Genomic DNA, 56,739 nt, shown 5'->3' on the forward strand with positions numbered 1-56,739 from the left:
TGCGCGCCAGGGGCGCCGGCATCGCCATGGCCGGCGACGGCATCAACGATGCGCCGGCGCTTGCCGGAGCCGATGTCGGCATCGCCATGGGCACCGGCGCGGACGTCGCGGTCGAAAGCGCCGGCATCACGCTGGTCAAGGGCGATCTCAACGGCATCGTCAGAGCCCGCACACTGGCCCAGGCGACGATCCGCAACATTCGCCAGAACCTGTTCTTCGCCTTCCTCTACAACGTGCTCGGCGTGCCGGTCGCCGCCGGAGTGCTCTACCCACTCACCGGTATGCTTCTGTCGCCGATGATCGCGGCGGCGGCGATGAGCCTGTCGTCGGTCTCGGTGATCGGCAACGCGCTGCGGCTGAGAACGTTGAAACTCTGAGCGACGCCCCCAAATACGACATTCCATTCAACAGGAGATATTGGATGACCTTGGCCAAGAAGATTGTGCTGCTGCTGATGGCGGCGGGAATGCTGATCGCGGTGTTCCTCGAAAGCGTGCCCGCGCAATCGGACGAAATGAAGCACGACATGTCCGGGATGGCCATGGGCGCGGACAGCCCAGCAACCGCTGGCTACAAGGCGGCCATGGTCAAGATGCACAAGGACATGATGCTCAACTACACCGGCAATGCCGATGTCGACTTCGTCCGCGGCATGATCCCCCATCACCAGGGAGCCATCGACATGGCCAAGGTGGTGATCGCCAACGGCAAGGACCCGGAAATCCGCAAGCTCGCCGAGAACGTCGTCAAGGCGCAGGAAGCCGAGATCAAAAAAATGCAGGATTGGCTTGCCAAGCATCCGGTGAACTAGTTCCCCGCGCCGGAAATCCGGACGAAGGCGAGGACTTCGGCCTGGATTTTCGGCCATGCTTGTGCTGCGATCCAGCCTCACGCGGAGCGGGCCATGTCTTCTAAAATCAGAACCACTTTCCTGCCGTCAGGCGAAGCCGTTCCGGTGCTGGGTCAAGGCACGTGGAAGATGGGTGAGGACGGCCGGCGCCGCGCCGACGAGGCCGCGGCGCTAAGGCTTGGGCTGGATCTCGGCATCACGCTTATCGATACGGCGGAAATGTATGCCGGCGGCGGCGCCGAGGAGGTGGTGGCGGAAGCCATCGCCGGGCGCCGCGACGAGACTTTTCTGGTTTCCAAGGTGCTGCCGTCCAACGCCTCGCGCGCCGGCGTCAAGCGGGCCTGCGAGAACAGTCTGAAACGGCTCGCCACCGACCGCATCGACCTCTATCTGCTGCACTGGCCGGGCAGCGTGCCGCTGTCGGAAACGATCGAAGCCTTCGAGGCCTTGAAGGCGGCCGGCAAGATCCGCCATTGGGGCGTCAGCAATTTCGATACCGACGAGATGGAGGAACTGGTCGGCCTACCCTCCGGCGCCAACGTCCAGACCAACCAAGTCCTCTACAACCTCTCTCGGCGCGGTCCGGAATTCGACCTCGCGCCCTGGAGCCTTGAGCGCGGCATCCCGCTGATGGCCTATTCGCCGGTCGAGCAGGGCGCGCTGGCGCGCAACGCCAGGCTCGATGCCGTTGCCGCCCGCCACAACGCCACGGCGGCGCAGGTCGCGCTCGCCTGGGTAATGGCGCAAAAAGGCGTCGTTGCCATCCCGAAGGCCAGCCGGCAGGAGCATGTCCGCCAAAATGCTGCGGCGCTCGACATCGTCCTAACAGCGGAAGACCTTGCCGAACTTGACCGCGCCTTCCCGCCGCCGACGCGCAAGCGCGGGCTGGAGATGATCTAGGCGCGCTCGCAATGACGCTGGAAAACCTTATTTCGCCGCCAGCCCCTTCAGCCTGTAGAGCGCCTCCAGCGCCTCCCTTGGCGTCATCTCGTCCGGATTGATCGCGCCCAGTGCTTCGCCCAGGACATCGTTCTTCGCCGGCTTCGGCGCTTCGCGCTTCACCGCCACCGAAAACAGCGGCAGATCGTCGACCAGCCGGTTGGTCTTGCCGGAAACTTCGCCTTCCTCGAGCTGGTGCAGCACTTCCTTGGCGCGCGCCACCACCGCTTCCGGCAGTCCGGCGAGCCGAGCTACCTGCACGCCGTAGGAACGGTCGGCGGCACCCTTGCCGACCTCGTGCAGGAAGACGACGTCGCCTTCCCATTCCTTGACCCGCATGGTGACGTTGGAGAGCCGCGAAAGCTTGCCGGCCAGCGCCGTCATCTCGTGGAAATGCGTGGCGAAGATCGCACGACAACGGTTTTTTTCATGCAGATATTCGACCGCCGCCCAGGCGATCGACAGACCGTCGAAGGTCGCGGTGCCGCGGCCGATCTCGTCAAGGATGACCAGCGCCCGCTCCCCGGCCTGGTTCAGGATCGCCGCGGTCTCGACCATCTCGACCATGAAGGTCGAGCGGCCGCGCGCCAGATCGTCCGAGGCGCCGACGCGCGAGAACAGCCGGTCGACGACGCCGATATGGGCGCTTTCGGCCGGCACGAAGGAGCCGGTCTGGGCAAGGATGGCGATCAGCGCGTTCTGCCTCAGGAAGGTCGACTTGCCGCCCATGTTGGGCCCGGTGAGCAGCCAGATGGCGCCGGCCTTTGCTCCGTTTTCAGGCGAAAGATTGCAGTCATTGGCGACGAACGGGCCTTCGCCTGACCGCCTGAGCGCCTGTTCGACTACCGGGTGGCGGCCGCCGGCAATCTCGAAGGCGAGGCTGGAATCCACGACCGGCCGGCACCAGCCCTCGCTCTCGGACAGTAGCGCCAAGGCCGACGACACGTCGAGGACTGCAAGTGCCTCGGCGCCGGCGCGGATGCTGTCGGCCTCGCTCACCACTTCCGCCGTCAGCCGATCGAAGGTGGCAAGCTCGATGCTCAGCGCCTTATCGGCGGCATTGGCGATCTTCGATTCCAGCTCCGCCAGTTCCGTCGTGGTGAAGCGCATGGCGTTGGCCATGGTCTGGCGATGAATGAAGCGCGCCTTCGCAACGTCGCTGCCGGTCATGATCGAATGATGGTTGGCCGTCACCTCGATGTAGTAGCCGAGCACATTGTTGTGCCGGATCTTCAGCGAGCGGATGCCGGTCTCCTCGATCAACGAGCGCTCCAGCCCGGCGATCACCTTTCGCGACTCATCGCGCAGCGCCCGCATCTCGTCGAGTTCGGCATTGTAGCCTGACCGCACGAAGCCGCCGTCGCGCCTGATGAGCGGCAATTCGTCGTCGAGCGCCTCGCCGAGATGGCGGGCGAGCGCCTCGGGCAAGCCATGGATCGCCGAGAGCGCCGCGGCGAGTTCGGCGGGGAGCGCCGTCGTCGCAAACAGTGCGGCGATCGCGCCCGCGGCCTCGAAGCCGGCGCTGAGCGCGCCAAGGTCGCGCGGGCCGCCGCGGTGGAGCGCCAGCCTGGAGAGCGCCCTCGGCATGTCGGCGACACTTTTCAGGCTCGTTCGCAATCCCTGGCAAAGCCGAGCTTCGGCGCGAAAGAACGACACCGAATCCAGCCTAGCGGAAATCAATGCCGGGTCGGTCAGCGGCGCCATCAGCCGGTCGGCGAGCAGTCTCGCCCCGCCCCCGGTCACGGTCCGGTCGATCGCCTTGAACAGCGAGCCCTCGCGGCTGCCGGATAGCGTGCGCAGGAGTTCCAGATTGGCGCGCGTCGCCGGGTCGATGAAAAGCGTCGAGCCGTTCTCCTCGCGCTCCGGCCGCGACAGCGGCGGCCGCTCGGCCTTCTGCGTCTTCTCTACATAGGCGATGGCGCCCGAGATCGCCGACAGCTCGGCACGCGAAAAAGTGCCGAAACTGCCCGGGGTCGCCACCTCGAAGAAGCGGGCGATGCGACCCGTGGCCGACGCCGAATCGAACAGCGACGGCGGCTGCGGGTTGGCGACCCGGCCGAGCACGTCGAAGACCGGCCGCAGCTCCGCGTCATGGAACACCGGCTCGGCGACGATCAGCTCGCGCGGATCGACGCGGAAAATGTCGGCAAGCAGCCGTTCGGCCGAGGTTTCAGCCACCCGAAACGCGCCCGTCGAGATGTCGATCCAGGCAAGCGCGAAACTGCCTTGGCTGGCTGCATTGCCGCCCTTCACTCGCCCCAGCGCCATCAGGAAGCTCGACTCCGAGGGTGCAAGCAGCTTGTCCTCGGTGATGGTGCCCGGCGTGACCAGCCGCACCACGTCGCGGCGCACCACCGATTTCGAGCCACGCTTCTTGGCTTCCGCCGGGTCCTCGATCTGCTCGCACACGGCAACGCGGAAGCCTTGCGCGATCAGCTTCTGCAGATAATCGTCCGCCGCATGCACCGGCACGCCGCACATCGGGATGTCGTGGCCCTGGTGCTTGCCGCGCCGCGTGAGCACGATGCCGAGCGCCTGGCTCGCCTTTTCGGCGTCGTCGAAGAACAGCTCGTAGAAATCGCCCATGCGGTAGAACACAAGCGAATCCGGGTTCGCCGCCTTGATCTCGATATACTGCTCCATCATCGGTGTGACGCCGCCCATGGTGGGCGCCGGCGTCGTCGTTTCCTGGGCGTCGGTATCGGTCGGCATGTGCATGTTCATGCCCGAACGCTAGCAGATGTGGCAGGGCGGTTTAATGCCGGAGGCTCGAAAAGCAGGGGAAAGCGCGAGCCATGCTGCCAGCTCGCCGTCAATCGGTCCGCCGCATTGCCGGCCTTCTGCGTTGAAGCAGCTTCGCCCGGCTTGTCGGTTTACAGTCGCCGCGTGTAGCCTTAATCGGTGGGAACCATAAGCAAGCAGCCGTCCCAAGCGGTGCCGCACAGGCGAGGAAATCAAAAGCATCATGGCCAGGAAAACCGAAAGCAGCGGGCCCTCCGTCAGCGCGCAGGAGGCGCTCGAATTCCACGCCATGGGTCGGCCGGGCAAGCTGGAGATCGTCGCCACCAAGCCGATGGCCACGCAACGCGATCTGAGCCTCGCCTATTCTCCGGGCGTCGCCGTTCCTGTGCGCGCAATCGCGGAGGATCCAAGCCGCGCCTTCGACTATACGACGCGCGGCAACATGGTCGCCGTCATCTCCAATGGCACTGCAATCCTCGGTCTTGGCAATCTCGGCGCCCTGGCTTCGAAGCCGGTCATGGAAGGCAAGTCGGTGCTGTTCAAGCGCTTCGCCGATGTCGATTCGATCGACCTCGAAGTGGCGACCGAGGACGCCGACGAGTTCATCAACTGCGTGCGCTTCCTCGGACCTTCCTTCGGCGGCATCAATCTCGAGGACATCAAGGCGCCGGAATGCTTCATCATCGAGCAGCGGCTCCGCGAGCTGATGGACATCCCCGTCTTCCACGACGACCAGCACGGCACCGCCATCATCTCGGCTGCCGGGCTGATCAACGCGCTGGAGATCACCGGCCGAGACATGAAGACCACGAAAATGGTCTGCAACGGCGCGGGCGCAGCGGGCATCGCCTGTATCGAATTGATGAAGGCGATGGGTTTTTCGCCGGAAAATATCATCCTGTGCGATACCAAGGGCGTGGTCTTCCAGGGCCGCACCGAAGGCATGAACCAGTGGAAGTCGGCGCATGCGGTCAAGACCGAGGCGCGCTCGCTCGCCGAGGCGCTGGACGGCTGCGACGTGTTTCTCGGGCTCTCCGCCAAGGGCGCGCTGACCCCCGCCATGGTGCAGTCGATGGCAAAGAACCCGATCATCTTCGCCATGGCCAATCCGGATCCGGAGATCACGCCCGAGGAAGTGGGCGAGATTCGCACCGACGCCATCATGGCCACCGGCCGCTCGGATTACCCGAACCAGGTCAACAATGTGCTGGGTTTCCCTTACATCTTCCGCGGCGCGCTGGATGTTAGGGCGACCACCATCAATGACGAGATGAAGATCGCCGCCGCACGCGCCCTGGCCGAGCTGGCGCGCCAGGACGTGCCCGACGACGTCGCCGCCGCCTATCAGGGCAACCGGCCGAAATTCGGCCCCAACTACATCATCCCGGTGCCCTTCGATCCGCGCCTGATCTCGGCGATCCCGCTTGCCGTGGCCAGGGCCGCGATGGAGTCCGGCGTCGCCCGCAAGCCGATCCTCGATCTCGACCGCTACGCGCATGAGCTCTCCGCCCGCCGCGATCCGATCGCCTCGACCTTGCAGCGCATCTACGACCGCGTCCGCCGCCAGCCCAAGCGCATCGTCTTCGCCGAAGGCGAGGAGGAGCAGGTGATGCGCGCCGCCGTCTCCTATGTGAACCAGAGGCTGGGCACGGCGATCCTGCTCGGCCGCGACGACGTCATCAAGGAGAATGCCCGCAACGCCGGCATCGAACTCAACAAGCAAGGCCTCGAGATCATCAATGCCAGGCTGTCGCGCCGCAATGGGATCTACACCGACTATCTCTACGAACGCATGCAGCGCAAGGGCTACCTGTTCCGCGACTGTCAGCGCCTGATCAACAACGACCGCAACCATTTCGCCGCCTGCATGGTGGCGCTGGGCGACGCCGACGGCATCGTCACCGGCGTGACCCGCAACTATTCCACCGCGCTCGACGACGTGCGCCGCGTCATCGACGCCAAGCCAGGCCACCGCGTGATCGGCGTTTCGATCGTGCTGGCAAGGGGTCGCACCGTGCTGGTTGCCGACACCGCCGTGCACGACATGCCGAATGCCGAGCAGATCGCCGACATCGCCGAGGAGGCGGCCGGCTTTGCCCGCCGCATGGGCTACGAGCCGAGGATTGCCATGCTCGCCTACTCCACCTTCGGTCATCCGCAGGGCGAGCGCTCCGAGCGGGTGCAGGAGGCGGTGCGCATCCTCGACAAGCGCCGCGTCGACTTCGAATATGACGGCGAGATGGCCGCCGACGTGGCGCTGAACCCGCGCGCCATGGCGCAGTACCCGTTCATCAGGCTGACCGGTTCGGCCAATGTGCTGGTCATGCCCGCCTTCCACTCGGCCTCGATCTCGACCAAGATGCTGCAGGAACTCGGCGGCTCGACCGTCATCGGCCCGCTGCTGGTCGGTCTGAACAAGCCGGTGCAGATCGTCTCGCTCAACGCCAAGGACTCAGACATCGTCAACATGGCGGCGATCGCGGCCTATACGGCGGGGAATTGACGGGCGGCCGCCGCGCCCCGCCCTTTGCCGAACTCAAAAGCAAAAAGGCCCGTGGCGATGCCGCGGGCCTTTCTGTTTGGGTCGCAGCTTTCGATCAGAAATTGCGCTGGAAGCGGACGATGCCGCCGACGCTGTCCTTCTTGTCGGCCTTGGTCCAGTTGCCGAACGGAGTGCCGTCGTAGAAGTGGCCGAAGTGGTTCCAGTCGACTTCGGTCGTGATCGTGTAGCCCGGCACGATGGTGCAGGCGACGTTCGCCGCCAAAGCGTAGTTCTTGTCGTCGTCGGCCGAAGCCTGGAGATTGAACGCCGTCTTGTCGTTGAACTTGTAGGTGCCGCCGCCCCAGACGGCCCAATTGCCGCCCCACGGCTTGTAGAAGCCGCGACCGCTGGCATCGATGGCGTTGCCGGCATTGTCATTGAGGTTGTCGTCGGTGCCGTAGCCGCCCATGACGAACAAAGTCAGTTCCTTGCTGACATTGACTTCCAAGCGAACCTTGCCGGCGACTTCCTCGTAATTGCTGTCATAGGCGACGACGCCGGTGATCGCACCCCAGTCGCCCTTGTACTTCAAGCCGCCGACGACGTGAGGAACGTAGCTGTCGATCGTGCCGGTCACGCCGGAGCCCTCTTCGAGCGAGATGACGCCCGAGAAGCCGCCGTCCACATCGAAGTAGTAGCTGACGACGTTGGTGTCCTTGACGCCGTACGGAATGATCGTGTCCTGGATGACATTGCCCGCGTAACCGATGAACTGGTCATAAGGCGTTTCGTCCTTACCGACGCGCAGGCCGCCGAGCTGGATCCAGGCGAAATGCAGGTCGGGCGCCTTGTTGGCAGCGGGGTTGGTGTCAACCTCACCGTTGGAGGTGACCAGGTTCTTGTCACCGAAGTTGAAGCGCGTTTCGGTGTAGGTCTTCAACGTGCCGAGCTCTCGCGCAGCATTTCGATGGGGACGCGGCCATCCAGTTCGGGGCAGGGATGAGCGAGCCAGAACCAGGCCAATCTCGGATTGGTGATGGCCGCCAACACCTCGCTTATGCCGCGGGCCGGCCTGCCGTCGATGAACTGGGCGAGCGGGAAGACATGCTTGCGGCCGCCTTTGCGCAGCGCGACGACCTCAGCGCGCCTTTGCCAGCGGTGCAGCGTCGAGCGAGGTATACGGAACTTCTCTTCCAGATAGGTCGACCCGGCGACCTCGCCGGCCCAGTCTTCGATCAGCATCGACTGCAGCTCGGAGACCCGCTCGGCAAAGGGCCGGGCGATGGGCTTGCCGGCCCCGATCTTCGGATTTTCGTCCCTGCTGCCTGCGTCGCGCGGCTCGGCGCGCGCGATCTTCTCCGCCATCGCGCGAAAGAATTCGGAGGCGAGCCCGGTCCAGCTTCCCTTGAAGGAGGTGATTGCAAGCCGCTGCGCCTGTGGCAGGAAGTGAAGGGCGGCGGCAACGCTGCCGGCAATCGCGTTGGCGGAGGCCAGGGCTTCCGCGTCCAGCAAAACGCCGTGCTGCATCAAAGCTTGTCGCACAGCCTCGGCCACAAGTCCGGCCAAGGCGTCTTGCGAAGTTCCTTCAGGCGGATTCTGAAATCTGGTCATGCATCTGTCTTGCGCGCCGCGCTACTCTCAAGCTGGGGCCGGTCGTTGAACGGCTACAGCGGAAAGCGGCAATCGCAATGGTGACGGACGCAGCGACCGTGAAGGTTGCTGTCTTGCATTTTTGACACCCCGACTGCTGCGGGCGCCCGAAATGTCAGTCGCGGAACGCCCAATGTGCCTGTAGGAGCGATCTATGACAGCGGCGCGACAGCCGGGTTCATTTGGCGCCCGACCGGGATGACGCAGCGGAACTAAAGCAGGCCCGCCTGTTCCGCTTCGCGGCGCAGATTCTGGCGCGGTCGCGGGCCGATCTGCTGGATCACCAGCCCGGCCGCAAGCGAGCCGAGGTCGCCGCAGTCCTGGAGGCTGCGTCCGGTCGTGTATCCATAGAGGAAACCGGCGGCATAGAGGTCGCCCGCGCCGGTCGTGTCGACCAGTTCCTTGATCGTGGTCGCGCGGATAGTGACGGTCTCGTCGCCGCGCACGATCACCGAGCCCTTTTCCGAGCGGGTGACGGCGGCGATCTTGCAATCCTTGCGTATCGCCGCCAGCGCGTCCTCGAAGGAAGCGGTCTGGTAGAGCGACTTGATCTCGTGGCTGTTGGCGAAGACGATGTCGACCGTGCCGGAGCGCATCAGATCGAGGAACTCGTCGCGGTAGCGGTCGACGCAGAAAGAATCCGACAGCGTCATCGACACTTCGCGCCCCGCCGCATGCGCCAGCCTCGCGGTCTGCCGGATCGCTTCCTTGGCGCGCGGCGGATCCCACAGATAACCCTCGAAATAGGTGACCTTGGCGCCGGCCGCCTTGTCGGCCTCGACGTCCTCCGGCCCCAGCTCGACGCAGGCGCCGAGATAGGTGTTCATCGAGCGCTCGCCGTCCGGCGTGACGAAGATCATCGAGCGAGCCGTCGGCGGCTCGCCTTGCAGTGGCTTGGTGTCGAAGGCCACGCCCTGGGCGCGGATATCATGGCTGTAGATGTCGCCGAGCGCATCGTTCGACACCTTGCCGAAAAAGGCGGCGCGGCCGCCGAAGCTCGCCACGCCCGCCGCCGTGTTGCCGGCGCTACCGCCTGAAGCTTCGATAGCCGGTCCCATGCGGCTGTAGAGGAGCTCGGCGCGCCTGGTGTCGATGAGGTTCATCGCGCCCTTGATGATGCCGTTGGTTTCCAGAAAGGCCTCGTCGCATTGCGCGATGATGTCGACAATGGCATTGCCGATGCAAAGCACGTCATATTCCGGCATCAATGTCTCCGCCAACGACTGTCCGGCTTTGTGCCACGCCGGCCGCGCGCGGGTCTAGCGGCTCGCAGCCGCTTTGCCTACCCTGAAAATCGGCACCGGTTTCCGCTTCGCCGACTTCCGGCCGGTTGCTGCGGCAGCCGTCGCGCCGAACTGGACCATATCGTTAGAGGCGACGGCGGCTATGGTTGGAGCGTCATCGAAACATCTAAGCCGCGGTGTGAGCTAGAACGGACCGTCGAAACAGGCTGAAGGCGCGAAATCCCATGTCCGATAAGACCGAGATGACGACCGAGCTGGCGCTGCTTGGCCTGCTGGCGGTGTTGTGGGGTGCCTCCTACACCTTCATCAAGATCGGCGTCGAGACGATCCCGCCGGTGACCTTCATCGCCGGGCGCACGCTGATCGCCGGCGGCATTCTGCTTGGCCTCATCCGCTGGCGCGGCCTTGTCATGCCGCGGGAGGTGGTCATGTGGCGCCGCTTCATGTTCCAGGCCTGCCTCAACAGCGTCATCCCGTTCACGCTGATCGCCGCCGCCGAACGTTCGATCGACGCCGGCCTTGTCACGATCCTCAACGCGACGTCGCCGATCTTCACCTTTCTGCTGACGGCGCTGATCACCCGCCACGAGCCGGTGACATTGCGCAAGCTGGTCGGCGTCGGCGCCGGCATCGCCGGCATTTGCCTCATCGTCGGCACCGAGGCGCTGGGCGGCATCGGCCATCAGCTCTGGGCGCAGCTTGCGGTCGTCGCCGCCACCGTCTGCTATGCCGGCGCCGCCATTTTCGGCCGCAATTTCAGAGGGCTCGACCCGATGGTGCCGGCCGCCGGCTCGATGATCTGCGGCGCCGTGATCCTGATTCCCTTGAGCCTCGTCTTCGACCGGCCCTGGACGTTGACGCCGTCGACGGCGTCGATTCTGGCGCTCTTCGGGCTTTCGGTCTTCTCCACCGCGCTCGCCTTTTCGATCTTCTTCCGGCTCATCCACACGCTGGGCTCTGTCGGCACCACCTCGCAGGCCTATCTGCGCGTGCCGATCGGCGTCGGCATCGGCGCCGTCTTTCTGGGCGAAAGCCTCGGGCCGAGCGCCTGGTTCGGCATGGGCTTCGTCGTCGTTGGCGTCGCGGCCATGACCATCCCGGCCAGACTGGCCAGGCTTGCGCAATAATGCATGTCGCCCAAAAGTGCATGGCGGTTTTGGGAGGACGACATGCATCGAGACAAACCTAAGGCGCGTCGACGCGACGCGCTTAGTTGCGCCGCTTAGCAAGCCCGCCTATCTCGGGATCGTCGCTCCTCTGTAAAGGCTTGGACCTGCCGTGATCCTCGATGCCGCCCGCGCCGCCGCCAGCCGGCTGTTCTCACCTGAATTCCGCTCCGTCTTCCTGAAGACGCTGGGCCTGACGCTGCTCGCCTTGGTGGCGCTGTGGTTCGGCATCGAGAGCCTGCTCGAATGGCTGGCATGGCCGTGGCTGCAGGCATTTGTGCCCGGCCTGCCGTCCTGGGCAGGATGGCTGAGCGGCATCATCGCCGGCATCCTGTTGGCAATGGGCATGGCGCTGCTCGTGGCACCCGTGACGGCGATCGTCGCAGGGTTGTTCCTCGACGATATCGCCGAGGTGGTCGAGCGCACCGACTATCCCGGCGATCCGCCCGGCCGCGCCGTGCCGGTGCTGCAGTCGCTGGCGCTGGCGATAAAATTCTTTGGCGTCGTGATCCTCGGCAACATCGTCGCCCTACTGCTGCTCCTCGTGCCAGGCATCAACCTCGCCGCCTTCTTCATCGTCAATGGATATCTGCTGGGTCGCGAATTCTTCGAGTTCGCAGCCATGCGCTTCCGCCCCGAGGCTGAAGCCAAGGCGCTGCGCCGGAAGTATGCGGGCACGGTATTCCTGGCCGGACTGCTGATCGCGGTCTTCCTTGCCGTGCCGCTGCTCAACCTTTTGACGCCGCTCTTTGCCGCCGCCATGATGGTGCATCTGCACAAGGCGGTTTCGGCGCGGGACCCGGTCCAGCGCAATCTCAGGAAAAGCGCGTAGCGGTTTTTCGTCCGGAAATGCGCAACAAGGGGATAGAGCGGTTCGGTGTTTCCGTGAAACGCTGAACGCTCTAATCCTGCTCCGTACCGCCCCCGCGGAACAGCGCCTGCAGCTTGCCGAACGGCATCGCCGAACGGGTGAAGCCGAAGGTGCCGTCCTGCTGGATTTCCCGCGCAGCGGTTTCCAGCATGCCAAAGGCGAAATTCGTCAGCCATGGCCCGAGCGAGACGCGTTTTACGCCGGCCGCAGCAAGGTCGGCCACGGTGAAGCCGGGTCGCGCCATGACATTGACCGGCTTGCTGACCGCGGAGCAGACCGTCCGCACCGCGTCGATGTCGCTCAGGCCCGGCGCATAAAGCACGTCGGCGCCGGCTTTCTCGAAAGCCTGCAGACGCTTGATCGTGTCGTCGAGATCGGTCTTGCCCCAAAGGAAATTCTCGGCCCGCGCGGTGAACACGAAATCGTGCTTCAGGGCGCGCGCCGCCTCGGCGGCCGCGGCGACGCGTTCGACAGCATGCGAGAACTCGTAGATTGGATACTCTAGATCGCCCGTATGGTCCTCGATCGAGCAGCCGGCAAGGCCCGCGGCTTCCGCCGCGAAGATGGTTTCTGCGGCCTGCTCGGCGCTGTCGCCCTTGCCGCGCTCGAGATCGGCCGAAACCGGCAGGTCGGTTGCCGCCGTCACTTCGCGGCAATGGTGGATCATGGCCTCGAACGTCACCGCGCCGTCGGGCAGGCCGCGCGAGAAGGCGAAGCCGGCGCTGGTCGTGGCCAGCGCCTTGAAGCCGAAGGAAGCCAGAAGCTTGGTCGTGCCGACATCCCAGGGATTGGGCATGACGAAGGTCGAGGCGTGCAGATCGCGAAAAATCTTGCCCTTGTCCATGGCGGGTCCTCAATCATGGGTCGTGGGGGGAATTTATCGCGGTCGCCCCGCTCGGGCAAACGAATGCGCTCGGCTCAGAAGCGTTTCTCGTTCTCTGCTGACAACCGGTTGAGGGCTTCTGAACCCGCCACGTAGCGCGACGCTTTCTTATCCCAATGATAGATGACTGAAATGTCTTTCGAGGACGCCTCGGGCGCCGCATCGTCGCAGCTTTCGCCGCTTGGGATCGTGGCATCGGTCACCGTCACCTTGATCGCTGCATGCGGCCGGCCGTCGGCAATAACCTTAAAAGCGATGTCCTGCTTGCGGCTGTAGGTGCATAGCCTTTCATCGAACGTGTAGATCATGTCGATCAGTTCGAACTTGTCGTTGCGCACCATGATCAGCGGCGTGATCACATAGCCCTGGCTGGAATTGAAATGCGTGCTCATGGTGATGAGGATATCGTCACCGGCGCCGACCGACAGTTTGTTCGGTTCGCGAAAATAGGTGCTGCGATCGACGGCGACATTGACCGCGTCGAGCAGCGCCGGCTTGCCGCCGGTCAGATCGTAGAGCGCCAGCACCGCATAGCCCTCGGCGCTGTCGGGAGAGTCGCCGAGATCGAACAGCATGGTCAGCCGGTCCTTGCCGCCGGCCTTGATGGCAAGCACCGCAGCATTGGGCAGGCTTGACGTTTCAGGCGGCGAGCCACCGCTGTCCGGACCGGCGACGTGGCGCATTTCGATCGGCAAGCCGCCGTGGTAGAAGCCGTCGGCGTTCAACGCCAGATCGGGGATGACCATCCTGGCGAGGTCGAGATAGGTGACGTCCTTGTGGCCCGGGATGGCGCTGGCAAAGTCCGGAAAGCTGACATTCTCCGCGCTCGCCAGAAGCACAAGAGCGAGGGCGAGGCGAAGCAGGGTGAATTTCATGGGGTGGGAGCCGCCGGCTGTTTGACGGCTGCACGCTAGCACGGAAGATTTCGCCGAACAGCCCGGAGCAATTCCAGGAAGAATTTGAAACAGTTTTCCGTCCGGAATTGCGTAAAAACAAGTAGCTGGAGCGGGTCGGCAATTCGACGAAAGCGGAACCGCTCCAATGTCCGATCAAAGGATCGGCACCAGTCCTGCGAGGTCGCGCATGTCGTCGAACAGGACGCCGCCGGCTTCCGCCAGCCCGTCGCGATCCGAGAATGGATCGGCGTGATAGGAAAACACGCGCATGCCGGCGGCAATGCCGGCCTGGGTGCCGGCGACGCTGTCCTCGATGACGATGCAGTCGGCCGGCGGGAAGCCCATCGTCTTTGCCGCATGCAGGAAAAGGTCCGGGAACGGCTTGCCGCGCCCGACCATGGTCGAGGAAAACATAGCGTGCTCGAACAGCGGCAACAAGCCGGTCTGCCCGAGCGTGATATGCATCTTCGAAACCCGCGCCGACGAGGCGACGCAATAGGCAATACCGGCGGCGCGCACCTTTTCGAGGAAATCGCGCACGTGAGGGATCGCCTCGACGCCATGCGCGAATAGATCCGGCAGGCCGGCGTTCCAGCGTTCGACGAAGTCGGCGCCGAGCCGGGCCTCGGTCGCCTCTTCGATCTCTTTCTGCACCGAGGCCATGCTGCGGCCCGAGAAGGTCTTGCGGCAATATTCGAATGTGGTTTGAAAGCCCGCTTCACAAAGCCAGTCGGCGAGGCGCCGATTGGCAAGGTCTCTCGGTGTCGACCAGAACCCCGTCGCAATCGAAGATGACCAGTTTTGGGACGTGCATCTAGGCGGTGCCGGTCGATCCGAAACCGCCGGCGCCGCGCGCCGTGCCGCCGGCGAGCGCCCGTTCTTCGCTGGCCACCTGCGTGACTGCCGCAAACACGATCTGCGCGATCCGCATGCCGCGCGTCACCGCGAAGTCCTCATCGCCAAGATTGACGAGCAGCACTTTCACCTCGCCGCGGTAATCGCTGTCGATGGTGCCGGGCGTGTTGAGCACGGTCAGCCCATGTTTGAAGGCGAGGCCGGAGCGCGGCCGCACCTGGCCTTCCATGCCTTCCGGGATTTCCACGATCAGCCCGGTCGGCACCAGCGCGCGTTTTCCGGGCAGGATAAGCAGCGGCCGGTCTTCCGGCACCGCGGCTCGCAGGTCCATCCCGGCCGCGCCCGCGCTTTCATAGGTCGGCAGCGGCAAGCCCTCGCCATGCGGAAGCCTGACGAAACCGACGGTGGGGCCGATGACGGAGGAAGGATAGACAGCCGTGCGCATGAGCCCATTCCTATCGGCGCGGCTGCCGATTCGGTCAACCCGGCCGCGACGCTATCAACGCCTTTCTTTCAATGCGGTTCCGCGTCAGCGCAACTCCACCGGAACGACGGTCGTCTCCTTGATCTCCTCCATGACGAAGGAAGCGGAGACGTCCGACAGCGGCACCTTGGCGATCAGCCGCTGATAGAGCCTGTCATAGGCTTTCACGTCGGCGACGCGGGCTCTCAGCACATAGTCGAGGTCGCCCGACATGCGGTAGACGCCGGTGATCTCGGCAAAGCCCGTCACCGCCGCCCGGAACTTTTGCAGCCAGTCCGGGTCGTGGTTCGACGTGCGGATCAGGATGAACACCGAAAGCCCGAGTCCAAGCTTGTCGGCATCGACCAGCGCCACGCGCCCAGTAATGACGCCCTCCTCCTCCAGCCGCTTCACGCGCCGCCAGCAGGCGTTGCGGGACAAGGCCACGCGCTCCGACAACTGGTCGACGGAAAGCGTGCCGTCGCGCTGCAGTTCGGCCAGCAATCTCCGATCAGTTTCGTCGATATCATATGCCATTCTTGGGATAAATGTCCCAAAATAGGGCTAGACACAAGGACAATTTGGGATCGATGAACCTTCAACTCGTGGCAGGATACACAATATCGGGGCTCATCCCGGCAGGAGGGATCACCATGACGACGCGGTTTTCGGCGCTCTTTACGTCTCACCCGGCCAAGGTTGGCGAAACCTATTTCGGCCACATGGCCTTCGCCGCCTGGTTCTGCTCCCGCCTGTCGATGGCCGCGGGCGCCGCCCTCGTTCACGCTTTCTTGCCATTTCTGTTCGAGACTACCGCCAGCCGAATCGTCCGTGAGCTCTATGAGCGCACGAATAACAGAGGCTCACACGCGGTGAAGGAGCCTCGGGCTCTGATGGATCGCGCCTGATAAGTGGTGGAATGCGATGTGCCGGTGGGCGGCTTATCTCGGTGAAGCGGTCTTCCTCGAAGACATCGTCACCGCGCCCTGCCACTCGCTGATTGCCCAGAGCCACTGCGCCCAGGAGGCCAAGTCGCCGACCAATGGCGACGGTTTTGGCCTCGCCTGGTATGGCGACCGTCCCGAGCCCGGCCTTTACCGCGACATCCTGCCGGCCTGGTCGGACCCCAATCTGAAAAGCCTCTGCCGGCAGATCAAATCAGGCCTGTTCCTCGCTCATGTGCGCGCCTCCACCGGCGGCGCGACCAGCCGCATGAACTGCCATCCCTTCGTCTCCGGCCGCTGGTCGTTCATGCACAACGGCCAGATCGGCGGCTTCGAGAAGATCCGCCGCGCGCTTGAGAATTCGCTGTCGGATGCTGTCTTCGACCAGCGCGAAGGGACGACTGATTCCGAACTCTTCTTCCTGCTGATGCTCGACGAAGGGCTGTCCGCCGACCCGCAAGGCGCGGTAGCCCGCGCCACCAGCCGAGTTCTCGAGGCTTCGCGCCACGCCGGTCTCGAACCCTCCCTGAAGCTGACAGCGGCATTTTCCGATGGCGAGGCGCTCTACGCCGTGCGCTACGCCACCGACGGCCAGGCGCCAACGCTCTATACCGGCGCATTCGCGAGCCGCGCCGGCCGCTGCATCGTCTCCGAACCGTTCGACCGCGACGGCGGCGAATGGCAGGCGATCCCGCCGTCGAGCTTTGTCACCATGACAAGGGACGGCACAAACATCCGGCCGTTCGCGCCGACCGTTGCTAAGTTCGCGTTGGCCGTCTAGCTCCAAACGTAGCGAAGGTCGCGGGACAGCGCCGCCCTGACCACAGGTGGGCGCAATTTCGATCAAGCACCGCTGTCCTAACAATGCTGAATTCGGCTTGAAGCCGCGGTCTCATCCGCCATGTTCAAGGCGCAGCGCGGCAAGCAGCCGGAGTGCAGCACCATGGACATCGGATTTTCCTCGACTACCGAACTCGCGGCAGCAATTGCCCGCCGGAGAATCTCGGCCGTGGAGGCGCTCGACGCGCATCTGGCGCAGATCGACCGGCATAACGAAGCTCTGAACGCCGTCGTCCTCCTCGATCGGGAAGGCGCGCTTCAGCGTGCCCGAGAAGCCGATGCGGCACTGGCCCGCAGCGCCGCGCTCGGCCCGCTGCACGGCGTGCCGTTCACGCTGAAGGATGCGCACGAGACCGCTGGCATGAAGACGACGGTCGGCTTCCCGCCATTTGCCGACAACGTTCCCAAGCAGGACAGCCCTGTGGTTGCCAGGCTAAAGAGAGCCGGCGGCGTGCTGGTCGGCAAAACCAATGTCGCCACCATGCTGGGCGACTGGCAATCTGACAATCCGCTGTTCGGCCGCACCGGCAACCCTTGGGATCCGTCGCGCACAGCGGGCGGCTCCAGCGGCGGCGCTGCGGCTGCGGTCGCGACGGGCATGATGCCCTTCGAGGTCGGCACCGACATGCAGAATTCCATCCGCTTGCCCGCCGCCTTTTGCGGCGTCTACGGCCTGAAGCCGACCGAGCATCGCGTCTCGCTGGCCGGCGCTTTTCCCGATCCGGGCGGCATTCCGCGCAGCGTCCGCTTGATGTCCTGTGTCGGGCCGATTGCTCGCAATCTGGAGGACCTGGCGCTGATTTACCGGATCATTGCCGGTCCGGACGGCGGCGATACCGATCTGGCGCCGGTGCCGGTTGATCCCATACCGAGGCTCGAGCTGAAATCGCTGCGCATCGCCTTCGCCGGCACCTTCCGCGGCTTTCCGGTGGCCGCCGAGATCGGCGCCGCGGTCGAGAGATTGGCTGCTAGGCTGGCTTCCGCCGGCGCGCACGTCGAGGAAGCCAAACTGCCGAAGCTCGACCTGCATGATGATCTCACCGAGGGCGGCAAGTTGATCGGCATGATGCTGGAGGCAGCGCAACCGGAACCGCCGGAACAGCCTGCGCCGGTGTCGCGCTGGTTCGCGGCGCTCGCTCGCCGCGACCGGTCGATTCTTGCTTGGGAGCGGTTCTTCGAAAGCTGTGATGCCTTGCTTTGCCCGGTCGCCATGACAACGGCCTTTCCGCACTGCAAGCCAGGCAGCCCGCTGAAGGTCGACGGCAAGGACGAGAGCTATTGGATGCTGCCGGCCTATGGCGCGGTCTTCAATTATTCCGGCCATCCGGCGCTGGCGATACCAGGCGGGCAGGACAGCAACGGGTTGCCCATCGGCCTGCAACTGGTCGGCAAGCGCTGGTCGGAGGCGAGACTGCTCGGCGTCGCTGCGGCGATCGCGCCGCTGACCGACGGGTTTCGCCGGCCGCCGGGCTACTGAGCGAAGCGCGACAGCGCATAAGGCGCGAGCAATGGATCGCGCTCGCCATCGACGATTTCGCGGGCCGCAAACAGGCCGATGGCGGGTGCCAGCGTGATGCCGGAATGGGTGACGGCGACATAGACGCCACCTACGCCGTCGGCGCGGCTAACAATTGGGAAACCATCGATCGGAGTAGGACGATAGCCGACTGTGTGGAAATCGTACTCCAGCCCGTCGGCGCCGCGCAGCATCGCTTTCACCGCTTCGAAAAGCTCAAGCGCGGTTGCCTCCGGGTTCTCGCCCGGATCGCCGCCGCCAAAATCCGAGCCGGCGATGATCCGGCCCTCGGCCGTCTGCCGCATATGCAGCCTCTCAGCCAGCACCAGGCCGTTGAGGAGTTTCCTGTAGGGTCGCGAATGCACGATCAGACCGGGCGGCGTCTTGATCGGCAACTGGACGCCTGCCGTCGCGGCGATCGCCGGGGCGCCGGCGCCGGCGGCGATCACCACCTCGTCGGCGGCGATGGTTTCACCCGCAACGACGACGCCGGTGAGCCTGCCGCCGGATAGAGTCAGTCTATCGACAGTCCCGGTAATAAGCCGCGCGCCGCGCCGTTCGGCGTCCGCCAGCAGCGCCGTTGCGGTCGCCACCGGCTCGGCCACGCCTTCCTCGGCGACATGAAGCGCAAAATCGGGAAGCTCGGTCAGGTTGGGCTCGATCCGCGCCGCCTGCTCGCGGCCGACCCGCTCGATGCCGTAGCCCCAGGACGCATGCTCGGCCGCATAGGCTTTGAGCTTGTCCGCCGGCAGGTCCCAGCACAGGCCGCCGCACCAGGCAAGCGGCAGGCCCGGCAGATCATTCGCCAAGCGTTTCCACTCGTTCATCGCCCGGATGCGCAGCCGGAAATAGGTCTCCGGATTGCCCCAGCTTGCGTTGATCCAGGCGAAGGAATTGGGCGTCGCGACGCCGCCGGCGCCGCTTGTCGAGACGACCGTCACCCTCGCTCCAGCCTTCGCCAGATGCCAGGCGATCGATGCGCCGATGATGCCGGCGCCGATGACGATGACTTGTTTTGCGCTGCTCATGCCATGACCTTCAGAGGAGATTTCACCGTCATGCCATCGCGCCGGCCAGACCTCAAGCGAGAAGCGGCTACGCGCCGCCCATCGCTATCTGCTGCGCGCCGGCAAGCAGGCCCGTCATCTCTTCGCAGAGCCGCATGAGCCGTGAAGAGTCGACCTTCTTCGCTACCGCCAACGCTGTGCCGAGCTCCAGCTCCGCGCCGGCACGATCGCCGAGCTGGATGAGCAGCGCCGCGAGCGCAAGCCTGGCATCGGCGACATTGACCGGCGAGCCGACCTCGCTCCAGCGCGAGCATGCAGTCTGCAACTCCCGAACAGCCTCGGTGGGGCGGTCTTCCCGTATGAAAAGTTCAGCCTTGGCCTCGGCGGACAGCGCCCGGATGGAGGCCATCGGCCAGCGCTGCGGCTGGCTCTCCAGCTCGGTGATAACTTCTTTTGCGCGCTCGAGACGATTGGTGCGCGCCGCCACCTTGGCGAGAGTGGCAAGGACCATGCCTCGCCGCTGCAGCGTCGGCCAGCCGTTTCCGACCAACGACCGCTCGAGAGCGCTGAAGGCGGCCTCGGCCTGGCCTTGCTCCAGCTGCAGCAGCGCCAGGCCGGGCTGCGGATCCCAGCCGGCGGCATGGGACGCCCGATAGGCTGTTTCCGCCTCGGTGAGATCTCCGGCGGCCAGATGAATGTCACCCAAGACACGCAGCGCATCGCCCGTCGCCCAGGGGGCGTCGACGGCGAGCTGGTCGAGCGCGGCACGTACCAGCGCCTCAGCCTCCTTCAGCGTGCCGTGAACGCCGAGCACTTCGGCGCGATGCAGCCGGCAGGAGCCCGACAGATCCTCAAGCCCGTGTCCCCTGCACCAGTCCTCATAGCCGAGGGTCCATTGGTTGGCCCTCGCCCAGTCGCCAAAATTCCGGCAGGCCCAAAGTATGTTGCAGTAGAGAATGCCGCCGACGACCGGGTCCACGTCGCTGGAAAGACCGAGCGCGGCGGCAAAATCCTGATCCTCCTGGCCGGATTTGGTTTCACCGAGGCAGAGCTTGAAAAAGCCGCGATAGATCAGCCCGAGCGACTCCACGACCGGATCTGCGAGATCTCTGCCAACCGCGAAGGCCTGTTCGGCAAGCGCAAGGGCCTGCTCCGGCTCGGCTTCCGCGCCCATGATGCGCGCGCCCATCCAGCACCACAGGCCGTGCTCCCTGCTGTCGGTTGCGCCATCGATCAGCTGCGCCGCCCGCTTGTGCCAGCCCTTGGCGACGGCAAGTTCCCCTCTCTCCAGATGAACCCTGGCCAGGCCGATTGCCGGGGACGCCGCTCGCAAGCGCTCGCCGGCCACGCCGTAGGCAGTCACCGCGCGCGCCAGAAGCGGGATGGCTTCAGCCGGGCGCCCCATGCACTCCAGCGCAAGTGCCCATTCCTCGAGATCGGCCGTCAGCAGCTCGCCAGCGGCCTCCGCTTCGCTAAAGCAGGCCGCGGCCTCGTGCCATTTCCTGGCAGCAACAGCCGCGCGCGCCGACAGAATAGGCGAACCGGGGCTCCAAGGCTTGCCACCCGCGCTGGCCGGCCCGTTCGCCGAAATGGGCGGCTGGTCGAGGCAAATCCGGTAGCCGAAGCGGGGCAGGTTGCGCAGCGCCGTTTCCATGCCGCCCTGGCGAAGAACGCCGCGGGCGAGGCTTGCCACGCGCTGCAACGAAGCTTCCGTCACCGTCACGCCCGGCCATAGCGTTTCAAGCAATTCGTCTTTGCTCATGGCCCGGTCCCGGTGCCGCAGCAGGATGGCGAGGAAATCGAAGACCAGGGGCTGCACCTCGATCTCGCTTCCGGCGAGACGAAGGGACCGAGCGTCCTGATTAAGCTCGAAGTCGCCGAAGCAATAAGTTCCCATCGGCAGCAATCCTGTAACGGCACTAGGCAAAGGATCGGAAGAAGATAAGGACGGCGTAAGGACTGTCGGCCGCCTCTTGCGCAATTCTCCGTCTGCCCGGCGAGCCAAGCTGCAGTTTAGCTCAGCGGCCCCGGGGATGTCACCGGCACCGAATCTGGTCGAGCGTCCGGAGGCATTTGAACCCAAGATCAAGGAGATTGCGAAATGCAGAAATACATCATCGAACGTGAAATTCCCAAGGTCGGCACCTTCGAGCGCGAGCAGCTTCGCGACGCCTCCAAGGCCTCGAACGCCGTTCTCGCCGAGCTCGGCCCGGACATTCAGTGGGTCGAATCCTTCGTCGCGGATGACAAGACCTTTTGCGTCTACCTCGCCAAGGACGAGGCGATCATTCAGCGCCACGCCAAGATGAGTGGCTTCCCGGCCACCAAGATCACGCAGGTGAAGCGCCTGTTCGATCCGACGACGGCATACGCCGCCGCCTGACGGGGCGACCGATCGTGAAGTGCCTTGCAGGCGAGCTGCGAGCACGATCGATCCTGATCTTCTGTCGGCCAAACCTTCGGGAGGGCCAGTCTGGCCCTCCCGATTTCATCATTCAAACAGAGGAGGATAAACCATGACCATCCTTGGACAGGAGCTTGCGGCCAACCACTCCGCGCTCGGACGGTTCCTCGTTGCGATCTTCGAAATCTGCCGTTCCGGCGGAGGCGTGCTTGCGCGCATCCTGCGAAATCGCAGGGGTCGGGCCACGCTGGACGAATTGCCGGATTATCTGCTGCGCGACATCGGCATCGAGGGGGCGGAGATACGGTTAGCTATCCGGTTGGGCCGCCAGGACCGTCATCGCGAGCGAACCTGAACGGCCTAAGGTTCCTGTCAGGGGACATCGACTACGCTGTTCGGCCGTGCCGGTCTGCCCGAAACTGTCGACACGCCCAAAATGCGCTGCTAGAAGCCCGCGCCACAGACAGGATTCCAAAAATTGGCAGAAGACATCGAACAGGCGGTATCGCGCCGCCGCACTTTCGCGATCATCGCCCACCCCGATGCCGGCAAGACCACGCTCACCGAAAAGCTGCTTCTGTTCGGCGGCGCCATCCAGCTTGCCGGCGAGGTCAAGGCCAAGAAGGATCGCATCCAGACCCGGTCCGACTGGATGAAGATCGAGCGCGAGCGCGGCATCTCGGTCGTCACCTCGGTGATGACCTTCGAATATGACGACAACGTCTTCAACCTGCTCGACACGCCCGGCCATGAGGATTTCGCCGACGACACCTACCGCACGCTCTCTGCGGTGGATTCGGCCGTCATGGTCATCGACGCCGCCAAGGGCATCGAGCCCCGCACGCTGAAACTGTTCGAGGTCTGCCGGCTGCGCGACATCCCGATCATCACCTTTGTCAACAAGATGGACCGCGAGAGCCGCGATCCGTTCGAAATCCTCGACGAGATCGAGCAGAAGCTGGCGCTGGACACAGCACCGGTTACCTGGCCGATCGGCCGCGGCAAGACCTTTTCGGGCACCTATCACCTGGCGCAGAACGCGGTGCGCCGGAGCGATGACGAGAAGGAGCGCACGCCCGTAAACGGCCCGGATTCCAACCGCGTCGCCGGGCTTTTGCCGGAAAACGAGCGCAACGACTTCATCGAGGAACTGGAGCTCGCGCGGGAAGCGTGCAGACCGCTCGACATAGACGCCTTCCGCGAAGGCCATCTGACGCCGGTCTATTTCGGCTCGGCGCTGCGCAATTATGGAGTGCGCGACCTGATCGAGGCGCTCGGCGCCTACGGGCCGCCGCCGCGGGCCCAGGCAGCCGATGAACGCACGGTCGAGGCGACGGAGGGGAAGATGACCTCCTTCGTCTTCAAGATCCAGGCCAACATGGACCCCAACCATCGCGACCGCATTGCGTTCGTCCGCGTCTGCTCCGGCAAGCTGGAGCGCGGCATGAAGGCCAAGCTGGTGCGCACCGGCAAACCGATGAGCCTCTCGGCGCCGCAATTCTTCTTCGCCCGCACCCGCGTCACCGCCGACGAGGCTTTCGCCGGCGACGTCGTCGGCATTCCCAATCACGGCACGCTGCGCATCGGCGACACGCTGACCGAGGGCGAGGAGATCCTGTTCCGCGGCGTGCCGAACTTCGCGCCGGAAATCCTGCGCCGTGTCCGCCTCGGCGATGCGATGAAGGCCAAGAAGCTGAAGGAAGCGCTGCATCAGATGGCCGAGGAGGGCGTCGTGCAACTGTTCTCGCCTGAGGACGGCTCGCCGGCCATCGTCGGCGTTGTCGGCGCGCTGCAGCTCGATGTGCTGAAGGAGCGGCTTAACATCGAATACACGCTGCCGGTGGATTTCGAGATGTCGCGCTTCTCCGTCTGCCGCTGGATCTCGGCCGACGACAGGGCGGATGTCCAGCGCTTTATCGAGGCGCATCGCGGCGACATCGCCCGCGACCTCGACAACGATCCGGTCTTCCTCGCCCAGCACGCCTTCTCGCTCAACTACGAGGCCGAGCGCTGGAAAGCGATCCGCTTCGCCGCGGTCAAGGATTATCAAGTCCGCGACAAGGCGGCGTGATTGTGGTGAATAGTGAATAGTGATAGTCGGGCATCCTCACCATTCACCGTTCACTACTCACGCGTAATCACCCCTTCGCCGCTTCCTCGATCGTGGCGATGTCGATCTTGCCCATCTGCATCATCGCCGACATCACGCGCCCGGCCTTCGCTCTGTCGGGGTCCTGAAGCAGACGCGGCAACTGCTCCGGCACGACCTGCCAGGAAACGCCGAACTTGTCCTTCAGCCAGCTGCAGCGTCCCGGTTCGCCGCCGCCTTCGGTGAGTCTGGCCCAGAAGTAATCGACTTCTTCCTGCGTTTTGCAGTCGATCGACAGCGACATCGCCTCGGTGAACTTGTATTGCGGCCCCCCGTTGAGGGCTTGGAACTGCACCCCGTCGAGCTCGAACGAGGCGACCAGAACCTGGCCTTCCTGGGGATGGCCCTTGGGCCAGCGCGTGACGCTAAGCACCTTCGAATTCTTGAAGATGGCGACGTAGTGGTTCATGGCCTCCTCGGCCTGGCCGTCGAACCAAAGGAAGGTGGTGATCTTCTGCATGTCTTGCTCCTCCGACTTGTTCAGGTTGGCTCATCATCAACGGCGCGCCGGCGATTTGGCGCGGCTTTCGTACCGTCTGCCTCAAGGACGGCTCGGCGCGGCGCGATCCGACAGCGTTTTTCAAATTTCCTGAAGAATCGTGGCGCAGCGCAAAATTGTGGCAAGCCCGGACCTTGGCCGCTATAACCGCTGCCGACTGAAATACAGCGCCGCCGCGCCACGTTTTAGCGCGGCCAGCCAGCAAGGAATACCGATGCCCGCCCACCGTTCCCGCACCACCACCCATGGCCGCAACATGGCCGGCGCCCGTGGCCTGTGGCGTGCCACCGGCATGAAGGACAGTGATTTCGGCAAGCCGATCATTGCGGTGGTCAATTCCTTCACCCAGTTCGTCCCGGGCCATGTGCACCTGAAGGATCTCGGCCAGCTCGTCGCGCGCGAGATCGAGAAGGCCGGCGGCGTCGCCAAGGAGTTCAACACCATCGCCGTCGACGACGGCATCGCCATGGGTCACGACGGCATGCTCTATTCGTTGCCGTCGCGCGAGCTGATCGCCGACTCCGTCGAATACATGGTCAATGCGCACTGCGCCGACGCCATGGTCTGCATCTCCAACTGCGACAAGATCACGCCCGGCATGCTGATGGCCTCGCTACGCCTCAACATCCCGACCGTTTTCGTCTCCGGCGGCCCGATGGAAGCCGGCAAGGTGGTGCTGGGCGGCAAGGCGCAGGCGCTCGACCTCGTCGACGCCATGGTGGCCGCGGCCGACGACCGAATTTCAGATGAGGACGTCAAGGTGATCGAGCGCTCGGCCTGCCCGACCTGCGGCTCCTGCTCGGGCATGTTCACGGCGAACTCGATGAACTGCCTGACCGAAGCGTTGGGTCTCTCGCTGCCCGGCAACGGCTCGACTTTGGCCACCCATGCCGATCGCAAGCGGCTGTTCGTCGAGGCAGGCCATCTGATCGTCGATCTTGCGCAGCGCTATTACGAGCAGGAGGACGACAGTGCGCTGCCGCGCAGCATCGCCTCCAAGGGAGCCTTCGAGAATGCCATGGCCCTCGACATCGCCATGGGCGGCTCGACCAACACGGTGCTGCACATCCTGGCTGCCGCGCATGAGGGCGAGGTCGACTTCACCATGGAGGATATCGACCGGCTGTCGCGCCAAGTGCCGGTGCTTTGCAAGGTGGCGCCGGCCAAGTCCGACGTGCACATGGAGGATGTTCACCGCGCCGGCGGCATCATGGCGATCCTCGGCCAGCTCGACCAGGCCGGGCTGATCAACCGCGATCTGCCGACAGTCCACACCGCAACGCTGGGCGAAGCGCTCGACCATTGGGACATCGCCCGCACTTCCGCAGAGAATGTGCGCGAGTTCTTCCGCGCCGCGCCCGGCGGCGTGCCGACGCAGGTCGCCTTCAGCCAGGATCGCCGCTGGGAGGATCTCGACACGAACCGCGAGACGGGCGTCATTCGCTCGGCCAAGACGCCGTTCTCGAAGGATGGCGGCCTCGCCGTGTTGAAGGGCAATCTGGCGCTCGACGGCTGCATCGTGAAGACGGCCGGCGTCGACGAGTCGATCCTGAAATTCACCGGTCCGGCCCGCGTCTTCGAAAGCCAGGACGCTTCCGTCAAGGCGATCCTCGGCAACGAGATCAAGGCGGGCGACATCGTCGTCATCCGCTATGAGGGGCCGCGCGGCGGCCCCGGCATGCAGGAGATGCTCTACCCGACCAGCTATCTTAAGTCGAAGGGCCTCGGCAAGGCCTGCGCGCTGATCACCGACGGCCGCTTCTCCGGCGGCACGTCGGGTCTGTCGATCGGCCACGTCTCGCCGGAAGCCGCCGAGGGCGGGCTGATCGGCCTGGTTCAGGAAGGCGACACGATCGAGATCGACATCCCGAACCGCAAGATCCATCTCGCCGTCAGCGAAGCCGAGCTCGACGCCCGCCGCAAGGCTATGGCGGCCAAGGGCGCGGATGCCTGGAAGCCTGAGGAAAAGCGCAAGCGCAAGGTGACGACGGCGCTGCGCGCCTACGCCGCCTTCGCCACCAGCGCCGACAAAGGTGCTGTCAGGAAAGTGCCGGAATAAGTCGGGCAGCGCCCCCCTACCTCCCCCTTGTGGGCCCCTCTGTGGGGAGGTCGGACCGAAGGTCCGGGTCGGTCGGCGCCGCACCTCCACCCCGCTGCTGCGCAGCGACCCTCCCCATAACGGGGAGGGTAAGCGCCGGCGTCACGGCATCAGCTGATATTCATAAAGCTTCTGATAGAGTCCGCCCTGTTTGAGCAGGGACTTGTGCGGGCCGCTTTCCAGCACCTTGCCGTTTTCCAGCACCACGATCGTGTCGGCCTGATGCACCGTTGACAGCCGATGCGCGATGACGATGGTCGTGCGTCCGACCGTGAGTTGCTGCAGCGCGTCGCGGAACAGCGCTTCCGACTCGGCGTCCAGCGCGCTGGTCGCCTCGTCGAGCAGCAGGATCTCGGCATTGCGCAGCATGGCGCGCGCGATCGAGATGCGCTGGCGCTGGCCGCCGGACAGCAACGAGCCGTTCTCGCCCACCTCCGTCTCGTAGCCCTTGACCATGGCGCTGATGAAGTGATGCGCGTTGGCGGCCTTGGCCGCGGCGATCACCTCCTCGTCGGTCGCGTCCTGACGCCCGAGACGTATATTGTGCATGATGGTGCCGGCGAACAGGAACGTGTCCTGGCTGACATAGGCAATCTTCTGCCTGAGTGAATCGAGCGTGGCGAAGGAGATGTCCTGGCCGTCGAACATGACCTTGCCGCTTTGCGGGTCGTACATGCGCATGATCAGGTTGAGGATCGTTGACTTGCCGCCGCCGGAAGGTCCGACCAGCGCCGTCATCTTGCCGGCCGCCAGGGTCAGGTTGAGCTGTTCGAAAACCGGCGGGCTCTCGGGATAGGCGAAGCTGACATTGTCGAAGCGGATTTCGCCCGGGCCCGGCTGCAGCGGCTTGGCGCCGGGCTTTTCGGCCAGCGTCAGCGGCCGGTCGGCAAGCTGGAACATCATGCGCACGCCGACAATGCCGGTCTCCAGCGAGATGCGGACGCGCGCCAGCCGCTTGGCCGGCTCATAAGCGAGCAGCAGCGCCCCGATAAAGGCCATGATGTTGCCCGGCATCTGGCCGCCCTGCAGCACCAGGAAGCCGCTGATGAAGACTGCGCCGGCAATCGCCAGACCGGCAAGCGTTTCCATCACCGGGCTGGTGGCCGCCTCGAGCGTCGCGATGTTGTTGGCGCGGTTCTGGACGTCCGACACTGCCTTGTACATGCGCTTGCGCATCGCGCCTTCAAGATTGAAGGATTTGACGACGCGCACGCCGATTGCCGTTTCCTGCATCACATGCACGATCTGGCCGAGCGAGCGGAATTCCATCTTGGCGATCTGACGCACGCGCTTGAGAATGCTGTTGACGCCGTAGATCGCCACCGGTCCGACGACGAAGCAGATCAGCGACAGCGCCGGCTGCTCCCAGACCATCACCGCTACGAGCACGATCAACGTGACCAGATCGCGCACATAGGACGTGACGACGAGGTCGAGCACGCTGCGCGCGGCTTGGGCGTTGTTGGTCATGCGGGTGATCAGGTCGGACGACGAGGTCGAATGGTAGAATTCGATGCCTTGCGCCAGGATCCGGTCATAGATCTTGCGCTGTCTATCGGCGATGATGGCATTGCCGACACGGCTCATGAAATAGGCCTGAACGAACGTCGCCAGGCCCTTGAGGACGAAGATAGCGGCGACCGCGGCCGCGATCAGGTTGACGCGATCCGCTCTCTTGTAGACCACGAATTCGTTGGTGATCTCCTTCAGGATCCATGCGCTTGCCCCCGTCATGGCGGCCACCACCAGCATCGACACAATGGCCGCGCCATAGCCGAATTTATGCTCCCGGAAAGATTCTCGTACCAGCCTTGCGACAAGGCGCTGGTTCTCCGTCGAGCGGAAGAAGCGAAACAAACGGCCGATCCTGTGTCTGGCTTAGCAAATTTCGGATTCGCCACGGGGGCGAGAGGCGGCTTATAGAGCGAGTTGGCGCCGGAGGAAACGCCGGCAGGGAAGAAACGGCTGCGGCGGCCCGCCTGTCCGATCACGATAACGCTGATTCTACCAAAGGGATGACGACATGGATTTCGACCTCATCGTGCGCGGCGGCACGCTGCCGGACGGCAGGATCGCCGATATCGGCATCGCTGGCGAAACCATCGCCGCGATCGAGCCTCAGTTGCAAGGCGCAGCTCGGAGCGAGGTCGATGCGCGCGGCAATCTCGTCTCGCCGCCCTTCGTCGATCCGCATTTCCATATGGACGCCACGCTCTCCTATGGCATTCCGCGCATCAACGCTTCGGGCACGCTGCTCGAAGGCATTGCGCTCTGGGGCGAGTTGAAGCCGCTCTTGACGCATGAGGCCGTGCGCGACCGCGCGCTCGCCTATTGCGATTGGGCGGTGTCGATGGGCCTGCTTGCCATCCGCACCCATGTCGATGTCTGCGACGACCGGCTGCTTGCCGTGGAAGCTCTGCTGGACGTGAAGAAAACGGTCGCGCCCTATCTCGACCTGCAGCTTGTCGCCTTTCCGCAGGACGGGTTTTATCGCTCGCCGACGGCCCGCGAAAACACAATCCGGGCGCTGGATATGGGCGTCGACATCGTCGGCGGCATCCCGCATTTCGAGCGCAGCATGGCCGATGGCACGCGCTCGGTGACGGAGCTCTGCGAGATCGCGGCGAAGCGCGGCCTGATGGTCGACATGCATTGCGACGAGACAGACGACCCGCTTTCGCGCCACATCGAGCAGCTTGCCTATGAAACGGAGCGCCTCGGCCTGCAGGGCAGGGTGGCCGGTTCCCACCTTACCTCGATGCATTCCATGGACAATTACTACGTGTCGAAGCTGTTGCCGCTGATCGCCGAGGCCGGCGTCTCGGCGATCCCCAATCCGCTGATCAACATCATGCTGCAGGGGCGCCACGATACTTTCCCCAAGCGGCGTGGCCTCACCCGGGTGAAGGAGATGCTGGCGCTCGGCATCCGCGTCGGCTGGGGCCAGGACTGCGTGCTCGACCCGTGGTATTCGCTGGGCACGGCGGACATGCTCGACGTGGCCTTCATGGGCCTGCATGTCGCGCAGATGTCGAGCCCGGCCGACATGGCGCGCTGCTTCGACATGGTCACCAACGTCAACGCCGCCATCATGGGGCTTGATCATCTGGGTCTGACCGTCGGCAAGCGGGCGAGCCTTGTCGTGCTCGACGCCGGCAATCCGATCGAGGCCGTCCGCCTGCGCCCTGAGCGCCTCTGTGTCATCGCCAGGGGCAAGGTGGTGGCCGAACGGACCAGGCAGGAGACGCGGCTGTCGATCGCCGGTCGGCCGGAGAACGTCAACCGCAGGCACAAATCCGCGTAGCGCCAGCCGATTTCCGCCGCTGGTCTTACGGATCGTCCGAATTTCCCTCCTCAAAGCGACAGATTGCGAGTAGGGAGCCGGGCATGGCCCAGTTCCTCGCCCGCAATCTCACGATCAAGAATGTCCTGCTCGCCGGCATTCTCTTGATGCTGGCCGGCGACTTCATGTTCGCGCTGAACGACGCGATGGGCAAATGGCTGGTCGCTTCCTTCTCGGTCGGTCAGGTGGTGTTGGTTCGCTCCATCGGCGCCTTCTTGGTGCTTGGGCCGATGATCGCCAACCAGGGCGCAGGCAAGCTTTTTCAGGTGGAAAGGCCGGTGCTGCAGGTCCTGCGCGTCGCGGCGACCACGCTCGATACCGGGCTGTTCTATGCCGCGGTCGTCTATCTGCCGCTCGCCGACGTGATGAGCTTCTACATGGCCGGACCGATCTATGTCGCCGCGCTCTCGCATCTCCTGCTCGGCGAGAAGGTCGGCTGGCGGCGCTGGCTGGCGATCCTGGTCGGCTTCTGCGGTGTGCTGATCATCCTGAAGCCATCGTCGGCCGCGTTTTCGCTGTCATCGGCCTATGCGCTGATCGGCAGCATTGCCTTCGGCTTCGCCATCATTCTCGGCCGGCGTTTGCGCGGAACGCGTGACACGACGCTGGTCACCTGGCAGACCATCGGCACGTTGATTGTCGGCGGCGTTCTGACCATCGGCGCCTGGCGTACGCCGTCGGCGCTCGATTTCGGCGCCATGCTTTTGCTCGGCATCGTCTCCTGCGCCGCCCATCTGATGATCACCCGCGCGCTGAAGCTGGCGCCGGCGTCAACGCTGGCGCCGCTGCATTACAGCCTGCTGCTGTGGGCCATTGTCTTCGGCCTGGTCTTCTTCGGCGATGTGCCGAGCCCGCGGATACTCGCCGGCTCGGCCATCGTTGTGCTCGCCGGCATCTTCATCTTCCATCGCCAGAAGGTGGTGGAAACCGTCGTGCCGCCCGAGAACGTGCCGAAAGGCGTCAACTAGGATCCAGGCCTGCGCTCACCCCTCTCGCACAGCAGCGAGGTGGCGTGAAAACTCGGGCGTCTCCATCAGCGCCTTGCAGCGGGCGAAGCGTCCGTCCGCATAGGCGCGGAAATCGTCGACCGGGTTGTTGTTGGCGAGCTGGATCAGCCCCCACAGCGTCCAGAGCAGGTCGCACATGGCCTTGTAAATGACGACGCGGCCGCGCTCGGCCGGCCTTGCTTCGCCGCCGAAATAGGCGCGCATCAGCTCTTCGTCCTGGCCGGCGTCGAACTTGCCTTCGACCGAGAGGTCGCCGAGATCCCACAACGGATCGTTCATGCCGGAGTACTCCCAGTCGACGATCCACATCCGCTCCCCGGTATCGAGAAAGTTTTCGCAGAGCGGATCGCAGTGGCAGGCAGCAAGCTGGATCGGGTGCGCGACCAATGCTTCGCGCACGCTGCCCGCCTCGCGCACCACGTCGTGATAGCCGGGCGGCAGGGTCACATCCTTGGTCGACAGTACGTTCAGATAGTCGTCGATCATCGCAAACAGCTCGAAGCGGAAGGGGAAGACCGCGCCGGACGCATGCAGCTTTCGGAAGGCTGCGCCCGCGCGCGCCGGACTTCCCTGCCTGGCCTTGAACTTTTCCGGCGACATGGTCTCGGCGTCGGCGACGAAGCGCGTTGCCATCAAGCCGGATGCGGGGTCGGCAAAAAGCACCTCCGGGCTGACGCCGGCCTTGGCCGCCTCGCGCGCCGCCACCGCCTCGTTGGCGCGGTTGATATATTCCTCCGTGCCCTTGCCGGGAATGCGCAGGCAGACCTCGCCGGCCTTGTAGACACGGTTGGTAAGGCCGCCCAGCCGCTCCAGCGGCCCCTCGTATCCGGCAAGCGCCGGAATGGCGGCCAGCGCCGCGCGCGCCTCTTCCATCGTCACCCCCTTAACCATCACGCCATGTTTATGGCGGAACGGTTCCACAGTTTTTGCCGCTTGGCTACCATGGCCGACACGAATCGGCGGCGGGAGCGGCAATGGCGGACGGCAAGCACAACAGCGCGCTAAGCGCGGCCTATGCCGCAACACGGCCGGACGAGGTGGCCGCAATCTACGATAGCTGGGCCGAAACTTACGACGCCGATATGTCGGCGGCCGGCTATCGCCATCCGACCATCTGCCTGGCCCTGCTGGCCCGCCATCTGCCGCGCGGCGCGGAACCTGTGCTCGACGCAGGCGCCGGCACCGGGCTGATCGGCGAATGGCTCGCAATCACCGGCTATCCTCGTGTCGAGGCGCTCGACATCTCGCAAGGCATGCTGGACAAGGCCGGCGCCAAGGGCGTCTACACGGCGCTGCATCGTCTGGCGCTGGGCGGCGCCCTGCCTTTCTCGGACGGCGCCTATGCCGGCATCGTTTCGGCCGGCGTCTTCACCTCCGGCCATGTCGGCGTCGAGGGGCTGGACGAGCTGATCCGCATCTGCCGTCCAGGCGGCATCATCGTGCTGACGATCAAGAACACGCTCTGGCAGGCCGGCTTTGCCGAGCGGATCGCCGTGCTCGAAGCGGAGGACGTCATAACCCGGCTTGAAGAGACACGGCCTTACGCGTCGATGCCCGGCGAGGGCGATGCGGTGCCAAGCAGGGGCCTCGTGCTGCGCGTCGGCTGACCGCTTTCCTCGCTTACGCCTTTATCTTCTCTCCGGCCGGATCGTACATCGGCTCGAGATGGATCTTTGCCGGCGTGCGCTCCATCGCCACCACCAGTTCATAGGCGCCGGAGGCGAGGAAGTCGTCGCTGACGCCATCGGCGTTGCGCACATAGCCATAGCCGATGTTCTTCTCCACCGTATAGCCATAGCCGCCGCTGGTGAGATAGCCGACCGGTTGGCCGTTGCGCAGGATCGTCTCGCGTCCGGCCAGGACGACGTCCGGATCGTCGACCGTGAAGCCGGCAAAGCGTTTTGTCAGCGGCTGGCCGGCCGCTTTCTCCAGCGCCCGCCGCCCGATGAAGTCGTTGTTCTTCCTGAGCTTCACAGCCCAGCCGAGGCCCGCTTCCTGCGGCGTGTCATTCGGCGTGATGTCCGCCCCCCAGGCGCGATAGCGCTTTTCCAGCCGCAGCGATTCCAGCGCCCGGTAGCCGACCGGGCGGATGCGATGCTGTTTCCCGGCTGCCATGAGGGCATCAAAAATCTCGCCCGTCGCGGCAATCGGCACATGCAACTCCCAGCCGAGCTCGCCGACATAGGTCACCCGCAGCGCCCGCACGGTGTGGCTGGCGATGTCGATCTCGCGCGCGTGGCCGAAGGGGAAGGCGGCGTTAGAGACATCCGCACCCGTTACCGCCGACAGCACGTCGCGGGCGCGCGGCCCCATCAGCGACAGCGTGCCGAAATCCTCGGTGACGTCTTTCAGCGCCGCGTCGAGTCCCTGGCCGAGATGGTCGCCGATCCACGAAAAATCATGCGTGCGGAAACCGGTGCCGGTGACGATGTAGAACCTGTCCTCGCCGAGCCGTGCCACCGTGAGGTCTGCTTCGATGCCGCCGCGCGTGTTGAGAAGCTGCGTATAGGTCAGCCGGTCGACCGGCTTGTTGATGTCGTTGGCGCAGATCCAGTCGAGCGCCCTCAGCGCATCGGCCCCGGTCATCTCATATTTGGCAAAGGAGGATTGGTCGAAGATGCCGACTTTCTCGCGCACATGCCGATGTTCCTCGCCGACCGCCTCGAACCAGTTCTGCCGGCCCATTGAATAGACGTCTTCCGGCTCTACGCCGTCGGGCGCGAACCAGTTCGGCCGCTCCCAGCCGAGCTTGGAGCCGAACACGGCACGGTGGGTTTTCAACCGCTCGTAAAGCGGCGAAACGATGCGCGGCCGGCCGGACAGATACTCTTCGTGCGGAAAACCGATCGTGTAGTGCTTGCCATAGGCTTCCAGCGTGCGGTCGCGGACCCAGCCGCGGTCGCGGTGCAGACCGGAGAACCGCCTTATGTCGACCACCCAAAGGTCGAGCGGCGCCTCGCCGTCGACCACCCATTGCGCCAGCACCCAGCCGGCGCCGCCGCCGGACGCGATGCCGAAGGCGTTGAAACCGGCGCCGACGAACATGTTGGCGCATTCGGGCGCGACACCAAGGATGAAATTGCCGTCCGGCGTGAAGCTTTCCGATCCGTTGATCATTTGCTTCACGCCGACATTGGCCAGCGCCGGCACCCGCTCGATCGCCTGGGCCATATGCTGCTCGAAGTGGTCGTAATCGTCATCGAACAGGCGGAACGCCCAGTCGTTGGGCACGTCGCCCCCGGGGAGCTCAGTCGTCCAGGCCTGCGGGTTCGGCTCATAGCCGCCCATTACCAGCCCGCCGACCTCTTCCTTGAAATAGGTGCGGCGGTCGGGGTCGCGGATTGTCGGCGCGTCGTTGGCCAGCCCCTCGAGCTTCTCGGTGATGATGTACTGGTGCTTGACCGGCTGCAGCGGCACGTTGATGCCGGCGATCGCACCGACCTGCCTCGCCCATTGCCCGGCGCAGTTCACCACTCTGTCGCAGGCAATATCGCCCTTTTCGGTCTTCACCGCGGTGATGCGTCCGTCCGTCATCTCGAATCCGGTGACGCGCGCGTCACCGAACAGTTTGGCGCCATGCACGCGCGCGCCCTTGGCGAGCGATTGGGTGATGTCGGAGGGGTTGGCCTGGCCGTCGGTCGGCAGCCAGGAGGCGCCGACGAGGTCGCCGGTTTCCATCAGCGGCCACATGCGCTTCACCTCGGCGGGCGACAGCAGCTGCATGTCCATGCCGAAGCTTTTTGCCGTCGTCGCCAATCGCTTGAACTCGGTCCAGCGGTCGGCGTTGGTGGCGAGCCTGAGGCACCCGGTCATTTTCCAGCCGGTCGCCAGTCCCGTCTCGGCCTCGAGCCCCTTATAGAGCTCGACGGAATATTTGAGCACGCGGGTGATCGAGGCCGATGAGCGCAGCTGCCCGACCAGTCCGGCCGCGTGCCAGGTCGATCCCGAGGTCAGCTTGCCTTGCTCCAGCAGCACCACGTCGGCCTTGTGGTCGCGCGCCAAATGATAGGCGGTCGAGCAGCCGATGATGCCGCCGCCGATGACCACGATGTCGGCATGGCTGGGCAAAGTCATGATCTTGTTCCGTATCTCGTCCGGTAGTTTTCCAGTGCAGCGTCGAGCCGCACCAGGTTCTCTTCGGTATAGGCGACGTAATCGATGCCGGGCGCGTCGAGATAAATCTCGGAGACCATGCTCCACATTGCCTCGCGCAGCAGCGAGGCGCATTGCATGGCCGCGTGCGAGCGGCGGATCTCGCTGTCCGGCTCCTTCATGAAATAGGCGGTCAGGAAGGCGAAGGATTCCTCGTCGCTCATGCCCGCATTCGAGGCGGCGCCGGCCAGATCGAACATGGCCGTGTTGAAGCCGGCATATTCGAAATCGATCAGCCACAGCCGCTTGCCGTCGTCGAGGATGTTGGCCGGCAAAAGATCATTGTGGCCGAAGACGATCGGCAAAAGCTTCTGCGCCCGTTCGAGCTCGTCGGCTAAAGCGAGATAGCGCGGCAGCTCGTCCTTCTTGCGGCTGCCACCTTCCTCGAGCGTGCGCGCATAGTCACGGATGACATGAAAGACCCAGAACATGAAACCGGCGCCGGAGACGTGGTTCGGCATCTCGCGGTGAAAGCGCCGCAGCAGCGCCGCCACGCGGCCGAGATCGGCGCGCACATCCTCGGCAAGGAAGGTCCTGGCGCCGAGAAACTGGGTCACCAGAATTCCGGGCTCGGCGTAGTGCACGGCCGGCGCGAAGCCGGCCGCATGCGCCGCGCGCGCCGTCATCACCTCGCGCTCGCGAAAGACATGGTGGAACGGGAAGTCCTGGCCGAAGCGCACCACGTGCCGGCCGGCGGCGTCGGTAACGACATAGTTGGCGTTGCTGAGGCCGCCCGGCAGCGGCTCGATCTCGATGCCGCCGCTCCAGCAGGGCAGAGCGCGGATGCGGTCTTCGGTGGTTACGGCGGCGCTCACGGGTTCGGTCCTGCTTCGGCCGGCTTTCGACAAAGCGCCGGTCTCTCACAAAGCGATGAGAGAAAAAAGAAAGGCCTCGTCGGTGCGGGATGCCGGGACTGATATCCCTCACCACACCGACGAGCCCCTTGGCCAGGCTTAGGATCCCGGCATCCGCCCCCGCGGATTCGAAAAAAGCTCGCGTCAGGCACGTTCCAGAAAATCTGGTCAGTCGATTGCGGCTCTGCCATCACCCTCCTGTGGCAGTTCCGAGCCTGTCACGACAACAATCTCACGCCAGCGTGATGTTGCTGTCAATAAAAAGCTGTGACCTTTTTTGGGTGTTTTGCCCGAAAATATGAGCAATTCCTTTAAAAGCGTTAGGAATGCCGTAGAATCGGTCAAAATCCCGGACATCCACATGATCCACTCGAAACGGCACGGCGAGATCCTGCGGCTCCTCGGTGAGGAGGGCACGATCACCATCGCCAGCCTGGCCGAGCGCCTGGGCGTGTCGCTGGAGACGGTCAGGCGCGACGTGAAACCGCTGACGGATGACGGAGCATTGCTCAAGATGCATGGCGCCGTCAGCCTGCGCTCTATGACAGGCGAGGCGCCGTTCGAGCGCCGCATGCGCGAGAATGCCGAAGCAAAGCGTCTGATTGCCCGCATGGTCGCGGCCACCATCCGCGACGGCGAGTCGATCATGCTCGACACCGGCACCACCACGTCCTTCCTGGCGCGCGAACTGCTCGGCCATCGCCGCCTGACGGTGGTCACCAATTCGTCCGACATCGCCCGTACGCTGGCGACGGTGAACGGCAACAAGGTCTATATGGCCGGCGGCGAGCTGCGCAGCGATTCAGGCGCGGCCCTCGGAGTCGCGGCGATCGAATTCGTAAGCCGCTTCTCGGTCAGCCACGCGGTGATCTCCATCGGCGCGGTCGACGCCGTCGCCGGCCTGACCGACTACGAGCTGGAGGAGGCGGAATTCGCCCGCATGGTGTTGTCGCGCGGGCAACGCACGCTGGTCGTCACCGACCATACCAAGTTCGGCCGGCAGGGCCTGGTTCAGGTCTGCGGCTTCGACGGTTTCTCCGAACTTGCGACCGACCAGCCGCCGCCGCGCGACATCGCCGCCGCGCTCAGCCAGGCCGGCGCGCGTCTCAGCATTGCGACGGCCTAGCGCCGGATGCGCCAACGGCTTTCCTTCCCGGCCGCGCCGGTGTTTAGTCGGGTCATGGCCTTCACCATCCGCCAGCTCCAGTTCTTCGTCGCCGTCGCCGAGCAAGGCACGGTCTCGGGCGCCGCGCAGAACCTCTCCATCTCGCAATCCTCGGTCACCGAAGCGATCAAGGAGCTGGAGAGCGATCTCGGCGTCGAGCTGTTCGACCGCCACCCGCGCGGCCTCAACATCACCCATAAGGGCCACCAGTTCCTGCGCCACGCGACGAAAATCCTGGCCGACGTTTCCGATGCGCGCCGCGCCTTCCTAGGCGATCAACTCACCGCGGGCGGGCGGCTGCAGCTCGGGGTCACCTCGCTTGTTGCCGGCTACGTGCTCTCCGATCTGCTGGCTCGCTACCGCCGCGCCTATCCAAGCGTCGAAGTCTCGGCGATCGAGGACAATGGCGACTATCTCGAGCATCTGCTGGTCGGCGGCAAGCTCGACATCGCCGTCATGGTCACGTCGAATTTGCGCGATCGCACCGCGCTGCAGTCGGAAATCCTCGAAGTCTCGGCCTATCGGCTCTGGCTGCCGCTCAGCCACAAGCTCGCCAGCGCCGACATTATCTCGATCGGCGACATCGCTTCCGAACCGCTGATCATGCTGACCGTCGACGAGATCGAGGAGAACACCGGCAAGCTGCTGTCGGCGCTCGGTGCGAGACCGCATGTCGCCTTCCGCACCCGCTCCGTCGAGGCCGTGCGCAGCCTCGTCGCCACCGGCGCCGGCGTGGCGCTGCTGCCAGATCTCGTCTATCGTCCCTGGTCGCTGGAAGGCGACCGCATCGAATCCCGCGATATCTCCGGCTCGCTTCCGGTCGTCCAGGTCGGCATGGTTTGGCGCCGCGGTTCCAGCCTGCCGCAGGCTGCCCGCGACTTTATCGGACTTGCCCAGTCGCAGCGCATGGTCCGGCAGCGGCTCTGATCAGAGCGATTCCAGCAAAGTGTGAACGGTTGGGCTCGGCCACTTCGCCGCAACCTTCCGTCCGGAATGGCGTCGGAAAGAGTATCGGAAAATCCGATATCGGCTTTCTGATAAATGGATTTGCGAAACCGGAATTTTCACAGCACTTTTCGCTCAGGGAACAAAGCCGCTCGGGAGCGCGGCTGCCGGGGTGATGGGAACTCTGGCGTTCAGGTTTGCGTGTGATCCTTGTTGAAAACCGGATCGGTTTCGGGGTCATGCGCCAAAATGGGAGATCGATGATGAATGCATTCCTGAAGTCATGCACGGCGTTGACGGTTGCGCTGACCTTCTCGGGTCAGGCGATCGCCCAGGTCAAGGAAGTCGGCAAGGGCGAGGGCGAGCTGAATATCGTCGCCTGGCCGGGCTATATCGAGCGTGGCGAGACCGACAAGAACTACGACTGGGTGTCTGCCTTCGAGAAGGAGACCGGCTGCAAGGTCAACGTCAAGACCGCCAATACGTCGGACGAGATGGTCTCGCTGATGAACGAGGGCGGCTTCGACCTGGTGACGGCTTCTGGTGATGCTTCGCTGCGCCTCGTCGCCGGCAAGCGCGTGCAGCCGATCAACACCGACCTCATCAAGAGCTGGAAGACGATCGACGACCGTCTCAAGGACGCGCCCTGGTTCACCGTCGACAAGGTGCATTACGGCGTCCCCTACCAGTGGGGCCCGAACATCTTGATGTACAACACCACCGTCTTCAAGGAAGCGCCCAAGAGCTGGAACGTCGTTTTCGAGGAGATGAAGCTGCCCGACGGCAAGTCGAACAAGGGTCGTGTCCAGGCCTATGACGGCCCGATCCATATTGCCGATGCCGCCAACTACCTGATGTTCCACAAGCCGGAACTGGGCATCAAGGATCCGTACGAGCTCAGCGAAGACCAGTACAAGGCGGCGCTCGATCTGCTGCGCACCCAGCGCACCCTGGTCGGCCGCTACTGGCATGACGCCGCGATCCAGGTCGACGATTTCCAGAACGAAGGCGTCGTCGCCTCCGGCTCGTGGCCGTATCAGGTGAACACGCTGATCGCCGCCAAGAAGCCGGTCGCCTCGACCGTGCCGGAGGAGGGCGTGACCGGCTGGGCCGACACCACCATGATGGAAGCCGACGCCGCCCATCCGAACTGCGCCTATATGTGGCTCGAGCACTCGCTCTCGCCCAAGGTCCAGGGCGATGTGTCGTCCTGGTTCGGCTCGCTGCCGGTCGTGCCCGCCGCCTGCAAGGGCAATGAACTGCTCGGCGACGAGGGCTGCAAGACCAACGGTTACGACAATTTCGAGAAGATCAAGTTCTGGAAGACGCCGATCTCGAAATGCGCCAGCCAGAATGACAAGTGCGTGCCCTATTACCGCTGGGTGTCGGACTATATCGGCGTCATCGGCGGGCGGTGAGTTCGCCTGGCCTTTAGAACTTGGCGCTGCCCCTCACCCTTACCCTCTCCACGGGGAGAGGGGGGCGCCAGCGCTGGAGTTTGTCCCTTCTCCCCGTCTTTCACGCGGAGAAGGTGCCGGCAGGCGGACGAGGGGCAGCACAGACGCCCGAATTTCAGAGCCTGAACCTTCAGGACAGATCATGACCTCCGCCGTTTCCTTCAAACAAGTCTCGCGCCATTTCGGCAGCGTGCGCGCCGTCGATGCGGTCGATCTCGACATCGCGCCGGGCGAGTTCTTCGCCATGCTCGGGCCGTCCGGTTCCGGCAAGACGACCTGCCTGCGTTTGATCGCCGGCTTCGAGCAGCCGACGGCCGGCTCGATCTCCATCTTCGGCGAGCGGGCCGAAGGCGTTCCGCCCTATCGCCGCAACGTCAACACCGTATTCCAGGACTACGCGCTGTTCCCGCATCTGAACGTGCTCGACAACGTCGCTTACGGGCTGATGGTCAAGGGCGTCGGCAGGGTCGAACGGCTGAAGGCGGCGGAAGAGGCGCTCTCGCTGGTACGCCTGCCGGGCTATGGGGCCCGGCGCCCCGGCCAACTCTCCGGCGGCCAACGACAGCGCGTCGCGCTTGCCCGGGCGCTCGTCAACCAGCCCAAGGTGCTGCTGCTCGACGAGCCGCTCGGCGCGCTTGACCTCAAGCTGCGCGAGAACATGCAGGAGGAACTGAAGTCGCTGCAGAAGGTGCTCGGCATCACCTTCGTCTTCGTCACTCACGACCAGGGCGAAGCGCTTTCCATGGCCGACCGTGTTGCCGTCTTCAACGACGGCAGAATCATGCAGGTCGGCACGCCGGAGGACATTTACCAGCGGCCGAGGACGCGCTTCGTCGCCGATTTCGTCGGCTCGTCCAACGTGCTGCCGCCGGATTTCGTGCAGCGCTATTCCGGCCAGCATCGCTGGGGCAGCCTCAGGCCTGAATCCATCCGCGTATCGGGCGCCACGAGCGGCGATGGCGTTGCCGCGCGTCTGGTCGGGACCAACTATCTCGGCGCCACCACAAGGCTGGCGCTCGATGCCGATGGGCTGAGGCTGCATGCCATGGTGCCGGCGGGGACCGCGCTCCCTGCCGAAGGCGAGGCGGTGATGCTCACCTTCAACCGCGAGCACCTGCATCTGATGGACGAGTCGGCATGATTGCGGTTTGTGCAAAGCACCCTCCTCTGTCCTGCCGGACATCTCCCGCGCAAGGGGGGAGATTGGCTGTCGCCACTCGCTTCGCCAATCTTCGGCGTTGCAGAACTGGCGGGGCAGACGAGCTGCTGACCTCCCTCCTCGCGGGGGAGATGGCCGGGTCAGAGCTGGGTGTGAAGGATCTCGGCCTTGCCGCCGTTGATCTGATCGTCGGTGCGGCTCGATGACAATCGCCGCTCTTCAATCCAAGCCTGTGCCCGCCATCCTGCCCGGCAACGGCGGCATGCGCGGGGCGCTCTCCGACCTCTTATGGCGCCGGCCGATACTTCTCTTGCTGCTCATGCTGCTGCCGCCGCTTCTGTGGCTGGGCATCGTCTATATAGGCTCGCTTTTCGCGCTGCTTTTGCAGAGCTTTTTCTCGATCGACGAGTTCTCCGGCCTGATCAACCGCGAGTTCACGCTGAAGACCTATGGCGACCTGTTCCAGGCCGCCAATCTCGACATCATCCTGCGCACAGTGACGATGGCGGCGCTCGTGACGCTCGCCTCGGCGGTCATCGCGTTCCCCATCGCCTATTACGCGGCGCGCTATGCGCGCGGCCGCTGGAAGGCTCTGTTCTATCTCGGCGTCATGCTGCCGCTCTGGTCGAGCTATCTGGTCAAGATCTACGCCTGGAAACTGATCCTCGCCAAGGAAGGCATTCTCACTTGGCTGTTAGGCAAGCTCGGCCTGCTGTGGCTGCTCGAGGCCTGGCTGTCGTTGCCGATCGTCGGCGGCAACTCGCTGTCGGTCTCCTTCACCGGCACCTTCATCGTCTTCGTCTATGTCTGGCTGCCGTTCATGATCCTGCCTGTGCAGGCGGCGCTGGAGCGCGTCCCCGGCAATCTCGTCGAGGCCTCGTCCGATCTCGGCGCCTCGCCCGGCCAGACCTTCCGTAACGTGCTCTTCCCGCTGGCGCTGCCGGGCATCGTCGCCGGCTCGATCTTCACCTTCTCGCTGACATTGGGCGACTACATCATCCCGCAGATCATCGGCACCTCGCGCCTGTTCATCGGCCAGGCCGTCTATTCGCAGCAAGGCACCGCCGGCAACATTCCTTTAGCCGCCGCCTTCACCGTGGTGCCCATCGTCATCATGGGCTTCTATCTGTGGGGCGCCAAGCGCATGGGAGCTTTCGATGCGCTCTGATCGCGGCCAATCCGCTCCGCTCGGGCTGAAGATCGCCGCCGCCTGCGGCCTGCTCTTCCTGCACCTGCCGATCCTTTTGATCTTCGTCTATGCCTTCACCACCGAAGAGAAGAGTTTTGTGTGGCCGCCGCCCGGCTTGACCACGCAATGGTTCGCCGTCACCTGGAACAGGCCGGATGTCTGGGAGGCGCTGTCGCTGTCGATCCGCGTCGCCGCCATTTCGACCGCAATCGCACTGGTTCTTGGCACGCTCTGCGCCGCTGCGGTTTCGCGGACGCGCTTCTTCGGCCGCGAGGCGATTTCATTGCTCGTCATCCTGCCGATCGCGCTGCCCGGCATCATCACCGGCATCGCGCTGCGCTCGGCTTTTGCGCTCGCCGACATCCCGTTCTCGTTCTGGACGATCGTGCTCGGCCACGCCACTTTCTGCGTGGTCGTCGTCTACAACAATGCCGTCGCCCGTTTTCGCCGCACCTCAAGCTCGATGATCGAGGCCTCGATGGATCTCGGCGCCGACGGTTTTCAGACGTTTAGGCATGTCGTGCTGCCCAACATTGCAACCGCGCTGCTTGCCGGCGGCATGTTGGCCTTCGCGCTGTCCTTCGACGAGGTCATCGTCACCACCTTCACCGCCGGCCAGCAGCAGACCGTGCCGATCTGGATGCTGGAGGAACTGATCAGACCGCGGCAGCGTCCGGTCACCAATGTCGTCGCCATGGTCGTCGTGCTGGTGACGCTGCTGCCGATCCTCTTTGCCTATTACCTGACCCGCGACGGCGACCAGATCGCCGGCTCGGGCAAATGAAAACAGCGAATAGGGGTTAGCCAATAGCGAATAGGGAAAATCGATCGCGAACCCTGCCCGCCATTCGCAACTCGCTGCACGCAACTCGCTACTCGCTACTGCGAAGGGAGAAACCCCCATGGACACCCAGATGCTGATCGGCTCGAAATTCGACAAGGGCACCGAAATCGAGGAGCCGATCCTCAATCCGAAGACCGGCGCGACCATCCTCAACCTGCCGGAAGCAAGTCCGGCGCAGATCGAGGCGGCTGTCAGTGCCGCCGAAAAAGCGTTCGTCAATTGGTCGCGCACCACGCCGGCGCAGCGCTCGGGCTATCTGCTGACGATCGCCGATCGCATCGAGGCAGAAGCGAATGAGTTCGCCGCGCTCGAGGCGCTGAATTGCGGCAAGCCGATCAACGCCGTGCTCAATGACGAGATCCCGGCGATCGTCGATTGCTACCGCTTCTTCGCCGGCGCGGTGCGCTCGATGCCAGGCCAAGTCGCGGGCGAGTATCTGCCCGGCCACACCTCGATGGTGCGGCGCGATCCGATCGGCATTGTCGCCTCCATCGCGCCCTGGAACTATCCGCTGATGATGATGGCCTGGAAGCTGGCGCCGGCGATCGGCGGCGGCAACACCGTCGTCTTCAAGCCATCGGAGCAGACGCCGCTGACGGCGCTGAAGCTGGCGAGGATCCTGTCGGAAATCCTGCCCGAGGGCGTCGTCAATGTCGTCCTCGGCCGCGGCGACAGCGTCGGCAACACGCTGATCAATCATCCCAAGGTCAACATGATCTCGATCACCGGCGACGTCGCCACCGGCAAGAAAGTGCTGCAGGCGGCCGCCAAGTCGGTCAAGCGAACCCATCTCGAGCTCGGCGGCAAGGCGCCGGTCGTCGTCTTCGACGACGCCGATCTCGGCGCGGTGGTCAACGGTCTGCGCGCCTTCGGCTACTACAATGCCGGCCAGGACTGCACCGCCGCCTGCCGCATCTATGCCGGCAAGAAGATCTACGACAAGCTCGTCGCCGATCTCTCCTCGGCGGCGTCGACCATCAAATACAATCTGCCCGACGACACCGAGAACGAGATCGGGCCGCTGATCTCGCGCCGCCAGCGCGACCGCGTGTCGAGCTTCGTCGAGCGCGCTTCGGAATTGAAGCACATCGAGATCACCACCGGCGGCAAGCCGGGCGAGGGCTCCGGCTTCTACTACCAGCCGACGGTCGTCGCCGGAGCGTTGCAGGAAGACGAGATCGTGCGCCGCGAGGTGTTCGGCCCGGTCGTCTCGGTCACCCGCTTCTCGGAGGTCGACGAGGCGGTGAAGTGGGCGAATGACAGCGACTACGGCCTGGCATCGTCGGTGTGGACCAGGGACGTCTCGCGCGCCATGACGACCGCGGCCCGGCTGCAATATGGCTGCACCTGGATCAACACCCACTTCATGCTCACCAACGAGATGCCGCATGGCGGCCTGAAGCAGTCCGGTTACGGCAAGGACATGTCGCTCTACGCGCTGGAGGACTACACCGCCGTCCGCCATGTGATGGTGGCGCACGGGTAAGTGCTCTACCTCTCCCCCTTGTGGGAGAGGTCGGCCACGCAGGCCGCTACTCGACGATGCGGTAGATGTTCCACAGGCTGGTGCCCGACACGACATAGGGCTCCAGCTCCTTGCCCCATTTGGCGTGCGCGTCGATCTTGGCGATCTTGGCGAAGAACTCCTCCAACTGGGCCAGGCTCTCGACCTGGTGGTGGGTCTCGATCGTCGCTTCGCGTGCGCCGACTGAACCGGTCATGAGCTGGAATTTCAGGTCGGCGAGCCCGACCTGCGAGCCGATCTCGCGCTCCCATTTCCGCATCAGCTCGAGCGCGGTCTGCTTGTGACCGAACTTGGCGTCGATCTGCCATCTGGCGCTGAACATCTTGGTTCTCCTCCCTGTCTTGCAGATGAATCCGTTCTTGAGCTACTCGTCCCAGGCCTGCACGACCGTCTGCCGCGCGATGCGGCCGTTCTTCAATTCGAGCATCGCGGCGCAGAACACCTTGGTGCCGTCGGGATAGGCGCAGGCCTGGGTGAAGGCGAGATTGTCGCCCTCGGCGATCGTGGCGTCGACCTTGTGGGTCATCGCTCGGCTGCAGATGTCGTCCCAGAAGGTGCTGATCGCCGCGCGGCCGCGGATTTCGCGCGGCTTGCTCGGCGGGTTGTTGCGGTCGATCACCCGCATCAGCGCATCGTCATTGTAGAAGCTTGCCAGCATCTTGCCGTCACGGGCCTCGATCGCTTTCTTGATCGCCGCGCCGTCCACTGTCTTGGTCAGCATTTTATCCTCCATGTGCCCATCGTCTTGGGCGGTAGATGTGCGAAGCGCTCCCCGACAATTACTGCCGGGCCGGGAATTTCTCATTGCGAATTGGCCGTGGCGGCCGCGAACAGGTCGTCGGTCTGCTTCTTGAAGGTGACGAGTCCACCCGGCGCTTGGCCTGCACGGGAAGAATTCATAGTCCTAGAGACACCCTTTCGCTTCGCCCGAAAGCGCCATGGCACTCATGGCCCGTCCGGGCCAGTGTGCCTTGCCGAGAAGGCCGCCGCAGCAGCGCGCGAAGGCAGGTCCAGCTTGAGCAATATGTTGGCGACGTGCCGCTTGACCGTATGCTCGCTGAGCCTCAGCTCGGCGGCGATCGCCGCATTGCTCATGCCGTCGGCAATCAGGTTCACCACCTCGCTTTCCCGCGCCGTCAGTGTTGCTGGCTGCAGGGCCCTGGGCCTGGAACGGCAGGCCGGTTCCAGATGTTGTTCAGACGTGGCCTGGACCACCGGCAGCGGCTCGCTCAGCTCGGCGAGACTGACACGTCCGGCGTCGATGAAACGCAGGCCGGAGCCTATCGCCAGTTCGGCGACCAGCCGCGAAGCGAGGATGTCGCCGCGCCCGGCGTGGGTGGCGAGCTGCATGGTCACACGCGCCGTGAGGCCGACCGGCTGGCCCCGCATTTCGATCTCGCCGACATGCACGCCTTGTCCGCTTGCCACGCCGATCTGCTGCGCCGCATCGCGCAGCGCCGCTGCGCAGCGTATGGCGCGCGCCGGCCCGTCGAAACGAGAGATCATCAATTCGCCATGCGTGCCGGCAATCCGCCCACCATGGCGGCCCACCAGCAGCCGCCATGTTTCCTGGAAGCGTTGGCTGCGCTCGCTCCACATGCGGTCGCCCAGCTTGGCGGTGTCGAAGATGCGCGTCGCCAGCAGCGCGGCAAGCACCCGCTCGGTGTCGGCCACCGCCGGCTGGCCGGTCAGGCACTCCTCGATCAGGTCGGCCACCCGGTCGACGTCCCCGGTCCAGATCGGATGGTCGCGGCCGGGTATCTCAACAAGCCGGGCGCCGCGAATCTTCCTGGCAAGGAAGCGGCTGGCCTCCGGATCGACGCGCGCGTCATTGCGGCGATGGATCAGCAGCGTCGGCGCGCTGATCGCGGACAGAATGCCGCGCACGTCGATGTCTGCATTCATGCGGGCAAGGGCTGCCGCGGCCGTGGGGCCGGCCGACTGCCGTTCGAACCGTGCCCACCACCGGGCAAAATGCGTGTCATCCACGCGGCCTGGCGCGAAATTGGGCAAGGTCGCGCCGGTGCCCCAGCAAGTCTCGGCAACCTCGATGAAGGCTTCCAGGCGCTCCGGCGGCATTACCCATTTGTGGAAATGCGCATAACCGCCATAGAGCACGAGTGCTCGCGTCCGCTCCGGATAGGTCGCGGCAAACAGCATCGCCATCGGTGCGCCTTCCGAAGCGCCGAGGATCGCCGCGCGGCCGCTGCCGGCGGCGTCCATCACCGCGCGCACGTCATCCATGCGGGTCTCCAGGCCGGGCAAATGATGGTTGTCCACGCGGTCCGACAGCCCGGTGCCGCGTTTGTCGAACAGAATCAGGCGTGAGAAAGCCGAAAGCCGCTTCAGCAGGCGGCTGTAACCCTCGTCTTCCCATTGTAGGTCGAGATTGGAGATAAAGCCGGGGACGAAGACGAGATCGAACGAGCCTTGGCCGACCACCTGATAGGCGATCCGCACGTCCCCGCTACGGGCATATCTGGTCTCGATCGGCCTCACGCAACTACCCCGCCCGGCCAGACGATCTCCTGTCGTCAACCATAGCAGAGGCAGCCGGCTTGCGGCAGCGAAACTTTAGCGAGCGGAAATACTAAGACCTTTGGCGCTGATGCGGCCCCGAGGCCCTACTTAGGCGGAATGGCGCCCTCGGCCTCCGCAGGCTTGCTGTAACCGAGGCTCTTGTCGGCCTGCTCCGCCGTTAGCGGACGCTTGATCTTGGCGGAGGCGGCGATCACCAGCTCGTCGAAATCTTCCGGGTCGCCGTCCAGCAGCTCGAAGAACTGCCGCCGCATCCTGGGCTCCCAGAATTTGTTGATGTGCTCGGCAACGCCGGTAATGCCTTCCTCGCGCGGCTTCGAATGGAAGAAGGTGGCGATCTGATTGGCCATGCGCACCAGCTTTTCCTTGGTGCTGGCGATGTGATCCTCGTCATGCGACATGCTTTGCAACTCCGGAAGCCACCCGTTCGGGGTGGGTGAAAATATCGAAATCGTCGCCGCGCACCAGCGCTACCAGCGTCATGCCGGCGGACTCGGCGGTCCGGATGGCAAGCGCGGTCGGCGCCGAAACCGCCATGATGACCGGGGCACCGATGGCGGCTGTTTTCTGCACCATCTCAACCGACACGCGCGAGGTCACCACGACGGCGCCGCTCGCGCCGTCGATGCCGGCTTTGGCCAGCGCGCCGGCGAGCTTGTCCAGCGCATTGTGGCGGCCGACATCCTCGCGCGCCATCACGATACCTTTGCCGGGAACGTAGAAGCCGGCAGCATGCACCGCCCCGGTCTCGGTGTGCAGCGGCTGCTGCTTCGACAGCAGCTTGACCGAACGCGTGACGTCTTCGGCGTCGAGCGTAAGCTTCGACGAACCGACCGCGTCGACCGACCGCATCGCTTCCTCGATGGATTCGATGCCGCACAGGCCGCAGCCGACCGGCCCGGCAAGCCGGCGCCGTCGCGCCTGGAAGCGCGTGTTGGCCCGGTCCTTCAGCTTGATCTGGATGTCGATGCCGGCGCCGAGATCCTCGACTTCGATCGCCTCGATCTCTGCCGGGTCGGCAACGATGCCTTCGGTGAGCGAGAAGCCGAGCGCGAAATCCTCGAAATCGGCCGGGCTCGCCATCATCACCGCATGGGTGGTGCCGGCATAGGAGAACGCGACCGGCGTCTCCTCCGGCACCATGCGGTTCGCAGCCGCCGTGCCGCCGGCACGACGCGCCAGCCGCGAGATTTGCGTCGTGGCTTTGCGGCGCGCGGCCAAGACTACTCCGCCGCTTCCAGCGGGGCGATGCGGCGGCTCTGCTTGGCCTGCTCGTTATAGTCCCTCTGCCACTCGGTCGGGCCGTTGGATGGCGCCACCTGCACGGCGGTGACCTTGTATTCCGGACAATTGGTCGCCCAGTCCGAGAAGTCGGTCGTGATCACATTGGCTTGCGTGTCCGGGTGGTGGAAGGTCGTGTAGACGACGCCGGGCGACACGCGGTCGGTGATCAGCGCGCGCAGGGTGGTCTCGCCCGAACGGCTCGCCAGCCGCACCCAGTCGCCCTCGCGGATGCCGCGGTTCTCGGCGTCGTGCGGATGGATCTCCAGCCGATCTTCGGCATGCCAGGCGACGTTTTCGGTACGCCTGGTCTGCGCACCGACATTGTACTGCGACAGGATACGCCCGGTGGTGAGCAGCAGCGGGTAGCGCGGGCCGGTCCGTTCGTCCGTCGCGACATATTCGGTGCGGATGAACTTGCCCTTGCCGCGCACGAAGCCGTCGACATGCATGATCGGCGTGCCGAGCGGTGCCTTCTGGTTGCAGGGCCACTGCACCGATCCGACACGGTCGAGCAGCTCGAAGGAGACGCCGGCGAAGCTCGGCGTGGTCTTGGCGATCTCGTCCATGATCTCAGACGGGTGCGTGTAGTTCCAGTCCAGCCCAATGGCGCGGGCGAGCTCCTGCGTCGCCTCCCAGTCGGCGTAGCGCGCCTTCGGCTCCAGCACCTTGCGCACCATGTTGATGCGGCGCTCGGCATTGGTGAAGGTGCCGTCCTTCTCCAGGAAGGTCGAGCCCGGCAGGAAGACATGCGCGTAGTTTGCCGTCTCATTGAGGAAGAGGTCGTGCACCACCACGCATTCCATCGCGGCCAGCCCTGCGGCGACATGCTTGGTATCGGGGTCGGACTGCAGGATGTCCTCGCCCTGGATGTAGATGCCCTTGAATGAGCCGTCGACGGCGGCATCCAGCATGTTGGGGATGCGCAGGCCGGGCTCCTCGTCCAGCTTCACGCCCCACAGGCTCTCATAGATGTCGCGCACGGCTTCGCCGGAGATATGGCGATAGCCCGGCAGCTCATGCGGGAAGGAACCCATGTCGCAGGAGCCCTGGACATTGTTCTGGCCGCGCAGCGGGTTCACGCCGACGCCGGGACGGCCGATATTGCCGGTGGCCATGGCGAGGTTGGCGATCGCCATCACCGTGGTCGAGCCTTGGCTGTGCTCGGTGACGCCGAGGCCGTAATAGATCGCGCCGTTGCCGCCCTTGGCGTAAAGGCGCGCGGCACCCCGGATCGCTTCAGGATCGACGCCGGACAGCTTGCCGACCGTCTCGGGGCTGTTTTCCGGCAGGGCGACGAAGGACGCCCAGTCCTGGAACTCGGCCCAGTCGCAGCGCTCGCGGATAAAGGCTTCGTCGAACAGGCCCTCGGTGACGATGACGTGGGCCAGCGCCGTCAGCACCGCGACGTTGGTGCCGGGCTTCAGCGGCAGGTGGTAGTCCGCCTCGACATGCGCCGACTTCACCATCTCGGTGCGGCGCGGGTCGAGCACGATCAGCTTGGCGCCCTCACGCAGCCGCTTCTTCAGCCGCGAGGCGAACACCGGATGCGCCGTAGCGGGATTGGCACCGATGATGACGGCAACGTCGGTGTATTCGACCGAGTCGAAGTCCTGCGTGCCGGCCGAGGTGCCGTAGGTCTGGCCGAGGCCGTAGCCGGTCGGCGAATGGCAGACGCGCGCGCAGGTGTCGACATTGTTGTTGCGGAAGCCCTGCCGCACCAGCTTCTGGACGAGATAGGTCTCCTCGTTCGTGCAGCGCGAGGAGGTGATGCCGCCGATCGAGCCGCGTCCGTACTGGTACTGGATGCGGCGGAATTCCTTTGCCGTATGGGCGATCGCCTCTTCCCAACTCACCTCGCGCCACGGATCGGTGATCTTCTCCCGGATCATCGGCGACAGGATCCGATCCTTGTGGGTGGCATAGCCATAGGCAAAACGGCCTTTGACGCAGGAATGGCCGTGGTTCGCCTTGCCGTCCTTGTAGGGCATCATGCGGATGACTTCGTCACCCTTCACTTCCGCCTTGAACGAGCAGCCGACGCCGCAATAGGCGCAGGTCGTGACGGCCGAGCGCTCCGGCATGCCCTTCTCGAGCACGGTCTTCTCGCGCAATGCGTCGGTCGGGCAGGCCTGCACGCAGGCGCCGCAGGACACGCATTCGGAAGCGATGAAATCCTCATGCATGCCGGCGACCATGCGGGACTCGAAGCCGCGGCCCTCGATGGTCAGCGCGAAGGTGCCCTGCACCTCTTCGCAGGCGCGCACGCAGCGTGAGCAGACGATGCACTGCGCCGGATCATAGGTGAAGTAGGGGTTGGACTCATCGCGGGCGATGTAGTCGACCGCCAGCGAGCCATGGCCGGGCGCCACGCCGCCTTCTTCCTTGACGTGGTTGCGGCCTTCGACGCCGTAGCGGTTCTCGGTCAGACCGACCGACTCCGCAACCGCGTCGAACTCGCTGGCGCCGGTTCCGGCCTTCTCGTTCCAGCCGGTCGGATGGTCGGAGACGTAGAGTTCCATGACGCCACGGCGGATGGCATCGAGCCGCTCGGACTGCGTGCGCACCACCATGCCCTCGCCGACCGGCGTCGTGCAGGATGCGGGCGTGCCGCCGCGGCCGTCGATCTCGACCAGGCAGACGCGGCACGAGCCGAAAGAGTCCAGCATGTCGGTGGCGCAGAGCTTCGGGATCTCGACCCCGCCTTCCATAGCCGCGCGCATGATCGAGGTGCCTTCCGGCACGGTGATGCTTTGCCCGTCAACGGTCAGCGTCACCTGCTTCGCCGCTCTCGACTCCGGCGTTCCGTAGTCGATCTCTTCGATGAGTGTCGGGAAGTCGGCTTTGATGTTCATCTGCCAGCTCCTATTCGGCAGCCACGCGCGTCGGCGCCGGCTTGAAATCCTCGGGGAAATGCGTGATCGAGCTCATTACCGGGTAGGGCGTGAAGCCGCCCAGGGCGCAGAGCGATCCGAACTTCATCGTGTTGCAGAGGTCGGTGACCAGAGCGAGGTTCTTCTCCGCCTCGATGCCCGCGGCGACCTTGTCCAGAACCTCCATGCCGCGCGTCGAGCCGATGCGGCAGGGCGTGCACTTGCCGCAGCTTTCGATGGCGCAGAACTCCATGGCAAAGCGCGCCTGCTTCATCATGTCGGCGCTGTCGTCGAACACGGTTATGCCGGCATGGCCGATCAGCCCGTCCTTGGCAGCAAAAGCCTCGTAGTCGAACGGCGTGTCGAAAAGCGCGCGTGGGAAATAGGCGCCGAGCGGGCCGCCGACCTGCACCGCCTTCACCGAACGGCCCGAAGCCGTGCCGCCGCCGATCTCGTCGACGATTTCGCCCAGCGTCAGGCCGAAGGCCGTCTCGAACAGGCCGCCATGCTTGACGTTGCCGGCGATCTGGATCGGGATCGTGCCGCGCGAACGGCCCATGCCGAAATCCTTGTAGTAGGCGGCGCCCTTGTCCATGATGATCGGCACGGAGGCCAGGCTGATCACGTTGTTGATCACCGTCGGCTTGCCGAACAACCCTTGGATCGCCGGCAGCGGCGGCTTGGCGCGCACCACGCCGCGCTTGCCTTCCAAGCTGTTGAGCAACGAGGTTTCCTCGCCGCAGACATAGGCGCCGGCGCCGACGCGGATTTCCATGTCGAAGGCGTTGGGCGAGCCCAGCACATTGACGCCGAGCACGCCCGCCTTGCGGGCGATCGCGACCGCCTTGTTCATCGTCGCCACCGCATGCGGATATTCCGAGCGGATATAGACGAAGCCCTTGGTCGCGCCGGTGGCGATGCCGGCGATCGCCATCCCTTCGATCAGCACGAAGGGATCGCCCTCCATGATCATGCGGTCGGCGAAGGTGGCGCTGTCGCCCTCGTCGGCGTTGCAGACGATATATTTGCGTTCGGAATTCGTATCGAGAACCGTCTTCCACTTGACGCCGGTCGGGAAGCCGGCGCCGCCGCGGCCGCGCAGGCCGGACTCGGTCACCTGTTTCACGATCTCGGCCGGCGCCATGGCGACCGCGTTCTGCAGGCCTCTCAGACCGCCATGCGACTTATAGCTGTCGAGCGACAGCGGGTCGATGACGCCACAGCGCGCGAAGGTCAGCCGCGTCTGCTTGGCGAGGAAGGGGATCTTGTCTGGCGCACCCAGCCAGCGCTTGTGATGGCCACCCTTGAGGAAACCGCTGTCGAACAGGCTTTTCACGTCAGACGGCTTGACCGGCCCGTAGGCGACGCGGCCCTCGGCGGTCGCAACCTCGACCATCGGCTCCAGGAAATAGGCGCCGCGCGAGCCGTTGCGCACGATCTTGGCCTCGACGCCGCGCTCCTTGAGCTCCTTCTCGATCGCCCTGGCGACCTTTTCGGCGCCGAGCGCCAGAGCACCGGAATCGGCAGGGATGTAGATGCGCGGGATCATGAACGCACCTCCGCGACGATCTCTTCGATCTTCTCGTCGTCGAGCCGGCCGATCACTTCGCCGTCGAGCATCGCCGACGGCGAGCAGGCGCAAAGCCCGAGGCAATAGACCGGCTCCAGTGTAACCGATCCGTCGCGTGCGGTCTCGTGAAAATCGATGCCGAGCAGTTGCTTGACCTTGGTGGCGACGGCTTCCGAACCCATCGACTGGCAGGCTTCCGCCTGGCAGAGCTTCAGCACATGCCGGCCGGCCGGCTTTGCGCGGAAATCGTGATAGAAGGTGACGACGCCATGCACCTCCGCTCGCGAGAGGTTCAGCCCGTCGGCGATGACCGGAAGCGCCGCCTGCGGCACATGGCCGAATTCTTCCTGGATGCCGTGGAGAATCGGCAGCAACGGACCTTCGAGGTCCTTCAACTCCTCGATGATCGCCGCTATGCGCGACGCGATCTCGGTACTTGCAGGCTGCATCGGCATGCAGCGCCTCCCTGGCCGTGGCGCCAACACATATGTCACCCCAAAATATAGAGCGGTTTTGGGGCAACGACATGCACAGGGCGCAATATCGCTAAGTCCTTATGAAATCAGAGGAAACCTCCGAGATCAATAAAGCAGTCTCGTCGCTTGATAGAAATTTTCTATCAGAACGCTGAGCCCCCATTGTCTAGCCTAGCGGTGGGAACGGAAATCGTCTGCCAGCGCCATTGCCTCGTCCAGCAGCGCCTGCACCAGCGGCGTGTGCGGCTCGCGCGGCGCCGCCACCAGCCCGACCGTGTGGCTGGCATCCGGATCGACTATCGGAATGGCCCGGATCGGTTCGGAAAAGCCGAATGTTTCCGCAAGGTTGAGCGGCATGATCGATGACCACTTGCCGGTCCGGATATGCGAGAACAGCACGATCATCGAGTTGGATTCCAGTGTCGGCCGCACCTGCACGCCGGCTTCCGCCAGATGCTGGTCGATGATGCGGCGGTTCTGCATGTCCGGCGTCAGCAGGCAGAGCGGCAACTGGCTGATCTCTGCCCACGTCACTTTGTCGCGGTCGGAATAGGGGTTGCCGACTGCCGTGATCAGCTGGTAGCGCTCGTCATAGAGCGGCACGCTGGTTACCCGCCCCAGCGGCTCGTTGTCGAGATAGGTGATGCCGGCATCGACATCGAGATTGCCGAGCAGCGTCAGCACCTCGATCGAGGTCCGTGACAGCACCGAAAAGGTGACGCCGGGATGCTTGTCGCGGAATGGCGTCGTCAGCCGCGCCACCATGGCGAGCGCCGTCGGAACGGCGGCGATGCGGATGCGGCCGGACAGGCCGTGGCGCGCCGCCCGCATCTCCTCGCGCATGGTCCTTGAATCGCCGACGATGCGGCGCGCCCAAACCAGCACCTGCTTGCCTTCCGGCGTCAGACCCTGGAAACGCGAGCCGCGCAGCACCAGCATGACGCCGAGCTGCTCCTCGAGCTGCTTGATGCCGGCCGACAGCGTCGGCTGGGTGACGCCGCACACCTCGGCGGCGCGGCCGAAATGCTCTTCCCTGGCTAAAGCGATGAAGAATTCCAGCTTGTCGATCATGTCATCCGATCCACGGTCTGCCCAAGGTCGGGGAAATCGCTTTGCTTCGCAAGGCGGATGAACGATAGGATCTCATCCACATTTTTGAGCCGGCTTATCTGTTTTCCCGCGCCGCGCATGGCGCTATGTGGGGTAGGCGGAAGCAGGGAGGAGCAGATGCTGGGTTGGTTTCGCAGACTGTTGCCGCGCGAGGATCGCTTCTTCGAACTGTTCGAACGGCATTCGCGCACGGTGGTCGGCGGCGCCGAGGCGCTTGAGCAGCTTCTCCAGGGCCGGGACATCGACCGCTGGTGCCAGACGATCGTCGATCTGGAGGACGAAGCGGACGGGATCACCGCGGAGGTGCTGCTTGCCGTCAGGCGCTCCTTCATCACGCCCTTCGACCGCGGCGACATCAAGGATCTGATCCAGTCGATGGATGATGCCATCGATACGATGCACAAGGCCGTCAAGACGGTGAAATTGTTCGAGATGAGGGAATTCGATCCGCTGATGCGGGAAATGGGCAGCGTCATCGTCGAGGCCGCCCGCCTGGTAGCAGAGGCCATCCCACTGCTCGGCAAGGTTGGCGCCAACGCCGCGCGGCTGAACGCCATCGCCGAAGAAGTCATGCGCGTTGAGGGCCGCGCCGACGACCTGCACGAGCAGGGCCTGAAGGACCTGTTCAAGCGGCACGGCCGCAGCGACCCTATGGCCTACCTGATCGGCTCGGAGATTTACGGCCAGCTGGAAAAGGTGGTCGACCGTTTCGAGGACGTCGCTAACGAGATCAGCGGCATCGCGATCGAGAACGTCTAACAGATGGACGCCGCGATCGCCTTTCCCCTGCTGGTCGGCCTCGTCGCCGTGGCGCTGTTCTTCGATTTCCTCAACGGCCTGCACGATGCCGCCAACTCGATCGCGACTATCGTCTCCACCCGCGTGCTGAGGCCGCACTATGCCGTGTTCTGGGCGGCTTTCTTCAATTTCATCGCCTTCCTGTTCTTCGGTCTGCATGTCGCCGAGACGGTGGGAAAGGGCATCGTCGACGCCGAGATCGTGACTCCGGCAGTTATCTTCGCCGCGCTCATCGGAGCCATCGTCTGGAACATCGTCACTTGGATCGCCGGCATTCCGTCGAGCAGCTCGCATGCGCTGATCGGCGGGTTGGTCGGCGCCGGCGTCGCCAAGGCCGGCCCGGGGGCCATCGTCTGGTCCGGGCTCGGCAAGACGGCCGCGGCGATCGTGCTCTCGCCGGCGACCGGATTCGTGCTGGCGCTTGTCCTTATCCTCATCGTCTCATGGCTGTTCGTTCGGCAGACGCCGTTCGCGGTCGATAACAGCTTTCGCGTCCTGCAGTTCTTCTCTGCCTCGCTCTATTCGCTGGGGCACGGCGGCAATGACGCGCAGAAGACCATGGGCATCATCGCCGTGCTGCTCTATTCGCAAGGCATGCTCGGCCAGAGCTTCCACGTGCCGTTCTGGGTGGTCATCACCTGCCAGTCGGCATTGGCGCTGGGCACGCTCTTCGGCGGCTGGCGCATCGTGCACACGATGGGATCGAAGATCACTCGGCTGAACCCGATGCAGGGTTTTTGCGCCGAGACCGGCGGGGCGATAACGTTGTTCGCCGCCACCTGGCTCGGTGTCCCGGTCTCGACCACGCATACAATCACCGGCGCCATCATCGGCGTGGGTGCTGCCCGCCGCGTCTCGGCGGTGCGCTGGGGCATTGCCGGCAACATTGTCGTGGCGTGGGTGATCACCCTGCCGGCGACGGCGGCGATTTCGGCGTTGACCTATTTTGTCACGCGCCTAGCGGTCTGAGGCAAAGCTGGTGCTGAAATCTACTCGCCCGCAAGACACAGTATGTTGCCGTCCGGGTCCTTGAACCAGGCGACCTTCATGCCGTAGCCGACATGGACATCGCCCTCGACCGTCAGCCCGGGCATCTCATAGCGCTCGAAGGTGACGCCCTTCGACTTCAGGGCCTGGACAATGGCGCCGATCTGGTCGCCGACCGTCCAGGTCAACGCCGTCGCCTTGTTGGTACCGGCGAATTCTGAACGATAGACGTTGATGACCGTGTCTCCGCTTTTGTAGACGATCAGTTCTCCGGCCATGTCGTCGACAGGCTTGAGGCCCAGCGTTCCTTCGTAAAAGCCCTGCGCTCTCGAAAGGTCTTTCACCGCCACATTGGCCGCTGCGTTGCTGTTTGCGAGCATGACAGTCTCCTTTTCCGGTTGCCGTCGCTCATGGCAACCGAGATAGGGCCCCTGGATCGATTGGCCATGGCAATCGGCGGATCGGGACGCGCTCGGCCAAATCCGACACCACCGGTCGTTTTCCGGAGCACGCCGGACGAGCCATTGCGCCACGGCTTGGTTCTGCCGGGAAACTGCACTATCTGGAACGCCAAACTCCGAGGAAAGACCATGGCTGTAACCAAGGAAACCGTCATCGAGCGCCTGAGGACGGTCAATGGACCGGACTTCACCGGCAACATCGTCGACCTCGGCCTGGTATCTGAGATTTTCATCGCCGATTCCAAGGTGTTTTTCTCGATTACCGTTCCCGCCGCCCGCGCCCAGGAGATGGAGCCGCTGCGCGCCGCCGCCGAGCGTGTCGTCAAGGCGATCCCCGGCGTCGCCAACGCCGTCGTCGCGCTGACGGCGGAGAAGAAGGGCGGTGGCATGGAGGCGCCGGTTCGGCCGGCTTCGCAAGCAGCGTCGCCACGACCTGCTCCCCAGGCAGCGCCGCAGCGTCCTGGCCCGCAGGCGCCGGCTTCTCACAGTCACGGCAAACGCGGCGTG

Annotated in this window: 51 protein-coding genes and 2 pseudogenes (2 of these 53 only partly in view); 26 read left to right on the plus strand and 27 right to left on the minus strand. The window is 64.5% G+C overall.

Features of this window, described 5'->3' with window-relative positions:
* From P9230_RS23375 to P9230_RS23385, 3 genes are all read left to right on the plus strand, one after another.
* Nucleotides 1-377, plus strand: partial view of a heavy metal translocating P-type ATPase gene (locus P9230_RS23375; protein WP_278120870.1) — the end only. The gene continues 2,134 nt to the left of window position 1, outside the view; only the last 377 of its 2,511 coding nucleotides appear in the window; its start codon lies beyond the left edge, outside the window; the stop codon is at nt 375-377.
* A 44-nt stretch (nt 378-421) separates the two neighbouring features.
* Nucleotides 422-811 carry a DUF305 domain-containing protein gene (locus P9230_RS23380; RefSeq protein ID WP_095799243.1) on the plus strand — a complete coding sequence of 130 codons (390 nt, stop codon included), beginning with the start codon at nt 422-424 and terminating at the stop codon, nt 809-811.
* 93 nt (nt 812-904) lie between these two features.
* Nucleotides 905-1,750: an aldo/keto reductase gene (locus tag P9230_RS23385; protein WP_095799244.1), complete on the plus strand. Its 846-nt coding sequence runs from the start codon at nt 905-907 to the stop codon at nt 1,748-1,750.
* 27 nt (nt 1,751-1,777) lie between these two features.
* On the opposite strand, the gene mutS is transcribed toward P9230_RS23385, so the two are convergent.
* On the minus strand, nt 1,778-4,501 hold the full coding sequence (gene mutS, locus P9230_RS23390) for a DNA mismatch repair protein MutS (RefSeq protein WP_278120871.1): 2,724 nt from the start codon (nt 4,499-4,501) through the stop codon (nt 1,778-1,780).
* 253 nt (nt 4,502-4,754) lie between these two features.
* On the opposite strand from mutS, the gene P9230_RS23395 reads away from it, so the two are divergent.
* Entirely contained in the window at nt 4,755-7,034 is a 2,280-nt protein-coding gene (locus P9230_RS23395; RefSeq protein ID WP_067324316.1) for an NADP-dependent malic enzyme, read from the plus strand.
* 94 nt (nt 7,035-7,128) lie between these two features.
* Here P9230_RS23395 and P9230_RS23400 read toward each other — a convergent pair.
* The 3 genes and pseudogenes from P9230_RS23400 to P9230_RS23410 all read right to left on the minus strand — a co-directional run.
* Nucleotides 7,129-7,965: pseudogene (locus P9230_RS23400) on the minus strand (porin); the annotation flags it as partial.
* On the minus strand, nt 7,950-8,540 hold the full coding sequence (locus P9230_RS23405) for a hypothetical protein (protein WP_347404010.1): 591 nt from the start codon (nt 8,538-8,540) through the stop codon (nt 7,950-7,952). The gene P9230_RS23405 and the pseudogene P9230_RS23400, both read right to left, overlap by 16 nt.
* 335 nt (nt 8,541-8,875) lie before the next feature.
* Entirely contained in the window at nt 8,876-9,868 is a 993-nt protein-coding gene (locus tag P9230_RS23410; RefSeq protein ID WP_095780199.1) for an adenosine kinase, read from the minus strand.
* 263 nt (nt 9,869-10,131) lie between these two features.
* On the opposite strand from P9230_RS23410, the gene P9230_RS23415 reads away from it, so the two are divergent.
* Together P9230_RS23415 and P9230_RS23420 are read left to right on the plus strand one after the other, a co-directional pair.
* Nucleotides 10,132-11,034 carry an EamA family transporter gene (locus P9230_RS23415; RefSeq protein ID WP_095799248.1) on the plus strand — a complete coding sequence of 301 codons (903 nt, stop codon included), beginning with the start codon at nt 10,132-10,134 and terminating at the stop codon, nt 11,032-11,034.
* Between the two features lie 151 nt (nt 11,035-11,185).
* Nucleotides 11,186-11,905, plus strand: coding sequence for a sulfate transporter family protein (locus P9230_RS23420; protein WP_278120873.1), 720 nt, complete (start codon nt 11,186-11,188; stop codon nt 11,903-11,905).
* A 70-nt stretch (nt 11,906-11,975) separates the two neighbouring features.
* Here the strand turns inward: P9230_RS23420 and P9230_RS23425 are convergent, their stop codons facing one another.
* The 5 genes and pseudogenes from P9230_RS23425 to P9230_RS23445 all read right to left on the minus strand — a co-directional run bounded on the left by P9230_RS23425 (nt 11,976) and on the right by P9230_RS23445 (nt 15,578).
* Complete coding sequence (locus P9230_RS23425) at nt 11,976-12,788, minus strand: oxaloacetate decarboxylase (protein WP_127215001.1); 813 nt, start codon at nt 12,786-12,788, stop codon at nt 11,976-11,978.
* A 74-nt stretch (nt 12,789-12,862) separates the two neighbouring features.
* The gene (locus P9230_RS23430; RefSeq protein ID WP_278120874.1) at nt 12,863-13,702 is read right to left on the minus strand and encodes a hypothetical protein; all 840 of its coding nucleotides are present in this window, start codon (nt 13,700-13,702) and stop codon (nt 12,863-12,865) included.
* A gap of 174 nt (nt 13,703-13,876) precedes the next feature.
* A pseudogene (locus P9230_RS23435) lies at nt 13,877-14,537 on the minus strand (HAD family phosphatase).
* Nucleotides 14,538-15,023 carry a dUTP diphosphatase gene (gene dut, locus P9230_RS23440; protein WP_067324332.1) on the minus strand — a complete coding sequence of 162 codons (486 nt, stop codon included), beginning with the start codon at nt 15,021-15,023 and terminating at the stop codon, nt 14,538-14,540.
* A gap of 84 nt (nt 15,024-15,107) precedes the next feature.
* Nucleotides 15,108-15,578, minus strand: coding sequence for an Lrp/AsnC family transcriptional regulator (locus P9230_RS23445; RefSeq protein WP_067003562.1), 471 nt, complete (start codon nt 15,576-15,578; stop codon nt 15,108-15,110).
* A 116-nt stretch (nt 15,579-15,694) separates the two neighbouring features.
* Between P9230_RS23445 and P9230_RS23450 the strand changes: the two genes are divergently transcribed.
* The 3 genes from P9230_RS23450 (at nt 15,695) to P9230_RS23460 (ending at nt 18,302) form a co-directional block, all read left to right on the plus strand.
* Nucleotides 15,695-15,949 (plus strand): DUF6356 family protein, encoded by a 255-nt coding sequence (locus P9230_RS23450; protein ID WP_067324732.1) that lies wholly within the window; start codon nt 15,695-15,697, stop codon nt 15,947-15,949.
* 16 nt (nt 15,950-15,965) lie between these two features.
* Nucleotides 15,966-16,766: a class II glutamine amidotransferase gene (locus P9230_RS23455; RefSeq protein ID WP_067324334.1), complete on the plus strand. Its 801-nt coding sequence runs from the start codon at nt 15,966-15,968 to the stop codon at nt 16,764-16,766.
* Nucleotides 16,767-16,928: 162 nt separating this feature from the next.
* Complete coding sequence (locus P9230_RS23460) at nt 16,929-18,302, plus strand: amidase (protein WP_127215006.1); 1,374 nt, start codon at nt 16,929-16,931, stop codon at nt 18,300-18,302.
* Here the strand turns inward: P9230_RS23460 and P9230_RS23465 are convergent.
* Both P9230_RS23465 and P9230_RS23470 read right to left on the minus strand, forming a co-directional pair.
* The gene (locus P9230_RS23465) at nt 18,296-19,369 is read right to left on the minus strand and encodes an FAD-binding oxidoreductase (protein ID WP_278120875.1); all 1,074 of its coding nucleotides are present in this window, start codon (nt 19,367-19,369) and stop codon (nt 18,296-18,298) included. The two genes, P9230_RS23460 and P9230_RS23465, sit on opposite strands and share 7 nt — an antisense overlap.
* A 67-nt stretch (nt 19,370-19,436) precedes the next feature.
* A complete protein-coding gene (locus P9230_RS23470; RefSeq protein ID WP_127240066.1) occupies nt 19,437-21,245 on the minus strand; it encodes a winged helix-turn-helix domain-containing protein in 1,809 nt (602 codons plus the stop codon).
* Between the two features lie 204 nt (nt 21,246-21,449).
* On the opposite strand from P9230_RS23470, the gene P9230_RS23475 reads away from it, so the two are divergent.
* From P9230_RS23475 to P9230_RS23485, 3 genes are all read left to right on the plus strand, one after another.
* Nucleotides 21,450-21,731 (plus strand): DUF4242 domain-containing protein, encoded by a 282-nt coding sequence (locus P9230_RS23475; protein ID WP_067003570.1) that lies wholly within the window; start codon nt 21,450-21,452, stop codon nt 21,729-21,731.
* A gap of 133 nt (nt 21,732-21,864) precedes the next feature.
* On the plus strand, nt 21,865-22,107 hold the full coding sequence (locus P9230_RS23480; RefSeq protein ID WP_278120876.1) for a DUF1127 domain-containing protein: 243 nt from the start codon (nt 21,865-21,867) through the stop codon (nt 22,105-22,107).
* 123 nt (nt 22,108-22,230) lie between these two features.
* Nucleotides 22,231-23,823 (plus strand): peptide chain release factor 3, encoded by a 1,593-nt coding sequence (locus P9230_RS23485; RefSeq protein ID WP_095780207.1) that lies wholly within the window; start codon nt 22,231-22,233, stop codon nt 23,821-23,823.
* 67 nt (nt 23,824-23,890) lie between these two features.
* Here P9230_RS23485 and P9230_RS23490 read toward each other — a convergent pair whose 3' ends face one another.
* The gene (locus P9230_RS23490) at nt 23,891-24,361 is read right to left on the minus strand and encodes a VOC family protein (RefSeq protein WP_067324344.1); all 471 of its coding nucleotides are present in this window, start codon (nt 24,359-24,361) and stop codon (nt 23,891-23,893) included.
* Between the two features lie 253 nt (nt 24,362-24,614).
* Between P9230_RS23490 and ilvD the strand changes: the two genes are divergently transcribed.
* Nucleotides 24,615-26,459: a dihydroxy-acid dehydratase gene (ilvD, locus tag P9230_RS23495; RefSeq protein WP_278120877.1), complete on the plus strand. Its 1,845-nt coding sequence runs from the start codon at nt 24,615-24,617 to the stop codon at nt 26,457-26,459.
* A 141-nt stretch (nt 26,460-26,600) separates the two neighbouring features.
* Here ilvD and P9230_RS23500 read toward each other — a convergent pair whose 3' ends face one another.
* Nucleotides 26,601-28,355 (minus strand): ABC transporter ATP-binding protein, encoded by a 1,755-nt coding sequence (locus P9230_RS23500; RefSeq protein ID WP_127240065.1) that lies wholly within the window; start codon nt 28,353-28,355, stop codon nt 26,601-26,603.
* A gap of 166 nt (nt 28,356-28,521) precedes the next feature.
* Between P9230_RS23500 and P9230_RS23505 the strand changes: the two genes are divergently transcribed.
* On the plus strand, nt 28,522-29,802 hold the full coding sequence (locus P9230_RS23505) for an amidohydrolase family protein (RefSeq protein WP_278120878.1): 1,281 nt from the start codon (nt 28,522-28,524) through the stop codon (nt 29,800-29,802).
* An 83-nt stretch (nt 29,803-29,885) separates the two neighbouring features.
* Nucleotides 29,886-30,809: a DMT family transporter gene (locus tag P9230_RS23510; RefSeq protein WP_278120879.1), complete on the plus strand. Its 924-nt coding sequence runs from the start codon at nt 29,886-29,888 to the stop codon at nt 30,807-30,809.
* Between the two features lie 15 nt (nt 30,810-30,824).
* On the opposite strand, the gene P9230_RS23515 is transcribed toward P9230_RS23510, so the two are convergent.
* On the minus strand, nt 30,825-31,727 hold the full coding sequence (locus P9230_RS23515; protein ID WP_278120888.1) for a phosphotransferase family protein: 903 nt from the start codon (nt 31,725-31,727) through the stop codon (nt 30,825-30,827).
* A 95-nt stretch (nt 31,728-31,822) separates the two neighbouring features.
* On the opposite strand from P9230_RS23515, the gene P9230_RS23520 reads away from it, so the two are divergent.
* The gene (locus P9230_RS23520) at nt 31,823-32,455 is read left to right on the plus strand and encodes a class I SAM-dependent methyltransferase (protein WP_095824290.1); all 633 of its coding nucleotides are present in this window, start codon (nt 31,823-31,825) and stop codon (nt 32,453-32,455) included.
* A 13-nt stretch (nt 32,456-32,468) separates the two neighbouring features.
* Here the strand turns inward: P9230_RS23520 and P9230_RS23525 are convergent, their stop codons facing one another.
* From P9230_RS23525 to P9230_RS23535, 3 genes are all read right to left on the minus strand, one after another.
* A complete protein-coding gene (locus P9230_RS23525; RefSeq protein ID WP_278120880.1) occupies nt 32,469-34,922 on the minus strand; it encodes an FAD-dependent oxidoreductase in 2,454 nt (817 codons plus the stop codon).
* Nucleotides 34,919-35,815 carry a phosphotransferase family protein gene (locus tag P9230_RS23530; RefSeq protein WP_095824288.1) on the minus strand — a complete coding sequence of 299 codons (897 nt, stop codon included), beginning with the start codon at nt 35,813-35,815 and terminating at the stop codon, nt 34,919-34,921. Before P9230_RS23530 ends, P9230_RS23525 begins: the two co-directional genes overlap by 4 nt.
* Before the next feature lie 207 nt (nt 35,816-36,022).
* On the minus strand, nt 36,023-36,211 hold the full coding sequence (locus P9230_RS23535; RefSeq protein ID WP_127214944.1) for a hypothetical protein: 189 nt from the start codon (nt 36,209-36,211) through the stop codon (nt 36,023-36,025).
* A 4-nt stretch (nt 36,212-36,215) separates the two neighbouring features.
* On the opposite strand from P9230_RS23535, the gene P9230_RS23540 reads away from it, so the two are divergent.
* The 7 genes from P9230_RS23540 to P9230_RS23570 all read left to right on the plus strand — a co-directional run bounded on the left by P9230_RS23540 (nt 36,216) and on the right by P9230_RS23570 (nt 44,099).
* Complete coding sequence (locus P9230_RS23540) at nt 36,216-36,980, plus strand: DeoR/GlpR family DNA-binding transcription regulator (RefSeq protein WP_095799264.1); 765 nt, start codon at nt 36,216-36,218, stop codon at nt 36,978-36,980.
* Between the two features lie 54 nt (nt 36,981-37,034).
* Nucleotides 37,035-37,946, plus strand: coding sequence for a LysR substrate-binding domain-containing protein (locus P9230_RS23545; protein WP_067003593.1), 912 nt, complete (start codon nt 37,035-37,037; stop codon nt 37,944-37,946).
* A 281-nt stretch (nt 37,947-38,227) separates the two neighbouring features.
* Entirely contained in the window at nt 38,228-39,382 is a 1,155-nt protein-coding gene (locus tag P9230_RS23550; protein WP_067324740.1) for an ABC transporter substrate-binding protein, read from the plus strand.
* Between the two features lie 181 nt (nt 39,383-39,563).
* On the plus strand, nt 39,564-40,562 hold the full coding sequence (locus tag P9230_RS23555) for an ABC transporter ATP-binding protein (RefSeq protein ID WP_067003595.1): 999 nt from the start codon (nt 39,564-39,566) through the stop codon (nt 40,560-40,562).
* Between the two features lie 280 nt (nt 40,563-40,842).
* Entirely contained in the window at nt 40,843-41,748 is a 906-nt protein-coding gene (locus P9230_RS23560) for an ABC transporter permease (protein WP_206516972.1), read from the plus strand.
* Nucleotides 41,738-42,553: an ABC transporter permease gene (locus P9230_RS23565; RefSeq protein ID WP_278120881.1), complete on the plus strand. Its 816-nt coding sequence runs from the start codon at nt 41,738-41,740 to the stop codon at nt 42,551-42,553. The genes P9230_RS23560 and P9230_RS23565 overlap by 11 nt, the downstream gene beginning before the upstream one ends.
* 118 nt (nt 42,554-42,671) lie before the next feature.
* The gene (locus P9230_RS23570) at nt 42,672-44,099 is read left to right on the plus strand and encodes a gamma-aminobutyraldehyde dehydrogenase (protein WP_278120882.1); all 1,428 of its coding nucleotides are present in this window, start codon (nt 42,672-42,674) and stop codon (nt 44,097-44,099) included.
* A gap of 46 nt (nt 44,100-44,145) precedes the next feature.
* Here P9230_RS23570 and P9230_RS23575 read toward each other — a convergent pair whose 3' ends face one another.
* From P9230_RS23575 to P9230_RS23615, 9 genes are all read right to left on the minus strand, one after another.
* Complete coding sequence (locus P9230_RS23575) at nt 44,146-44,460, minus strand: hypothetical protein (protein WP_095777575.1); 315 nt, start codon at nt 44,458-44,460, stop codon at nt 44,146-44,148.
* Between the two features lie 42 nt (nt 44,461-44,502).
* Nucleotides 44,503-44,859 (minus strand): nuclear transport factor 2 family protein, encoded by a 357-nt coding sequence (locus tag P9230_RS23580; RefSeq protein WP_095824411.1) that lies wholly within the window; start codon nt 44,857-44,859, stop codon nt 44,503-44,505.
* Nucleotides 44,860-45,083: 224 nt separating this feature from the next.
* Nucleotides 45,084-46,637 (minus strand): alpha/beta fold hydrolase, encoded by a 1,554-nt coding sequence (locus tag P9230_RS23585; RefSeq protein ID WP_278120883.1) that lies wholly within the window; start codon nt 46,635-46,637, stop codon nt 45,084-45,086.
* Nucleotides 46,638-46,762: 125 nt separating this feature from the next.
* Nucleotides 46,763-47,077 carry a formate dehydrogenase subunit delta gene (locus tag P9230_RS23590; RefSeq protein ID WP_127247576.1) on the minus strand — a complete coding sequence of 105 codons (315 nt, stop codon included), beginning with the start codon at nt 47,075-47,077 and terminating at the stop codon, nt 46,763-46,765.
* On the minus strand, nt 47,067-47,897 hold the full coding sequence (gene fdhD / locus P9230_RS23595; RefSeq protein WP_127247577.1) for a formate dehydrogenase accessory sulfurtransferase FdhD: 831 nt from the start codon (nt 47,895-47,897) through the stop codon (nt 47,067-47,069). Before fdhD ends, P9230_RS23590 begins: the two co-directional genes overlap by 11 nt.
* Before the next feature lie 2 nt (nt 47,898-47,899).
* On the minus strand, nt 47,900-50,812 hold the full coding sequence (fdhF, locus tag P9230_RS23600; protein ID WP_278120884.1) for a formate dehydrogenase subunit alpha: 2,913 nt from the start codon (nt 50,810-50,812) through the stop codon (nt 47,900-47,902).
* 10 nt (nt 50,813-50,822) lie between these two features.
* On the minus strand, nt 50,823-52,379 hold the full coding sequence (locus P9230_RS23605) for an NADH-quinone oxidoreductase subunit NuoF (RefSeq protein WP_278120885.1): 1,557 nt from the start codon (nt 52,377-52,379) through the stop codon (nt 50,823-50,825).
* Nucleotides 52,376-52,855: a formate dehydrogenase subunit gamma gene (locus tag P9230_RS23610; protein WP_067003616.1), complete on the minus strand. Its 480-nt coding sequence runs from the start codon at nt 52,853-52,855 to the stop codon at nt 52,376-52,378. The genes P9230_RS23605 and P9230_RS23610 overlap by 4 nt, the downstream gene beginning before the upstream one ends.
* A gap of 192 nt (nt 52,856-53,047) precedes the next feature.
* Nucleotides 53,048-53,947 carry a LysR family transcriptional regulator gene (locus P9230_RS23615; protein WP_067003618.1) on the minus strand — a complete coding sequence of 300 codons (900 nt, stop codon included), beginning with the start codon at nt 53,945-53,947 and terminating at the stop codon, nt 53,048-53,050.
* 156 nt (nt 53,948-54,103) lie between these two features.
* Between P9230_RS23615 and P9230_RS23620 the strand changes: the two genes are divergently transcribed.
* Together P9230_RS23620 and P9230_RS23625 are read left to right on the plus strand one after the other, a co-directional pair.
* Nucleotides 54,104-54,745, plus strand: coding sequence for a DUF47 domain-containing protein (locus tag P9230_RS23620; RefSeq protein ID WP_067003620.1), 642 nt, complete (start codon nt 54,104-54,106; stop codon nt 54,743-54,745).
* Between the two features lie 3 nt (nt 54,746-54,748).
* Entirely contained in the window at nt 54,749-55,753 is a 1,005-nt protein-coding gene (locus P9230_RS23625; protein WP_067324384.1) for an inorganic phosphate transporter, read from the plus strand.
* A gap of 20 nt (nt 55,754-55,773) precedes the next feature.
* Here P9230_RS23625 and P9230_RS23630 read toward each other — a convergent pair whose 3' ends face one another.
* A complete protein-coding gene (locus P9230_RS23630) occupies nt 55,774-56,151 on the minus strand; it encodes a VOC family protein (protein WP_095799271.1) in 378 nt (125 codons plus the stop codon).
* Nucleotides 56,152-56,361: 210 nt separating this feature from the next.
* Here P9230_RS23630 and P9230_RS23635 point away from each other — a divergent pair, with 210 nt between their 5' ends.
* On the plus strand, nt 56,362-56,739 hold the beginning of the coding sequence (locus P9230_RS23635; protein WP_095799272.1) for an Mrp/NBP35 family ATP-binding protein. 801 nt of this gene lie beyond the right edge of the window; 378 of the gene's 1,179 nt are visible here — the first part of the coding sequence; its start codon is at nt 56,362-56,364; its stop codon lies beyond the right edge, outside the window.

This window comes from Mesorhizobium sp. WSM4887 (genome assembly GCF_029625865.1).
Taxonomy (GTDB): domain Bacteria; phylum Pseudomonadota; class Alphaproteobacteria; order Rhizobiales; family Rhizobiaceae; genus Mesorhizobium.

Excerpts from the sequence above, each read along its gene's own strand:
- P9230_RS23625 (WP_067324384.1), top strand. The coding sequence starts at position 54,749 with ATGGACGCCGCGATCGCCTTTCCCCTGCTGGTCGGCCTCGTCGCCGTG.
- ilvD (WP_278120877.1), top strand. The coding sequence starts at position 24,615 with ATGCCCGCCCACCGTTCCCGCACCACCACCCATGGCCGCAACATGGCC.
- P9230_RS23480 (WP_278120876.1), top strand. The coding sequence starts at position 21,865 with ATGACCATCCTTGGACAGGAGCTTGCGGCCAACCACTCCGCGCTCGGA.
- P9230_RS23560 (WP_206516972.1), top strand. The coding sequence starts at position 40,843 with ATGCGCGGGGCGCTCTCCGACCTCTTATGGCGCCGGCCGATACTTCTC.
- P9230_RS23580 (WP_095824411.1), bottom strand. The coding sequence starts at position 44,859 with ATGCTGACCAAGACAGTGGACGGCGCGGCGATCAAGAAAGCGATCGAG.
- P9230_RS23535 (WP_127214944.1), bottom strand. The coding sequence starts at position 36,211 with ATGTCCGGGATTTTGACCGATTCTACGGCATTCCTAACGCTTTTAAAG.
- P9230_RS23450 (WP_067324732.1), top strand. The coding sequence starts at position 15,695 with ATGACGACGCGGTTTTCGGCGCTCTTTACGTCTCACCCGGCCAAGGTT.
- P9230_RS23615 (WP_067003618.1), bottom strand. The coding sequence starts at position 53,947 with ATGATCGACAAGCTGGAATTCTTCATCGCTTTAGCCAGGGAAGAGCAT.
- P9230_RS23565 (WP_278120881.1), top strand. The coding sequence starts at position 41,738 with ATGCGCTCTGATCGCGGCCAATCCGCTCCGCTCGGGCTGAAGATCGCC.
- fdhF (WP_278120884.1), bottom strand. The coding sequence starts at position 50,812 with ATGAACATCAAAGCCGACTTCCCGACACTCATCGAAGAGATCGACTAC.
- P9230_RS23590 (WP_127247576.1), bottom strand. The coding sequence starts at position 47,077 with ATGTCGCATGACGAGGATCACATCGCCAGCACCAAGGAAAAGCTGGTG.
- P9230_RS23410 (WP_095780199.1), bottom strand. The coding sequence starts at position 9,868 with ATGCCGGAATATGACGTGCTTTGCATCGGCAATGCCATTGTCGACATC.
- P9230_RS23540 (WP_095799264.1), top strand. The coding sequence starts at position 36,216 with ATGATCCACTCGAAACGGCACGGCGAGATCCTGCGGCTCCTCGGTGAG.
- P9230_RS23475 (WP_067003570.1), top strand. The coding sequence starts at position 21,450 with ATGCAGAAATACATCATCGAACGTGAAATTCCCAAGGTCGGCACCTTC.
- P9230_RS23405 (WP_347404010.1), bottom strand. The coding sequence starts at position 8,540 with ATGCAGCACGGCGTTTTGCTGGACGCGGAAGCCCTGGCCTCCGCCAAC.
- P9230_RS23610 (WP_067003616.1), bottom strand. The coding sequence starts at position 52,855 with ATGCCGATGCAGCCTGCAAGTACCGAGATCGCGTCGCGCATAGCGGCG.
- mutS (WP_278120871.1), bottom strand. The coding sequence starts at position 4,501 with ATGCCGACCGATACCGACGCCCAGGAAACGACGACGCCGGCGCCCACC.
- P9230_RS23545 (WP_067003593.1), top strand. The coding sequence starts at position 37,035 with ATGGCCTTCACCATCCGCCAGCTCCAGTTCTTCGTCGCCGTCGCCGAG.
- P9230_RS23425 (WP_127215001.1), bottom strand. The coding sequence starts at position 12,788 with ATGGACAAGGGCAAGATTTTTCGCGATCTGCACGCCTCGACCTTCGTC.
- P9230_RS23380 (WP_095799243.1), top strand. The coding sequence starts at position 422 with ATGACCTTGGCCAAGAAGATTGTGCTGCTGCTGATGGCGGCGGGAATG.
- P9230_RS23455 (WP_067324334.1), top strand. The coding sequence starts at position 15,966 with ATGTGCCGGTGGGCGGCTTATCTCGGTGAAGCGGTCTTCCTCGAAGAC.
- P9230_RS23630 (WP_095799271.1), bottom strand. The coding sequence starts at position 56,151 with ATGCTCGCAAACAGCAACGCAGCGGCCAATGTGGCGGTGAAAGACCTT.
- P9230_RS23575 (WP_095777575.1), bottom strand. The coding sequence starts at position 44,460 with ATGTTCAGCGCCAGATGGCAGATCGACGCCAAGTTCGGTCACAAGCAG.
- P9230_RS23465 (WP_278120875.1), bottom strand. The coding sequence starts at position 19,369 with ATGAGCAGCGCAAAACAAGTCATCGTCATCGGCGCCGGCATCATCGGC.
- P9230_RS23605 (WP_278120885.1), bottom strand. The coding sequence starts at position 52,379 with ATGATCCCGCGCATCTACATCCCTGCCGATTCCGGTGCTCTGGCGCTC.
- P9230_RS23490 (WP_067324344.1), bottom strand. The coding sequence starts at position 24,361 with ATGCAGAAGATCACCACCTTCCTTTGGTTCGACGGCCAGGCCGAGGAG.
- dut (WP_067324332.1), bottom strand. The coding sequence starts at position 15,023 with ATGCGCACGGCTGTCTATCCTTCCTCCGTCATCGGCCCCACCGTCGGT.
- P9230_RS23550 (WP_067324740.1), top strand. The coding sequence starts at position 38,228 with ATGAATGCATTCCTGAAGTCATGCACGGCGTTGACGGTTGCGCTGACC.
- P9230_RS23505 (WP_278120878.1), top strand. The coding sequence starts at position 28,522 with ATGGATTTCGACCTCATCGTGCGCGGCGGCACGCTGCCGGACGGCAGG.
- P9230_RS23430 (WP_278120874.1), bottom strand. The coding sequence starts at position 13,702 with ATGAAATTCACCCTGCTTCGCCTCGCCCTCGCTCTTGTGCTTCTGGCG.
- P9230_RS23520 (WP_095824290.1), top strand. The coding sequence starts at position 31,823 with ATGGCGGACGGCAAGCACAACAGCGCGCTAAGCGCGGCCTATGCCGCA.
- P9230_RS23555 (WP_067003595.1), top strand. The coding sequence starts at position 39,564 with ATGACCTCCGCCGTTTCCTTCAAACAAGTCTCGCGCCATTTCGGCAGC.
- P9230_RS23470 (WP_127240066.1), bottom strand. The coding sequence starts at position 21,245 with ATGGGAACTTATTGCTTCGGCGACTTCGAGCTTAATCAGGACGCTCGG.
- P9230_RS23570 (WP_278120882.1), top strand. The coding sequence starts at position 42,672 with ATGGACACCCAGATGCTGATCGGCTCGAAATTCGACAAGGGCACCGAA.
- P9230_RS23525 (WP_278120880.1), bottom strand. The coding sequence starts at position 34,922 with ATGACTTTGCCCAGCCATGCCGACATCGTGGTCATCGGCGGCGGCATC.
- P9230_RS23395 (WP_067324316.1), top strand. The coding sequence starts at position 4,755 with ATGGCCAGGAAAACCGAAAGCAGCGGGCCCTCCGTCAGCGCGCAGGAG.
- P9230_RS23415 (WP_095799248.1), top strand. The coding sequence starts at position 10,132 with ATGTCCGATAAGACCGAGATGACGACCGAGCTGGCGCTGCTTGGCCTG.
- P9230_RS23510 (WP_278120879.1), top strand. The coding sequence starts at position 29,886 with ATGGCCCAGTTCCTCGCCCGCAATCTCACGATCAAGAATGTCCTGCTC.
- P9230_RS23445 (WP_067003562.1), bottom strand. The coding sequence starts at position 15,578 with ATGGCATATGATATCGACGAAACTGATCGGAGATTGCTGGCCGAACTG.
- P9230_RS23620 (WP_067003620.1), top strand. The coding sequence starts at position 54,104 with ATGCTGGGTTGGTTTCGCAGACTGTTGCCGCGCGAGGATCGCTTCTTC.
- P9230_RS23385 (WP_095799244.1), top strand. The coding sequence starts at position 905 with ATGTCTTCTAAAATCAGAACCACTTTCCTGCCGTCAGGCGAAGCCGTT.
- P9230_RS23460 (WP_127215006.1), top strand. The coding sequence starts at position 16,929 with ATGGACATCGGATTTTCCTCGACTACCGAACTCGCGGCAGCAATTGCC.